54 protein-coding genes and 1 riboswitch (2 of these 55 cut by a window edge) are annotated in these 57,495 nt (G+C 54.6%); of the genes, 26 read left to right on the top strand and 28 right to left on the bottom strand.

Annotated features, from left to right (window positions below):
• The 12 genes from ACTU44_RS01280 to ACTU44_RS01225 form a co-directional block, all read right to left on the bottom strand.
• Positions 1-179: the 5' portion of a biotin transporter BioY gene (locus ACTU44_RS01280; RefSeq protein ID WP_462096464.1), read on the bottom strand. Its footprint begins 403 nt before the window's first position; 179 of the gene's 582 nt are visible here — the first part of the coding sequence; it begins with the start codon at positions 177-179; the stop codon falls past the left edge of the window.
• Positions 180-447: 268 nt separating this feature from the next.
• The gene (locus ACTU44_RS01275; protein WP_114096838.1) at positions 448-1,098 is read right to left on the bottom strand and encodes a GntR family transcriptional regulator; all 651 of its coding nucleotides are present in this window, start codon (positions 1,096-1,098) and stop codon (positions 448-450) included.
• A gap of 152 nt (positions 1,099-1,250) precedes the next feature.
• A complete protein-coding gene (locus ACTU44_RS01270; RefSeq protein ID WP_114096283.1) occupies positions 1,251-2,000 on the bottom strand; it encodes a proteasome-type protease in 750 nt (249 codons plus the stop codon).
• 17 nt (positions 2,001-2,017) lie between these two features.
• Positions 2,018-2,836, bottom strand: a complete 819-nt coding sequence (locus ACTU44_RS01265) for a transglutaminase family protein (protein ID WP_114096282.1) — start codon at positions 2,834-2,836, stop codon at positions 2,018-2,020.
• A 1-nt stretch (position 2,837) separates the two neighbouring features.
• Positions 2,838-3,785 (bottom strand): alpha-E domain-containing protein, encoded by a 948-nt coding sequence (locus ACTU44_RS01260; RefSeq protein ID WP_114096281.1) that lies wholly within the window; start codon positions 3,783-3,785, stop codon positions 2,838-2,840.
• Between the two features lie 19 nt (positions 3,786-3,804).
• A complete protein-coding gene (locus tag ACTU44_RS01255; RefSeq protein ID WP_114096280.1) occupies positions 3,805-5,208 on the bottom strand; it encodes a circularly permuted type 2 ATP-grasp protein in 1,404 nt (467 codons plus the stop codon).
• Between the two features lie 175 nt (positions 5,209-5,383).
• Positions 5,384-6,145, bottom strand: coding sequence for a precorrin-4 C(11)-methyltransferase (gene cobM, locus ACTU44_RS01250; protein WP_462096463.1), 762 nt, complete (start codon positions 6,143-6,145; stop codon positions 5,384-5,386).
• Positions 6,145-8,100 carry a precorrin-3B C(17)-methyltransferase gene (cobJ, locus tag ACTU44_RS01245; RefSeq protein ID WP_462096462.1) on the bottom strand — a complete coding sequence of 652 codons (1,956 nt, stop codon included), beginning with the start codon at positions 8,098-8,100 and terminating at the stop codon, positions 6,145-6,147. Before cobJ ends, cobM begins: the two co-directional genes overlap by 1 nt.
• On the bottom strand, positions 8,091-8,828 hold the full coding sequence (gene cobI / locus ACTU44_RS01240) for a precorrin-2 C(20)-methyltransferase (protein ID WP_462096461.1): 738 nt from the start codon (positions 8,826-8,828) through the stop codon (positions 8,091-8,093). Before cobI ends, cobJ begins: the two co-directional genes overlap by 10 nt.
• Positions 8,825-10,078 carry a precorrin-6y C5,15-methyltransferase (decarboxylating) subunit CbiE gene (gene cbiE, locus ACTU44_RS01235; protein ID WP_462096460.1) on the bottom strand — a complete coding sequence of 418 codons (1,254 nt, stop codon included), beginning with the start codon at positions 10,076-10,078 and terminating at the stop codon, positions 8,825-8,827. The genes cobI and cbiE overlap by 4 nt, the downstream gene beginning before the upstream one ends.
• Positions 10,075-10,758: a precorrin-8X methylmutase gene (locus ACTU44_RS01230; RefSeq protein ID WP_462096459.1), complete on the bottom strand. Its 684-nt coding sequence runs from the start codon at positions 10,756-10,758 to the stop codon at positions 10,075-10,077. Before ACTU44_RS01230 ends, cbiE begins: the two co-directional genes overlap by 4 nt.
• Positions 10,759-10,791: 33 nt before the next feature.
• A complete protein-coding gene (locus ACTU44_RS01225) occupies positions 10,792-11,829 on the bottom strand; it encodes a sirohydrochlorin chelatase (protein ID WP_114096274.1) in 1,038 nt (345 codons plus the stop codon).
• Between the two features lie 427 nt (positions 11,830-12,256).
• Here ACTU44_RS01225 and cbiB point away from each other — a divergent pair, with 427 nt between their 5' ends.
• Both cbiB and ACTU44_RS01215 read left to right on the top strand, forming a co-directional pair.
• On the top strand, positions 12,257-13,273 hold the full coding sequence (gene cbiB, locus ACTU44_RS01220; protein WP_462096458.1) for an adenosylcobinamide-phosphate synthase CbiB: 1,017 nt from the start codon (positions 12,257-12,259) through the stop codon (positions 13,271-13,273).
• On the top strand, positions 13,270-13,887 hold the full coding sequence (locus ACTU44_RS01215; protein WP_462096457.1) for a nucleotidyltransferase family protein: 618 nt from the start codon (positions 13,270-13,272) through the stop codon (positions 13,885-13,887). Before cbiB ends, ACTU44_RS01215 begins: the two co-directional genes overlap by 4 nt.
• Before the next feature lie 20 nt (positions 13,888-13,907).
• Here ACTU44_RS01215 and rfaE1 read toward each other — a convergent pair whose 3' ends face one another.
• From rfaE1 to ACTU44_RS01200, 3 genes are read right to left on the bottom strand one after another with little or no spacing between them, the layout of a single operon-like run.
• Positions 13,908-15,380: a D-glycero-beta-D-manno-heptose-7-phosphate kinase gene (rfaE1, locus tag ACTU44_RS01210; RefSeq protein ID WP_114096271.1), complete on the bottom strand. Its 1,473-nt coding sequence runs from the start codon at positions 15,378-15,380 to the stop codon at positions 13,908-13,910.
• A gap of 54 nt (positions 15,381-15,434) precedes the next feature.
• On the bottom strand, positions 15,435-16,019 hold the full coding sequence (locus ACTU44_RS01205; protein ID WP_462096456.1) for a D-sedoheptulose 7-phosphate isomerase: 585 nt from the start codon (positions 16,017-16,019) through the stop codon (positions 15,435-15,437).
• Between the two features lie 29 nt (positions 16,020-16,048).
• Positions 16,049-17,002 (bottom strand): UDP-glucuronic acid decarboxylase family protein, encoded by a 954-nt coding sequence (locus ACTU44_RS01200; RefSeq protein ID WP_336079572.1) that lies wholly within the window; start codon positions 17,000-17,002, stop codon positions 16,049-16,051.
• A 232-nt stretch (positions 17,003-17,234) separates the two neighbouring features.
• On the opposite strand from ACTU44_RS01200, the gene ACTU44_RS01195 reads away from it, so the two are divergent.
• Positions 17,235-18,464 carry an EAL domain-containing protein gene (locus ACTU44_RS01195; protein ID WP_114096268.1) on the top strand — a complete coding sequence of 410 codons (1,230 nt, stop codon included), beginning with the start codon at positions 17,235-17,237 and terminating at the stop codon, positions 18,462-18,464.
• A 61-nt stretch (positions 18,465-18,525) separates the two neighbouring features.
• Here ACTU44_RS01195 and cobT read toward each other — a convergent pair whose 3' ends face one another.
• The gene (cobT, locus tag ACTU44_RS01190; RefSeq protein WP_114096837.1) at positions 18,526-19,560 is read right to left on the bottom strand and encodes a nicotinate-nucleotide--dimethylbenzimidazole phosphoribosyltransferase; all 1,035 of its coding nucleotides are present in this window, start codon (positions 19,558-19,560) and stop codon (positions 18,526-18,528) included.
• A 265-nt stretch (positions 19,561-19,825) separates the two neighbouring features.
• Here cobT and cobS point away from each other — a divergent pair, with 265 nt between their 5' ends.
• Positions 19,826-20,647, top strand: a complete 822-nt coding sequence (cobS, locus tag ACTU44_RS01185) for an adenosylcobinamide-GDP ribazoletransferase (protein WP_462096455.1) — start codon at positions 19,826-19,828, stop codon at positions 20,645-20,647.
• Between the two features lie 60 nt (positions 20,648-20,707).
• Entirely contained in the window at positions 20,708-21,319 is a 612-nt protein-coding gene (locus ACTU44_RS01180) for a histidine phosphatase family protein (RefSeq protein WP_462096454.1), read from the top strand.
• 114 nt (positions 21,320-21,433) lie between these two features.
• Here ACTU44_RS01180 and ACTU44_RS01175 read toward each other — a convergent pair whose 3' ends face one another.
• Positions 21,434-22,108 carry a hypothetical protein gene (locus ACTU44_RS01175; protein ID WP_114096265.1) on the bottom strand — a complete coding sequence of 225 codons (675 nt, stop codon included), beginning with the start codon at positions 22,106-22,108 and terminating at the stop codon, positions 21,434-21,436.
• Between the two features lie 243 nt (positions 22,109-22,351).
• Positions 22,352-22,541, top strand: a riboswitch (cobalamin riboswitch).
• Between the two features lie 56 nt (positions 22,542-22,597).
• On the opposite strand from ACTU44_RS01175, the gene cobU reads away from it, so the two are divergent.
• The 9 genes from cobU (at position 22,598) to ACTU44_RS01130 (ending at position 33,962) form a co-directional block, all read left to right on the top strand.
• The gene (gene cobU, locus ACTU44_RS01170) at positions 22,598-23,125 is read left to right on the top strand and encodes a bifunctional adenosylcobinamide kinase/adenosylcobinamide-phosphate guanylyltransferase (protein WP_462096453.1); all 528 of its coding nucleotides are present in this window, start codon (positions 22,598-22,600) and stop codon (positions 23,123-23,125) included.
• 34 nt (positions 23,126-23,159) lie between these two features.
• Positions 23,160-24,200 (top strand): cobalamin biosynthesis protein CobW, encoded by a 1,041-nt coding sequence (gene cobW / locus ACTU44_RS01165; protein ID WP_114096263.1) that lies wholly within the window; start codon positions 23,160-23,162, stop codon positions 24,198-24,200.
• A gap of 93 nt (positions 24,201-24,293) precedes the next feature.
• Entirely contained in the window at positions 24,294-28,064 is a 3,771-nt protein-coding gene (gene cobN / locus ACTU44_RS01160; protein WP_462096452.1) for a cobaltochelatase subunit CobN, read from the top strand.
• Positions 28,065-28,247: 183 nt separating this feature from the next.
• A complete protein-coding gene (locus ACTU44_RS01155) occupies positions 28,248-28,949 on the top strand; it encodes a hypothetical protein (RefSeq protein ID WP_114096261.1) in 702 nt (233 codons plus the stop codon).
• 175 nt (positions 28,950-29,124) lie between these two features.
• The gene (locus ACTU44_RS01150) at positions 29,125-29,955 is read left to right on the top strand and encodes an endo alpha-1,4 polygalactosaminidase (protein WP_462096451.1); all 831 of its coding nucleotides are present in this window, start codon (positions 29,125-29,127) and stop codon (positions 29,953-29,955) included.
• 53 nt (positions 29,956-30,008) lie between these two features.
• Positions 30,009-30,635, top strand: coding sequence for a cob(I)yrinic acid a,c-diamide adenosyltransferase (gene cobO, locus ACTU44_RS01145; RefSeq protein ID WP_462096450.1), 627 nt, complete (start codon positions 30,009-30,011; stop codon positions 30,633-30,635).
• Between the two features lie 57 nt (positions 30,636-30,692).
• Entirely contained in the window at positions 30,693-32,261 is a 1,569-nt protein-coding gene (locus ACTU44_RS01140) for a cobyric acid synthase (RefSeq protein WP_462096449.1), read from the top strand.
• A 217-nt stretch (positions 32,262-32,478) separates the two neighbouring features.
• Positions 32,479-33,153: a glutathione S-transferase family protein gene (locus tag ACTU44_RS01135; protein ID WP_462096448.1), complete on the top strand. Its 675-nt coding sequence runs from the start codon at positions 32,479-32,481 to the stop codon at positions 33,151-33,153.
• The gene (locus ACTU44_RS01130) at positions 33,150-33,962 is read left to right on the top strand and encodes a class I SAM-dependent methyltransferase (protein ID WP_114096258.1); all 813 of its coding nucleotides are present in this window, start codon (positions 33,150-33,152) and stop codon (positions 33,960-33,962) included. Before ACTU44_RS01135 ends, ACTU44_RS01130 begins: the two co-directional genes overlap by 4 nt.
• Before the next feature lie 38 nt (positions 33,963-34,000).
• On the opposite strand, the gene ACTU44_RS01125 is transcribed toward ACTU44_RS01130, so the two are convergent.
• Positions 34,001-35,032: a substrate-binding domain-containing protein gene (locus ACTU44_RS01125; protein WP_114096257.1), complete on the bottom strand. Its 1,032-nt coding sequence runs from the start codon at positions 35,030-35,032 to the stop codon at positions 34,001-34,003.
• Between the two features lie 81 nt (positions 35,033-35,113).
• Positions 35,114-35,926, bottom strand: a complete 813-nt coding sequence (locus tag ACTU44_RS01120; protein WP_114096834.1) for a tetratricopeptide repeat protein — start codon at positions 35,924-35,926, stop codon at positions 35,114-35,116.
• Between the two features lie 245 nt (positions 35,927-36,171).
• On the opposite strand from ACTU44_RS01120, the gene ACTU44_RS01115 reads away from it, so the two are divergent.
• Both ACTU44_RS01115 and ACTU44_RS01110 read left to right on the top strand, forming a co-directional pair.
• Complete coding sequence (locus tag ACTU44_RS01115; RefSeq protein ID WP_462096447.1) at positions 36,172-37,074, top strand: SDR family oxidoreductase; 903 nt, start codon at positions 36,172-36,174, stop codon at positions 37,072-37,074.
• 210 nt (positions 37,075-37,284) lie between these two features.
• Positions 37,285-38,292, top strand: coding sequence for a complex I NDUFA9 subunit family protein (locus ACTU44_RS01110; protein ID WP_114096255.1), 1,008 nt, complete (start codon positions 37,285-37,287; stop codon positions 38,290-38,292).
• Between the two features lie 87 nt (positions 38,293-38,379).
• Here the strand turns inward: ACTU44_RS01110 and ACTU44_RS01105 are convergent, their stop codons facing one another.
• Together ACTU44_RS01105 and ACTU44_RS01100 are read right to left on the bottom strand one after the other, a co-directional pair.
• Positions 38,380-39,060 carry a GntR family transcriptional regulator gene (locus ACTU44_RS01105; RefSeq protein WP_462096446.1) on the bottom strand — a complete coding sequence of 227 codons (681 nt, stop codon included), beginning with the start codon at positions 39,058-39,060 and terminating at the stop codon, positions 38,380-38,382.
• Positions 39,060-39,956, bottom strand: a complete 897-nt coding sequence (locus ACTU44_RS01100; RefSeq protein WP_462096445.1) for a dihydrodipicolinate synthase family protein — start codon at positions 39,954-39,956, stop codon at positions 39,060-39,062. Before ACTU44_RS01100 ends, ACTU44_RS01105 begins: the two co-directional genes overlap by 1 nt.
• Before the next feature lie 197 nt (positions 39,957-40,153).
• Between ACTU44_RS01100 and ACTU44_RS01095 the strand changes: the two genes are divergently transcribed.
• The 3 genes from ACTU44_RS01095 to ACTU44_RS01085 are packed head-to-tail and all read left to right on the top strand — an operon-like array spanning position 40,154 to position 43,021.
• On the top strand, positions 40,154-41,164 hold the full coding sequence (locus ACTU44_RS01095) for a sialic acid TRAP transporter substrate-binding protein SiaP (RefSeq protein ID WP_220150260.1): 1,011 nt from the start codon (positions 40,154-40,156) through the stop codon (positions 41,162-41,164).
• Between the two features lie 7 nt (positions 41,165-41,171).
• Positions 41,172-41,729, top strand: coding sequence for a TRAP transporter small permease (locus ACTU44_RS01090; protein WP_114096251.1), 558 nt, complete (start codon positions 41,172-41,174; stop codon positions 41,727-41,729).
• Positions 41,726-43,021: a TRAP transporter large permease gene (locus ACTU44_RS01085; RefSeq protein WP_114096250.1), complete on the top strand. Its 1,296-nt coding sequence runs from the start codon at positions 41,726-41,728 to the stop codon at positions 43,019-43,021. Before ACTU44_RS01090 ends, ACTU44_RS01085 begins: the two co-directional genes overlap by 4 nt.
• An 89-nt stretch (positions 43,022-43,110) precedes the next feature.
• Here the strand turns inward: ACTU44_RS01085 and ACTU44_RS01080 are convergent, their stop codons facing one another.
• From ACTU44_RS01080 to ACTU44_RS01070, 3 genes are all read right to left on the bottom strand, one after another.
• Positions 43,111-45,258 (bottom strand): methyl-accepting chemotaxis protein, encoded by a 2,148-nt coding sequence (locus tag ACTU44_RS01080; RefSeq protein ID WP_462096444.1) that lies wholly within the window; start codon positions 45,256-45,258, stop codon positions 43,111-43,113.
• A 152-nt stretch (positions 45,259-45,410) separates the two neighbouring features.
• Entirely contained in the window at positions 45,411-46,196 is a 786-nt protein-coding gene (locus ACTU44_RS01075; RefSeq protein WP_462096443.1) for a cobalt-precorrin-6A reductase, read from the bottom strand.
• Positions 46,197-46,239: 43 nt separating this feature from the next.
• The gene (locus ACTU44_RS01070) at positions 46,240-47,361 is read right to left on the bottom strand and encodes a cobalt-precorrin-5B (C(1))-methyltransferase (RefSeq protein ID WP_462096442.1); all 1,122 of its coding nucleotides are present in this window, start codon (positions 47,359-47,361) and stop codon (positions 46,240-46,242) included.
• Positions 47,362-47,588: 227 nt separating this feature from the next.
• Here ACTU44_RS01070 and cobA point away from each other — a divergent pair, with 227 nt between their 5' ends.
• The 7 genes from cobA (at position 47,589) to ACTU44_RS01035 (ending at position 55,291) form a co-directional block, all read left to right on the top strand.
• Positions 47,589-48,452: a uroporphyrinogen-III C-methyltransferase gene (gene cobA / locus ACTU44_RS01065; protein WP_114096246.1), complete on the top strand. Its 864-nt coding sequence runs from the start codon at positions 47,589-47,591 to the stop codon at positions 48,450-48,452.
• A 103-nt stretch (positions 48,453-48,555) separates the two neighbouring features.
• Positions 48,556-49,332 (top strand): sulfite exporter TauE/SafE family protein, encoded by a 777-nt coding sequence (locus ACTU44_RS01060; RefSeq protein ID WP_462096441.1) that lies wholly within the window; start codon positions 48,556-48,558, stop codon positions 49,330-49,332.
• Between the two features lie 174 nt (positions 49,333-49,506).
• Positions 49,507-50,121, top strand: coding sequence for an SCO family protein (locus tag ACTU44_RS01055; protein ID WP_114096833.1), 615 nt, complete (start codon positions 49,507-49,509; stop codon positions 50,119-50,121).
• Between the two features lie 95 nt (positions 50,122-50,216).
• Positions 50,217-51,569, top strand: a complete 1,353-nt coding sequence (locus ACTU44_RS01050) for a cobyrinate a,c-diamide synthase (protein ID WP_462096440.1) — start codon at positions 50,217-50,219, stop codon at positions 51,567-51,569.
• Positions 51,570-51,658: 89 nt separating this feature from the next.
• Complete coding sequence (locus tag ACTU44_RS01045; RefSeq protein WP_462096439.1) at positions 51,659-52,123, top strand: YcgN family cysteine cluster protein; 465 nt, start codon at positions 51,659-51,661, stop codon at positions 52,121-52,123.
• Positions 52,124-52,852: 729 nt separating this feature from the next.
• Positions 52,853-54,343, top strand: coding sequence for a methyl-accepting chemotaxis protein (locus ACTU44_RS01040; RefSeq protein ID WP_114096832.1), 1,491 nt, complete (start codon positions 52,853-52,855; stop codon positions 54,341-54,343).
• A gap of 195 nt (positions 54,344-54,538) precedes the next feature.
• Entirely contained in the window at positions 54,539-55,291 is a 753-nt protein-coding gene (locus ACTU44_RS01035) for an MBL fold metallo-hydrolase (protein WP_462096438.1), read from the top strand.
• Here the strand turns inward: ACTU44_RS01035 and ACTU44_RS01030 are convergent.
• From ACTU44_RS01030 to ACTU44_RS01015, 4 genes are all read right to left on the bottom strand, one after another.
• Positions 55,288-56,136, bottom strand: coding sequence for an alpha/beta fold hydrolase (locus tag ACTU44_RS01030; RefSeq protein WP_462096437.1), 849 nt, complete (start codon positions 56,134-56,136; stop codon positions 55,288-55,290). The two genes, ACTU44_RS01035 and ACTU44_RS01030, sit on opposite strands and share 4 nt — an antisense overlap.
• 76 nt (positions 56,137-56,212) lie before the next feature.
• Entirely contained in the window at positions 56,213-56,479 is a 267-nt protein-coding gene (locus ACTU44_RS01025; RefSeq protein ID WP_114096240.1) for a DUF1150 family protein, read from the bottom strand.
• A 16-nt stretch (positions 56,480-56,495) separates the two neighbouring features.
• Positions 56,496-56,993, bottom strand: a complete 498-nt coding sequence (locus tag ACTU44_RS01020; protein ID WP_114096239.1) for an Hsp20 family protein — start codon at positions 56,991-56,993, stop codon at positions 56,496-56,498.
• Between the two features lie 238 nt (positions 56,994-57,231).
• On the bottom strand, positions 57,232-57,495 hold the end of the coding sequence (locus tag ACTU44_RS01015) for an adenylate/guanylate cyclase domain-containing protein (protein WP_114096238.1). Its footprint extends 1,407 nt past the window's final position; 264 of the gene's 1,671 nt are visible here — the last part of the coding sequence; its start codon lies off the right edge, out of view — the gene reads right to left on this strand; it ends in the stop codon at positions 57,232-57,234.

The following is a 57,495-nucleotide window of genomic DNA, read 5'->3' as shown; positions in this document are numbered from 1 at the left end:
GCAATGGCCATGATGGCCATGGTCTGCAACGTCATCGGTACCGGCCAGAACGGAACAGTGATCTTGGCACTTGCCGTGATCAGGGCGACGCCCGCCAAAACCATCAGGGTGTTTTTCGTCCCGTTGAGGACAGGATTGTGGAGTGCAGTGTTGCTTTCCGGGGTGACGGAATTGACCATGATGACGTGTTCCTCCGGGTTTTGTTTTAAAATTATCTATAAAACTGAATCTGATCTATTAATTACGCCGCCATTGGATCGTGAAATCAATCCGAAAATCGCAAAATCAGCGAATTTGTTGCAGATCCCAAGAAAATTTTAGATAAACAATTGAAAATAAATACTAAAAATTATCTATAAAATATGGAAATCCAGATGCAAGGATGGTTCGATTGATGCCAATGGCATCCAATCGGTAATCATCAGACCAGAAAATTTGGATTTTTGATCAGATCGCAGACAGCTTGCGACTGTTTTTGCCGGGCTTGGTGCCGATCCATTTGACATGGCGGGCAAGGGTGGCGGCAGCGACATCAAACTGATGTTCGCGCAGGGCGCGCAGGATGGCGCGGTGGTCCTGATCGGTCGGGGCTTCCCATTCCATGCGGAAACCGGAAAACAGGAAACGCGCACTGGCGGCATGAAGATCATCGATGCTCGCCATCAGGCGCGGCATGTTGCACGGCTCAAGAATGATACGGTGGAACGCCTTGTTGGCGTCTTCCCATGCCCGGACATCCTTGGCATTTTCACCGGCGCGATTGATATCCTCGGCCTCGTCAAGGATCGCACTGGTCAGATGCGGGGCTGCATGACGCAGGGCCAGAACTTCAAGCGATGCCCGCATTTCCGCGACTTCGCGGACTTCGGCGATGTCAAAGCTTGCGACACGCACACCGCGTCTGGGTTCGCTGACCACCAGACCCTGTGCCTCTAGGCGGCGAAAGGCTTCGCGCACGGGCACGTGGCTTGCGCCAAATTCCTCGGCAAAGTGATCCTGACGCAGCTTGGTGCCCGGCGCGATATCGCCGGCAATGATGCGATCAGCAAGGGTGCGGGTGATCCGCCCGGTAACGGTGGTGTCGGTCTTTTCTGTCATGATTTTATAGATAATTTGATGCGCGATATTTGTCACTGGAAAGTTCATGCCAGCGTCGTGCAAGCAGGAAAAATTTCAGACCGGGAATGAAAAAAAATCCGGACCCCGACAGGTCCGGATTTGTACTCGGGACTGCTTAAAGTAGTGCCGGATTACTCGGCAGCCAGATCGCAATGTTCGTCTGGCATATCGGCAAAGGCATCGCGCAGCGCATTTGACCATGCATCGGAAAGGGCGCGGAAACCCTTGTCATCGGCCTCGATCCGGCGCAGTTCGGAAAACTGGCAGGCATCATCGGGCAAAACGGCCAGATCAAGTGGCATGCCGACCGACAGGTTCGAGCGCAGGGTCGAATCCATCGACAGCAAAACCGCCTTTACCCCGTCCTGAATCGGGGTTTCGGGGGTGATGACCCGATCAAGGATCGGTTTGCCGTATTTATGTTCGCCAATCTGCAAATAGGGCGTATCGGCTGTGGCTTCGATAAAGTTGCCTGCCGCATAGACCAGAAACAGACGCTGCTCGCCACCCTTGCGCTGACCACCCACCATGATCGAGGCCGCACTGCTTTCGTGATGCTGCTCAAGGGTGTCATGGTATTTGTGCTGAACTTTCTGCATGGCTTCGCCAACGAGCTCGGCAACGCGGAACATGCTGGGCGCACTCAGGATGCAGTTACCCGGTTCGGTGTCGGGATCATCAATGGCTTCATGCAGGGTGCTCATCACCGCCTGGGTGATGGCCAGATTGCCTGCTGACAAAGCCACGATGGCGCGATCACCGGGCACTTCCCATGTGAACATTTTGCGATAGCGCGAAATGTTATCAAGGCCCGCATTGGTCCGCGTATCTGAAAGGAAAACCATCCCTTCGTTCAGCATCAAACCGACACAATAGGTCATTTTTCGTCTTGGTCCGGTTACTGTTGTGATTGCGCGATGACGACTGTTACATCCAAATTTTCGTTCGCGCCACCAGTATGTACACCCCGTATAGGTGTAGCCACCTGCCCATCAAGTCCAGCCCCCAGTCGAATATAATAATCTGTCGGACAACAACGGTTTGCCGGATCAAATCCGACCCAGCCGAAATCAGGCAGATGTAATTCCGCCCATGCATGGGATGCCTCATGGGGCTTGCCATCCTGATCGGCAAACAGATAGCCCGATACATAACGCGCCGGAATATCAAGATGGCGGGCGGCTGAAATCAGGACGTGGGCATGGTCCTGACAGACCCCCTTGCCATCGGCCAGTGCGTCAGCCGCAGTGGTGTGAACATGGGTCGTACCCGGCGCATAAGCGATGGCATCGGAAACTGCTGCGGAAAGTGCATGGGCGCGATCAAGAAGGGACGCGTCCCTGGTCTTTTTGGCGACTTTTTCGGCCAGCTTGCGGATGGCAGCGCTGGATTTTGTCATCGGTGTCGAGCGCAGGAAAACAGTCGGAAAGGCCCGTTCCTTGTGACCGCGAAGCACGCCTGCGGTGTCGGTGGTTTCGACCTCGCCGCGTACGACAATCTCAATCTCGTCGACCGGTCCGCCTGCCGTCAATGTGCTGATGATATCGCCATTGCCGTCGGTAAATTCCGTCCCGATCAGGCAACCCTCGGCAGTGATCGACCAGTTAAGGATTTTCTGACCTTCAAATTGTGCCGGTGTCAGCTTCAGGCTTTGCACAACATGACGGGCCGGGGATTCATAGCGGTAATGGGTTCTGTGTTCGACTGTCAGGCGCATCTTACTGCCCCCCGAAATAATAGGCTTCGGCAATGGCACTTGAAAGCGCACCGTTGCGGATCTGGAAGTCAGTGAGGAATTCGTGCAGACCTTCCGAGAAAATCTCGTCCATCGCACTTTGCGTCAGAAGCGAATACATCTCGACCGCCTGCCCGTGAACGTCATGGCGTTGACCATAGTGACGCGCCAGCCGTTCCAGATGCTGTGTGATCTGTTCGGCACAGTGGGCCAATGATCGCGGACTGAACGGATTAAGGATCAGGAAATGCGCGATGCGATGCGGGGAATAATCATCGCGATAAACCCAGTGGAATGCACGCAGTGACGATGCCGCACGTAAAACTGTGGTCCATTGATAATTATCCACACCATCGCCAACCATGCTGGTTTCAGGCAGCAGCACGTAATATTTCACGTCCAGAAGACGGGCAGTGTTGTCGGCCCGTTCGATAAAGGTGCCCAGACGGATAAAGTCATAGCCGTCATTGCGCAGGATGGTGGAATCAGTTGCGCCACGGAACAGTGACCCCTGCTTTTTCACCCAGTCGATGAATTCCGGCAGCTCGTTCTTGGCCAGATTATGCATCGACGGACGGCGAAGTTCCATCAGGGCATTGTTAAGCGCCTCCCACATTTCTGCGGTGATCGCGGTACGCATGGCACGTGCATTGGCGCGCGCATATTCAAAACAATTGATGATCGAAGACGGGTTATCCCGATTGAAAATCAGGTAGTTGGCGACTTCTTCCTGACGCAGCGGTGCATCAGGATCATATCCGGCAAGACATCCGGACGCCGAAAGAACCGATTCCCATTCCGAACGGTTGCCATCGCCAACAGCAGGCATCAACGCCATGCGATAGCCCATCTCCATCAGGCGGGCCATGTTTTCAGCCCGTTCGACATATCTCGACAGCCAGAAAAGGTTGTCTGCGGTACGACTAAGCATCTTTCAACCCTTTCCCTTGTTAATCACTCATGATCCAGGTGTCCTTGACCCCGCCGCCCTGCGACGAGTTCACGACAAGCGATCCTTCACGCATGGCAACGCGGGTCAAACCGCCCGGTGCAAGACGGATGTCATCCCCGACAAGGCAGAAAGGCCGGAAATCGACATGGCGCGGTGCGATGCCGCTTTCAACAAAGGTCGGGCAGGCAGACAGCGCAAGCGTTGGCTGGGCAATGAAATCACCCGGATCGGCCTTGATGCGTTCGGCATAGGCCGCCTGTTCTTCCCTGGTTGATGCCGGACCGACCAGCATGCCATAGCCACCCGAACCGTGAACTTCCTTCACGACCAGCTCGCCCAGATGTTCAAGAACATATTTCAGATCATCGGGCTTGCCGCATTTCCATGTCGGAACGTTATTAAGGATCGGTTCCTGCCCCAGATAGAACCGGATCATGTCCGGAACATAGGTATAAACCGCCTTGTCATCGGCCACACCGGCCCCCGGAGCCGAACAGATGGCAACCCCGCCCGAACGATAAACATTCATCAGTCCGGGAACACCCAGAACAGAATCCGGCCGGAAACACAGCGGATCGATATAGGCATCATCAATCCGGCGATAGATCACATCGACCCGTGCCGGGCCGCGGGTGGTCCGCATATAGACCCGGTCGTCGGAAACAAACAGGTCCTGACCCTCGACAAGTTCGACACCCATCTGGTCAGCAAGGAACGAATGTTCGTAATAGGCGCTGTTCATCGCGCCGGGTGTCAGCACGACGATATTGGGTTCGCGGTCACATTTGGGTGGTGCGATGCTTTTGAGCGTCTTGAGCAACATGTCCGGATAGCTTTCAACCGGCTCGATGCGCAGGTTTTTGAAAAGCTCGGGGAACATGCGCATCATGATTTCGCGGTTCTCAAGCATATAGGACACGCCAGACGGTGTGCGGCAGTTATCCTCAAGCACATAGAAATCTTCGGGCCCGGTGCGCACGATATCGACACCAACGATGTGGCTATAGACCTTGCGCGGGGGATCAATGCCAATCACAGCCGGTTCAAAGGCGTCGTTCTTGAACACCAGATCGGCGGGAATGATCCCGGCCTTGATGATTTCGGCATTGTGATAGACGTCATAGAGGAACGTGTTGAGCGCCCGTGCGCGCTGTTTGACGCCGCGATCAAGTTTGCGCCATTCGCTTGCGGTGAAAATGCGCGGGATCAAATCGAACGGAATCAACCGTTCCGGGTCTCCGCCCTCGCCATAGACGGCAAAGGTAATGCCGATTTTTCGAAAGAGAGTTTCAGCTTCAAGGCGCTTTTGTTCGAGTACCTCGGGGCCGTTTGCTTCCATCCAGTCAACCAGTGCGCGATATGGCTCGCGGACCTGGTCGTCCATTGTCATCTCGTTGAACATGCATACTCCCCTTTATTACCCTTCGATTAAAGGCGTGGCGGGGCTTGGCGGTCAAGGATGTTCAGGGTTGAAATGACAGATTTTTCGGCAAAATTCTCTTGTGCTGAAAAAATGAACTTGGTGCATAGGGGCTTTGTACAAAAAACGGGCGGGTTTTGCACCCGCCCGATCCGGTTTACGCCTTTGCCGGGCGTAATACGTGGGTATGGTCGGCGGCATAAAGCCGGGAATCGGTGAAATCCTTGCGGCCAAAGACCTCGCCCACCATGATCAGGGCGGTACGCGTGATGCCGCTTCCCTTGACCTTGGCTCGGATGTCGCCAAGGGTCCCGAAGATATATTTCTGATCGGGCCAGGTCGCGCGATAGGCAATCACCACCGGGCAGTTTTCGCCATAATGCGGGGTCAGATCGCGCACCACATTGGCCAGATTGTTGATCGACAGATGGACTGCCAGTGTCGCGCGTGATTTGCCCAGTTCGGCAAGACTTTCGCCTTCGGGCATGCTTGATGACCGCATGGCGGTTCGGGTCAGGATCACGGTTTGCGAAATATCGGGAAGGGTCAGCTCTGCGCCGATCTCGGCTGCGGTTGCGGCATAGGCTGAAACACCCGGCGTAATGTCATAGGGAATGCCAAGATCATCAAGACGACGGATCTGTTCGGCGATTGCGCCATAAATCGACGGATCACCTGAATGGACACGCGCCACATCCTGACCCTTGGCGTGGGCGGCCTCGATCTCGGCGATGATTTCATCAAGATTCATCGGGGCAGTATCAATCACGCGGGCACCTTCGGGGGCGCTTGTGACGATTTCCTCGGGCACCAGTGATCCCGCATAAAGACAGACCGGGCATTTTTCAATCAGACGCAAACCGCGTACCGTGATCAGGTCCGGGGCGCCGGGACCGGCACCGATAAAATGAACAGTCATTATTCTGCGCCGCCTTTCTTGGAAGTGTCGTTTCTGGAAGTGTCAGTGCTGCTATGAACCGGGGCCTTGGCCGCATCCGGGCCCTTTTTGGCATAGCCGCGCGGCGTATAGACCCATTCGTTCTCACCACGTGTGATGTGGCGGCTGTTGCTCGATCCGACCAATACTGTGGTCAGCATGTCCACCATGTCGACCTCCAGTTTCGAAAGCGGAACGACGGTTATTTCCTCGTCCGGGCGGCCAAGCTGACGGCCAAGAACAACCGGCGTGTCAGCCGGGCGGTGTTCAAGAAGGATATCACGGGCCACGGCCAGCAAATCACGGCGGCGCTTGGAAACCGGATTATAGAAGGCAATGACAAAGTCGCCCTCGCCTGCGGCCTTGAGGCGGCGCAGGATATCTTCACGCGGGGTCAAAAGGTCGGAAAGCGAAATCGCACAGAAATCATGGCCCAGCGGTGCGCCAATGCGCGATGCTGCGGCCTGAAGGGCGGAAATACCCGGCGATACCTGAACCGCAACCCGGTTCCAGTCCGCGCGATCTTCACGATCCAGCAATTCGAACACCAGTGTTGCCAGTGCATAGATGCCTGCATCCCCCGACCCGATCAGGGCAACATCCTTGCCGGTGGCAGCAAGTTCAAGGGCGTGGCGCGCACGGGCTTCCTCGGCACCAAGATCCGAATGATGGCATGCCTTGCCGTCAATCAGCGATCCCAGAAGATCAAGATACATCTGATAGCCGACGATATCGGTCGCACGTCCGATCAGGGCGGTGGCTTCGGGGCTGCGCCAGCCGATTTGACCCGGACCGATGCCAACGATGGACAATTTGCCCTGTGCCGTGCCGATGGTGTCAGGAATGATGTCGTCCTGTGACAGCGCAACCGCACAGGTGGATTTCCCGGTTTTGTGTTTGGGGACGACCAGTTTGCCGTTTGGCCCGACGGTGGCAAGTGCGGCCCCCTCGGCCACACCATGACAGCCGGTTTCGGCAAAGACCACATCGGATGGCGTGACAAGACGGTCTGCCTCGGCCTCAAGGGTCTGGGCATCAAAGAACCGGGCCGGAACGCCAAGGCGGCGGGCCAGTTCATGGACGCAAGCTTCGTCGGCCTTGAGATCAATGGAACTGACACAGGCAATTGCCTTGGGGCTCAGGCACTGACCGGCCAGTGTTTCCATCACAAGGTCATAAAGATCATCAACCGGGCAGCCGCGTTCACAGCCAACCCCAAGAGCCAGAACAGGCGGGTGATAGGTGATTGCGGTTTCCGCACCATCGCTGATGGCGTCATCATCAGCCCCCTCGCGCGCGGTGGCGGTGATCAGAACACTGCCATCCTCGCTTTGGGCGATGGCACTGTTGGTCAGCCATGCCGCCGATCCTGCTTCGACCTCAATCCGGGCAGGGGCCCCGGCCAGAAGGGCCGCCGTGGCCGGTTTGACCGTTTCGGGTGTGCCCAGTTTCCAGCCCGCAGGCGGTTCATCAAGGGCAAGGCCCAGCATCGCATCGCCCGGGGTGGTGATTGCGGCCTTGCCGCCCAGCCGTTCGGCCAGATCACGGGCCAGCCGGTTACCACCGTGATGCCCACCCAAAAGCGGGATGAAGGTATCGCCTGCTTCGTCAACGGCAATGACGGCGGCATCCTGCCACTTGCCAGCCAGAAGCGGCGCAAGGGCGCGGATCAGAATGCCCGCGGCACAGACACCGATGATGACGTGATCAGACGAGAATGTTTGTTGCAGATGCGCAATGGTATCGTCAAAGGCAACATCAACGTCCTTGACCGACACGCGGGTCCGCAAGCCATGGACACTCGCACCCTGAAGGTTCGATGCGATCTTGCGCGCAGTCGGAAGGGCGCGCTGCGTCAGGCAAATGACGGCAATCGGGGCGATCGGGTTGGTCGGCAATGCCGGGCTGTTCGAGCTGTTCTGGGCGGTCATCGCCATGCGTCTCCGCGACGGTGGATCAGGATCATGGAAAAATAGGGGGCCTTGGCATCGACCGGAAGATCGCCAAGCGGCACCATTTTCTGGGTTTCCAGGGTTGCACGTTCGATATAACGCGCCCGGTCCGTCAGGCCGAGCTCGTTGATCACGTCGCGCACCTTGGAAAAATGGCGGCCGAGTTTGATGATGGCAGCTGCATCGGTATTGGCAAGCTGTGCGCGCAGGCGATCAGCATCCAGCGGGCCGGGAATGACTTGCAATACGTCATTCTTGGCGGCCAGTGGTGCGCCAAGCTGAGCGGCACAGGCCATCATAGAGCTGACACCGGGAACAGTTTTGACCGGATAGCCGGCCTCGGCCAGACGGCCAAACAGATACATGAAGCTGCCATAGAAGAACGGATCACCTTCGCAAAGTACCGCAACGGTTTTGCCGTCAGCCAGATGCTTGCCGATTTCAATCGCGGCGGCGTCATAGACCGGGTCGGCGGTTTTGCCCATTTCGATGCGGATGGCAATTTCGATCCGGCCTTCGGGAATGTGCGGATCGACAATCTGGCGCGCAAGGCTGACGCCGTCTTCAAGGGCAGGATAGGCAATCACATCCGCCTGTTGCAGGATTTTATAGGCCTTGAGCGTGATCAGATCAGGCTCGCCCGGTCCGATACCAAGCCCATAGGCCGTTCCGGCAACCGGAAGGCGCTCTGCGGGAAGGTCCGCACTGCTCATGCTTTTACTCCGAGGTAATGGGTGACAGGGGCAAGGTTGCTCCAGCCCTTGAACGTGCCGCGCGGGACAAGTCGGGATACCGACAGGCGCGACAGCGTGCCACCTTTTTCATTATAGAGACGTAATAATTTTTCTTCGCCTTCAAGCGTGACCGTATTGGCGACCAGCCGCCCATGGGTCGGAAGCAGATCCCAGCAGGCATCGAGCAAACCATTGCTGGTGATACCACCGCCAATAAAAATGGCATCGGGTCGAGGCAGGCGATCGGCAAACATGATTGCGTCTTCAATTGTGCTTTGTTCGATCACAAGTCCGGGGACACCAAGGCGCAGGGCATTTTTCCTGATCATTGCACAACGTTGGGCATCGCGTTCAATCGCAACCGCCTGACCGCGCATTCGCATCCATTCGATGGAAATCGAACCGCACCCGGCCCCCAGATCCCACAATATGCCACCGGCAAAGGGTGCAAGCGATGACAGGGTTTGGGCACGGATTTCGGATTTCGTGATCATGCCGTCATGAATAAAGGCATCATCGGGCAAGCCCGGTCCCGTGGGTAACGGATTGGCCTTTGGCCCGGCTTCGAGATCAATCATGATCAGATTAAGCGGATCGACGGCCTTGACGTCTGGCATCGATGTGGCGGTGGACTGCCAGGTGCGGGCTGTCTGGGTGGTGATCCGTTCTTCCGGACCGCCAAGCCGTTCACACACCGACATGCGGCTTTGATCAAAGCCTGCTTCGCACAGCATGACCGCGACCAGTGCCGGGGTCGATCCATCGGCACTTAGGGCAATCAGTTTGCCATGCGGGCGCAAATGGGCGCGCAAGGTTTCCGGATCACGGCCATGAAGCGTGATCACATCGCATTCCGCCAATGGCCAGCCAAGGCGCGATGCCGCCAGAGAAATGCTTGATGGCGACGGGATCGCATATATCGGTTCGGGTCCGAAATATTTTATCAATGTATTGCCGACCCCGAAATACATCGGATCACCGCTGGCCAGAACTACCGGGTTCTGATCAAGGCAATCCTCGATCAGCGGCAGGTTGGCTTCAAACGGGGTGATCCATTTGTTCAGGGTGGCGGTGTTTGATCCGGGCAGCATGGCAATGTGGCGGCTGCCGCCAAAGATAACGGTGGCATTTTCAATGATCTTGCGGGCCATCGGCGACAGGCCGTCATAACCGTCTTCACCGATCCCGATGACTGTGATGCGGCCCTTGAGCGGGGCTTGTTCGTTCATGACATGCCCCCGTTCCTGCGATCAAGGGTGCCATCGGGGGTGGTAGCATCATCGCGCGCCAGACGAGCCAAAGCATTGACCGTTGCTGCCGTCACAGCACTGCCGCCAAATCGACCGCGCAAGGTGACAAAGGGAATATCCCCGGCATGGTCAATCAGCGCATCCTTGCTTTCAGCCGCGCCGACAAACCCGACCGGCATGCCGATGATGGCGGCGGGCTTGGACAGACGTCCGTCATGGATGGCTTCTAGCACATGGAAAAGGGCCGTCGGCGCATTGCCGATGGCTATTATTGCATCTTCGATATGATCTGCCCATGCCTCGACTGCGGCGGCTGACCGGGTTGTACCGAGCCGGTTGGCAATGTCATGGGTCGTGTCGTCATTCAGGGTGCAGATAATCTTGTTTTCTGCAGGCAACAGGCGGGAAATGATGCCCTGGCGGACCATTTCCGCATCACAGAGAACGGGTTTTCCCGATCTTAGCGCGGCTGTTGCCGAACCGACCAGATCGCCGCCAAAGGCGATCCGGGCCGCCATTTCGACCATGCCACAGGCATGTATGATGCGGATGGCAACAGGCTGTTGGTCATCTGAAAAGCGCGCAAGGTCAGCCTCGGCCTTGATGGTGGCAAAGCTTTTGGCATAGATTTCCTGCGGATCACGCAGATAGTCAAACATTGCCGCGCCTTTCAGAATCCCGGGATCGACCGGTCAGGAACCGGTCGATTTATTCACGTCATCATGGGAATGGCTGTGCCCGTGATCATGGTCATGACTGTGATCGTGGCTATGATCATGTTCGTGTCCATGATGATGGTGCCCATGACCATGGTGATGATGGCCGTGGCTATGACCATGGCTGTGTCCGTCCGTGCCGATCCCCATCACATGGTGGTGGTGGCCAACCTGCGGGGTGCCAACATCGCCTTCAAAGCCGATGATCTGTTCGCGGTATTTGCACAGCTGACAGTTCATATTGTTGTCGCCGGTGTCGATCTCGGCAAGGCGTTCGGCAAAGCTTTCAAGCACCATCGGGTGGTCTTTAAGATAGCCTGCCTTGATGAATTCAACATCGCCAAATTCGGCGGCAACTTCATCGGTGTGGGTATAGATGCGGTCAATCAGGATACCGGCGAACAGGAAATAGGGGAAGACGACGACGCGCTTGTATCCCAGTTTCATCGCTTCGCGCAGACCCGCATTGACGCGCGGATGGGCAACGCCGGAATAACTGATTTCGGTGCGGCCAAAGCCCATACCTTCCTGCAGCATGCGGGCAACTTTATAGACGTTTGAATTGGCATCCGGATCGTTGGTGCCACGCCCGACAACCATCAGAAGCGTTTCCTTGCGTGACACGCTGTCATCGGCATCGGCCATCGCTTCCTCGATACGGTCTTTGGCCGCACTCAGAAGTTTGGGATCAATGGCCAGATCGCGGCCAAACAGGACTTCGATATCCGGATTTTCATGGGCGAAATTGTTCACTTCGCTTGGCAGGTCATTTTTGACGTGACCGGCAGCAAACAGCATACCCGGAAGGGCATAAATCTTTTTGTGGCCCATGGCTTTGAGCTTTTCAAAGCCGTCACGAAGGATCGGGTGGGCAAATTCGAGAAAGCCGCTTTCGACATCATAGTCGGCCAGATGGGTCTGTTTCATCGTTTCAACCATGGCGTTGAACTGTGAAACGGCGCGTTCGTCGCGCGAACCGTGGCCGCAAATCATTACTGCGCCTTTGGGGGACATAAAAGGCTGCTCCTTTGTCTCTCTTTTGGTGTTCTTCGCGATGCTTTTGCCATCGCGGTACCCGATGCCACCCCCGTTTTCACCGATTGGCCTGCGGAATGCAAGCGGCAGGTAACAGAAGATGGATCGCAGGCCACATCGGGGGCGAAAATACTGCTTATTGTGGGCAGGGTATCTGTTGATATCGAAGATGTTGTAGGGGGCGTTTAGCTATGGGGATGTCTTTATCTGGCTGGTGATCGCAAGGGGTGTCTTATGTGACCGAAACTTCGGTCACTGACCTGTTAGTATGATGAAATTAAAAATCGTATGAAAATGTTCTAGCAAACCGGATCGGGAATGGCAAATCGTCTTGTGATAGAATGACTTATCCACAGCGTTTGTCATTGGCATTGACGGTTGGCTGTGCAGGACGCACATTGCGCCGATGGAACCTGATCTCGTCGATTTTCTTATTCCGGTTTCCGGATTTTCCGGGCCACTTTTCACAATACTGGTGCTGGCACTGGTGTTGGACGCCATCTTTGGCGACTTCCCCTGGCTGTTTTCGCGCATTTCTCATCCGGTTGTCTGGATTGGCAACCTGATTGCATGGTTTGAAGCCCGCCTTAACCGTCCGGGTCGCAGCCATGCTGATCTGATCGTTCGCGGGATTGTAACAAGTTTGGCGGTGATTGCCGCAGCCGGGTGTTTTGGCGGGGTGGTTCAGCTGGTTTCGACGCTGGGGGATGTCTTCAGGGGATTTGAAATTCTTCTGGTCGCAGTTCTGATTGCCCAAAAGGGGCTTTATCAGCATGTCAAAGCCGTCTCGACAGCGCTTAGGAAAGACGGGCTTGCTGGCGGGCGCAAGGCGGTTTCGATGATTGTCGGGCGCGATCCGGACAAGCTTGATGAAGCCGGTGTCAGCCGGGCCGCAATTGAAAGCTGTGCTGAAAATTTCTCGGACGGTGTTGTCGCACCACTCTTCTGGTATGTGGTTGCCGGTCCGATCGGCATTTGCGTCTATAAGGCGATCAATACCCTTGATTCCATGATCGGTCACCGCAACGAACGTTATTTGTATTTCGGGCGTTTTGCCGCGCGCCTTGATGATGTGGTGAATTTCATTCCGGCCCGCATTGCCGGGGGGGTGATTTGTCTGGCCGCTGTTCTTGGGGCAAAGACCAGTGGCAAAGCCGCCTGGCAGACACTTTTGCGCGATGCAGGCAAACATAAATCCCCAAATGCCGGATGGCAGGAAGCAGCCTTTGCCGGGGCGCTTGATCTTGCCCTTGCCGGACCCCGCCAATATGGCGACGAGATCGTTGATGACCCCTATATCGGATCGGGGCGGCGTGATGCAACGGCCTCGGACATCGACCGGGCATTGTCGCTTTATACCGGGGCCTGCCTGATCAATGCGGCCTGGCCGGTTGTGATCAAGCTTCTCTGGGTCGGGTTATGAGTTCGGGGCAACTCATTGATCAGTGTGTTCTCGGCGCAGACTTCGTAAACGGGGTTCTTCAAAACCGGTTCAATGGCGAAATTCTGGGTCGGTTCGGATCACTTGGCTTTTCCGATTGGTGGCTGACCGCCGGCTGTCTGGCGCAAACCATCTGGAACCTGAATGCCGGACGGCAGTCGGAAGCCGATATCAACGATTACGACATTTTTTATTTCGATCCCGATACGGACTGGAAGGCCGAAGATCGGGTGATTTCCCAAGCCGCGGCACTCTTTGCCGATTTGCCAGTTCGCATTGAAGTCCGAAATCAGGCGCGCGTGCCGATCTGGTATCCGGAAAAGTTCGGTTTTGACTATGGCCCGGTCCATTATGCCAGCGACGGGATCGACCGTTTTGCCTATCAGACAACGGCAATCGGACTGCGAAAAGACAGAAATGGCAGCTTTCGCATCTATGCCCCGTTTGGGCTGGAGGCCGCGATGTCAGGCCAGATTATACCCAATCCGGTTTTGCCAATCCGCAAGGTCTATGAGGCGAAAGTCGCGCGCTGGAAGAAAATCTGGCCGGAACTGGTCATCGGGCCATGGCCCGATGACGTCAAAGCCGTTCCATAAGGTCGTCTGAAAGTCAGACCTTATTTCTTGCCGTCATTCATGCGCGCAATGGTCGAGGTGGTTGAAAACCCGTCTTCAAGATTGGCCAGAACCACCTTGCCGCCATAGCCATGCACGATATCGGCACCCACCACCTTGTCGATGGTGTAATCGGCACCTTTGACAAGGATGTCAGGCTTGATCGCCTCGATCAGTTTGATCGGTGTGTCTTCACTGAAAATCACGACGCCACTGACTGTTTCAAGGGATCCCAAAACAGCAGCACGGGCAGCTTCGGACTGAACCGGGCGGCTTTCGCCTTTGAGACGTTTGACCGATGCATCAGAATTAAGCCCGACAATCAGGCGGTCGCAATTTGCGCGTGCCTGTCGGAGCAGGCTGAGATGGCCGGGGTGCAAAAGGTCAAAGCAGCCATTGGTAAAGCCGACCTTGTATCCCTTGCGACGCCAGCGTTCTGCGCGATCCACCATACGATCAAGCGGCATCAGTTTGGCCTCGCCAATCATCAGATCATGGTGGTGCAGGGCCGATACCAGCTCATCAGGATAGACAATCGCAGTGCCGATTTTACCAACCACGATACCGGCGGCAACATTGGCAATGCGCGCCGCATCGGCAAGACTTGATCCCGCAGCCACTGCCGAGGCAAGGCATGCAACCACCGTGTCACCCGCGCCCGATACGTCAAACACTTCGCGGGCCTCGGTTGGCAGGTGAATGGCCTCACCCCCCTTGGTGACAAGGGTCATGCCATCCTGGCTTCTGGTCAGAAGGACATTATCAATGCCGCATTCGGTGATGATTTTGGTTGCCGCAGCAATCGCATCTTCGTCACTATTAACCGCAATGCCGGTCGCGGCCTGTGCTTCGGCGCGGTTCGGCGTGACCACGGTGGCACCGCGATAGATGCTGTAATCATTGCCTTTCGGGTCGACAATGACCGGCTTCCCGGCCTTGCGTGCCGCATTGATGGCGGCGGCAACCACGTCGGCGTGCAAAACACCCTTGCCGTAATCAGACAGAATGATCGCTTCAACGTCTGGTGCCAGCTGCCCTGCAAGGGCTGAAAGGTTGCTGATTGTCGCCGGGGCAATATCGGATGTGGTTTCGTTGTCAGATCGCAACAATTGCTGTCCGCTGGCGATATAGCGGGTTTTGATCGTGGTCGGGCGGTTGCGTTCGGTCTGGATATAGGGCTCAACACCCTTGTCATTGGAAACATATTCCATGACTTCCCGACCCGGCAGATCATCCCCGACAAGTGTCAGAAACTGAACAGACGCGCCAAGGGCTGTGGCATTGCGCGCAACGTTCCCCGCACCGCCGAGCATCGCACTTTCGCGTTCGACCCTGATTACCGGGATCGGGGCTTCGGGCGAGATACGGTTAACCGATCCATAGACAAAGCGATCAAGCATGACATCGCCAATGCAAAGAACTTTGGCGTTGGTCAGTTGTTCTACCTGTCGGGCCAGATGGCTAAGATCGGTCATGCTGTGGTGTCTTTGTTCTGTCTGGGTATTTTATAAATCAGGTGTCTGGCGAACTTATCGCTTGGTCAGGCCAAGGGTGTGCTCAAGGGCACCGACCAGCATCTGACCAAGCTGGATATGCATTTCCTGAATGCGTGCCGTGGTGTTGCTTGGCACAATCATCAGCGGATCACACAGACCAACCATATCGCCGCCGGTTTTCCCGGTCCAGCCGGTCGCAATCAGTCCCATTTCCTTGGCCTTGGCCAGCCCAAGATTAACGTTCTTGCTGTTGCCCGATGTCGAAATCCCGATTGCAACATCGTCGGGGTTGCCGAGTGCTTCGATCTGGCGCGAGAACAGGTAATCGAACCCGAAATCATTGCCGATTGCGGTCAATGCCGAACTGTCGGTGGTCAGGGCAATAGCCGGAAGGGCGCGACGATCATGGATATAGCGAACCGTAAATTCGGTTGCGATATGCTGGGCATCGGCCGCAGAGCCGCCATTGCCGAAAAACAGCAGTTTGTTGCCGTCATTCAGCGCATCGGTACAGATTTCGACCAGTTCAATGAACGCATCGCGGGTTGCTTCGCGGGTTTTGTTGACCAGATCAAGATGCTCGTCAAATTCGGCATCGAAAAAGGCTTTGATATCCATCGTATGTCAAAATCCTGCAGTAAGTCGTCTTAACCGTGTTTCGCAATCAGATCGCGGAAATACTCAATGGTTGAGCCAAGACCGGTTTCCAGTGCCACTTTCGGCTCCCAGCCCAGTGTATTGCGGGCAAAGGTAATATCGGGTTTACGCTGAAGCGGATCATCAGCCGGCAGATCCTTGAAGATCAGCCTGGATGACGATGACGTCATGTCAATCACACGTTCCGCAAGTTCGCGAATGCTGATTTCAAACGGGTTTCCAAGGTTCATCGGGCCGGTCACTGATTTATCGGTCGCCATCAGACGAATGAATCCTTCAATCAGGTCGGTATAGAAACAGAAGGAACGGGTTTGTTCACCGTCTCCATAGATGGTGATGTCTTCACCCTGAAGTGCCTGAATGATGAAGTTTGAAACCACGCGACCATCTTGTGGATGCATGCGCGGCCCATAGGTATTGAAGATGCGGGCAACCTTGATATCAAGGCCGTGCTGGCGGTGATAGTCAAAGAACAGGGTCTCTGCGCAGCGCTTGCCTTCGTCATAGCAGGCGCGCGGGCCGATCGGGTTGACATTGCCACGGTAATCTTCGGTTTGCGGATGTACTTCCGGATCGCCATAGACTTCGCTGGTCGATGCCTGGAAAATCTTTGCACCAACCCGCTTTGCAAGGCCGAGCATATTGATCGCACCATGTACGCTGGTCTTGGTCGTCTGGACCGGGTCGTACTGGTAATTTATCGGAGATGCCGGGCAGGCCAGATTATAGATCTCGTCGACTTCAATATAGAGCGGGAAGGTCACATCATGACGCATCAGTTCGAAATGCGGATTCTCAAGCAAATGAACAATATTGTCTTTGCTGCCGGTATAGAAATTGTCGACGCAAAGGACGTCATTGCCTTCTTCAAGCAGACGTTCACACAGATGTGAGCCCAAGAACCCGGCACCACCCGTCACAAGAATGCGATTACGTCGCCACATATCGTTCTTTGACCTATCGCTCAGATGTTAAATCGGGCTGAAACTAGCAGCTTGGATGGCGGAAAGCTACGACTTATCTTTTCGCCAGATGTTTGAAAATGTCCGATTTTCACGTTTGGTTTCAATAGATATGAATGATAAATACATAACCTGTTAATCGACAGGCTCTATTATGAAACGGGCTTGGTATCGGCATTGGTTCCGATAAAACAATAATCTGGTTTTTGCATTAATGTCTGATAGTTCACTTCCATCACCCGAGGCCTTTCTCGTCGACTATGTGCGGCGCCTTGAACGGCGCAAGGACGGTGTCGGTGCTATCCATGTGCATTTCTCGAAATTGCAGGCATTCAACCGGCGTGATCACCATATCCGCACGGCGATTGTTGCCTTTGAAGAAATCGTGCCGGAAGTCACCGGTCGCATTTTTACCCTGTCCAATCAGGATCTGATTTTCATTTTCGATGCCGCTGAAATGGACGAGGTCAATGCCGTCATTTTCCGGCTTAAGTTCCTGTTTAATGATGATCCACTGATCAGCGATGGCAAGGATGAAAGCGGCGCACCGGCCACTTTCACCGACTATTTCGATGTCGGCCAGCAATACAAGGAATTCCTGCATCTGACCCAGATGCTGGTGCGATCAAACGCCAACCGGCCACGCGTCGTCAGCAAGGCAGCAGAACGTCATAACGATCACCCGGACTATGGGGATGATCGTGCGCCGCTGACACCTAAAATTCTTGGCCGTATTGATGAATCCCTGCGTCGTGCCGATCTGTCCAATCTTATGCGCCGTCAGGCGATCTGTGCGGTGGTTGGCGATGCCAACCCGACGCCGGTATTCCATGAATTGTTCATTTCAATCAAGGATTTGCAGGAAACGCTCCTGCCCGATGTGAATGTTCTGTCGAACCGGTGGCTGTTCCAGCATCTGACGGAAATTCTTGATCGTCGCATGCTGTCGCTTTTGACGCGGTCCAATGATGCATCCGTGACCGGTTCGGTCAGTATCAATCTCAATGTGTCGACCTTGCTATCACCTGATTTCCTGACCTTTGACAGCAATGTCAAAGCCGGTCAGCGCGGCACCATTGTTCTTGAACTGCAAAAGATCGATATTTTCGCCGATCTGGGTGCGTTCTTCTTCGCGCGTGATTTTTGCCGTGATCGCGGGTATCGCATCTGTATTGATGGTATCAGCCATCTGTCGCTTCCCTATATCAACCGTAACAAGCTTGGCGTTGATATGATCAAGATGATCTGGGATCCGGAGATGGAAAGCATGGACGAAGAGCATCGCGAAGCCATGCGGGCTGCGGTTGCTGAATCTGGTGATACGCGTGTGATTCTTTGCCGTTGCGATGATGAACGGGCCATCAAGTTTGGCCATTCAATCAATATCACCATGTTCCAGGGCCGCCATGTCGAGCACCTGATGAGCGAGCGGACAAAAAAATAGCGCCGGTTGCCTCCGGCGCTATCCTGTCGATAACATCACTTATCGCATCGCCTGGAAAAGCTTACGCCTCTTCCTTGCCATCAATGCCGGCTTTTTCAAAGGTTGCCATGCCGTTGTGGCATTCGGCTGCCGAACGCAGAAGCGGGATGGCAAGTGCGGCACCTGATCCCTCGCCAAGGCGCATGCCAAAATCAATCAGGGCCTTTTTACCAAGCTTGTCGAGCAAGCGGATATGCCCCGGCTCGGCTGAAACATGACCGACAAGGCAGTGATCGAGCGCATCAGCACGCACCGCAGCAAGAACAGCAGCCGCCGCACAGGAAACATAGCCATCAAGCAAAACCGGCACCCGTGAATAACGCGCAGCAATAATCGCACCAGCCATGGCGGCGATTTCACGACCGCCGACACAGCGCAACACATCAAGCCCGTCATGCATCTGGTTTTTATGCAGGATGATGGCATCGCCAACCACGCGGGTCTTGAGTGTGAGTGCGGCATCATCAATCCCGGTGCCCCGGCCTGTCCATTCGGCCGGGGTTCCGCCATAAAGCGCATGTGCAATTGCGGCGGCCGCGGTGGTATTGCCAATCCCCATTTCACCCGGAACAAACAGATCAAGGCCCTTTTCGATTGCGCTCATGCCAAAGGCCATGGCTTCTGCGCAGCCTTCATCATCCATCGCCGGTTCCTGGCTGAAATCATTGGTCGGGATTTCAAGGGCAACTTCCATCACCCGCAATTCCGCATCAACCGATTTGCAAATCTGGTTGATGGCCGCCCCGCCATTGATGAAGTTTTCGACCATCTGCTGGTTCACACTTGGCGGAAAGGCCGAAACTCCCTGCGCGACCACACCGTGGCTTCCGGCAAAGACCGTAACGCGTGGACGCGACATGCGCGGACGCGATGTTCCCTGCCAACCTGCAAGCCACAAGCTGAATTCTTCCAGTCGCCCAAGCGATCCGGCCGGCTTGGTCAGGGTCGGTTCGCGTTCGAGTACCGCTGCCTGTGCGTCGCTATCCACACCGGGCAATTCAGCCAGAAGGGTGCGGATCTCATCAAGGTTTTGGGGCGGGTGCTTGGCATTGAACATATTGGTCTCCGGCTGGCGGCATTTCGTCGAAAGCGTGTTCCGCTTGGCTTCTGAGATGGTAAGGACTAGGTTCAGAAACCAATCAAATGGTGCGTCTTGCTGTTCATCAGGTTTCTGGTTTCCCGGTGCGGGGCAGCTTCCATCAGATGGCAGGATGACAGGCGCCGGGGAAATCGGCCTCAAACTAGGCCCATGTGCAACAGAATGCCAGTTCGAATATCGGAATTTGACGGTGCCCGAAGATCATAACCAAAACGAAACAAATATGCAAAGCACAGATCAACCGGATGCGAAGTCAAAGGAATTTGGCCGCGAAACCATCGCAGATACGTCTGTTTTGACCGACTTCTGGCGGGCCATGGCTTTGCTGAGCCGGGTGCCGGTTTACCATATTGATGACTTTCGTCCTGTCATGATTGCACGATCGGTCTGGTGCTGGCCGCTTGTTGGTCTGGTGCTGGCCGGATTTGCTTTGCTTCCTGCCATGCTGGCCCATTACCTGACCGGAAATGCGGTCATATTTGCAATCTTTGCAGTTGCGTCCATGGTGCTATTGACCGGGGCCATGCATGAAGACGGTCTTGCCGATTGCGCAGACGGCTTTGGCGGTGGTGTCGATCAGGCCCGCAAACTGGAAATCATGCGCGACAGTACGGTTGGTACTTATGGCGTGGTTGCCTTGATACTTGGTCTGGTATTGCGTCTGACCCTGATTACGGCGGCTGCGGATATGGGCAAGGGGGCGGTTATTTTCCTGGTTGTCGCGGTAATTTCACGTGCCGCCATACCGGTTATGATGCGTATCCTGCCCCCGGCGCGCGATAATGGTCTGGGCAAGGGGGCGGGACGGCCCGACGGGCTGCCGATCCTGATTGGATTTGCGATTGCGGCTGCGATTGTTCTCGTCCTTTCCGGCATTGTTGCAACGCTTGCGGTTAGTTGCGGCGTTGCCCTTGCCATTTGTCTGGTCCGGCTGGTTGCCAAATGGCAGATTGGCGGGCAAACAGGCGACGTTTTGGGTGCAACGCAAATCTGTGCCGAGCTGTTTGCCGGTATCGGATTTATCGCAGCGATGACCATGGCATGATGGTAAGATGACAGCGTTTGCGATCCTTCATCACCAAAGCCCGATTGGTCTGAGGAATATATGATCAAAGCTGAAACAACGCGCTGGTGGCTGGTGCGACATGCCCCGGTCGAGAACCCGGAACGTCTGGTTTACGGCCGCAGCGACATGCCCGCTGATTTGTCTGATGAAAAGAAATTACGTGCAGTCGCCCGCCATTTACCGCGCGATGCGGTCTGGGTCACAAGTCATCTTTCCCGAACTCTTGATACCGCGCTCAAGCTTCAGGAAGTTATTGACGAAGACGTTGTGCCAACGCGCGAAAGCGGCTTTTCCGAACAGCATTTCGGCGCGTGGGAGCTGCAGCACTGGAATGATCTTCCCAAAGGTGAAACCACGCAGTTCTGGACCGATTTCGCCCGTCAGCAACCACCCAATGGCGAAAGCTTCGCCGATGTGGTCGACCGGGTTGGTCCGATTTTCAATCGTCTGAACCGATACTGGGCCGGGCGCGATATCGTTGCGGTCATTCATGGCGGAACGATCCGGGCGATCATGGCCAATGCCCTTGGCTTGTCGCTTGAGGCGGCCCTGTCATTTCATATTGATACGCTGAGCCTGACCAAGCTTGAATATATTGACGGGGTTGATCTGCCCGGCTGGCGGATCACCGGTGTTAATCAAACTTACTAAAACCGGAAACTGTGGTGTCACCATCTCGGCCCTGCAGATCCAGAAACGGCATCTATCCCGTTTGAGATGATGCCGTTTCTGGTTCTGGCCGGATCAATTTCCGGATGGTCGCGTTCAGGCCGATTGTAGTTCTGCTTTTGGGGAAAGATCGTCAAAAGCCTGTTCGGCCAGATATCGATCAAGTAGATCTGCCGAAATGTCATACTTTTCGCAGATCGCGGTCACGTCCTGAAGATAGGCCTCATAATAGGGCATCGGACGGCTGCGCGACTTGTTGCGCAAATTGGCAACATTCGGAAAATCTTCGGACAATGCCGTATTTTCAATCACCTGAATAACATTGTCGTCGATAATGGCTGCTGGCATGCCGCAATAGGTCTTGCCGCAGGCCGAGAGCATTTTGCTTGCGGTCGGAACCGAAATGCCCGGCTGGGCCAGCAATTCGTTCAGCTCTTCTTCGCCGAAATCGGAAATCGACATCAGGGTAATCAATGTCGGAAGGTCGCGGACAAGCAGTGACAATGCATTCACACGGATGCCTCGGGAATGGGACCAGATAATGGTTCCAATCACGCCCTTGGAGGCATCAAGCGCAAAGATGTTGCGAACATCACGCCGCGAAAGCGTGATCTCTGAATCCGTCGCATATTCGTGCAAAAAGGTCTGAAACGCGCGATTTTCAGAGTTCAAACGTTCAAGCAAGCCAAGCCACATATCCTTTCGGGACGATGTAACCCAGCTTGGCGTGTTCGGTTTTCGGATTTTCGATAGTTGTGCAGAAACTGCCATCTGATTATGAAAAATTCCAGTTAACCCCAAGATCCAGTTGCCACATTTTTTCTGTGGCACACCGGGTTATGATGGTTTTTGTCCCGGCGATCCCACTGGAAGGTGATTTTGTCTCACTCTAATTCCAGCGTGATAATATTATGTTCTCTTAAAGGAGGGCTCCCCTCAAGAAGACAATTCTTACAAATACTGACCTTTCGATTAGGGTGCTTCGCCAATTGGAGAATGCCCTTTGGGTTCAGAACCAAACCTGTTAGGTTCGGCGCACCGTTCGGTGATGGGAAATCGGTGCGATGCCGATGCTGCCCCCGCAACTGTATCGGGTTGGGTGATCCAGATGGACGCAAGGTCGTTCATCAGCCACCGGGAAACCGGGAAGGCGGATTGCTTTCATGCCCGCAGCCAGGAAACCAGCCGAAGGTGTCACCAATCAAAAACCGGTGGCGACGCAATCGGGCCTCGGTGGGAGGCCATGGCGAGGAACAGACAATGACCCAAAATGACCCGCTTGGCGGGACGCACCTGATCCTTGGTGGTGCACGATCGGGTAAAAGTCGGTTTGCCGAAAACATCATCAATCATGCCGGTGGCGGGATTTATGTCGCGACGGGTCGGGCATGGGATGATGAAATGGCCAACCGCATCGACCTTCACAAACAGTCGCGCGGCGATCTTTGGCAAACGATTGAGGAACCCCTTGATCTTTGTGGCACGCTTGCAACCTGCAACCGAACGGGCGCAAAGCCGGTTCTGGTTGATTGCCTGACCTTGTGGCTGACCAATCTGATGCTTGAAGATCGCGACATTGATGCGGAATTTGATCAGCTTTGCGAACTGATCCCGACATTGAAGATTCCGGTTTTGCTGGTATCAAACGAAGTCGGTTTCGGCATTGTTCCGGAAAATGCAATGGCACGGACCTTTCGTGACCATGCCGGACGGCTGCATCAACGCATCGCTGAACTGGTTGATCGGGTGACACTGGTGGTCGCAGGCATCCCGATGCAGGTCAAATAACAAGTTAATGTATTGATTTTTAAGGATTTATAAGATGGCGCAATTGGGAAAAATCCCGGCAACGGTTATCACCGGTTTTCTGGGTGCGGGCAAGACAACCATGATCCGCAACATGCTGGAAAATGCCAATGGCAAACGTATCGCCCTGATCATCAATGAATTTGGCGATCTTGGTGTTGATCGTGGTATCATCAATGGCTGCGGCATCGAAGGTTGTGCCGAGGATGATGTCGTTGAACTGGCAAACGGGTGCATTTGCTGCACGGTCGCAGATGATTTCCTGCCGACCATTCGCGGGCTGATTGATCGCGAAACACCGCCTGATCACATCGTGATTGAAACATCTGGTCTGGCTTTGCCGAAACCGCTGGTCAAGGCGTTTAACTGGCCGGAAGTCCGGTCGCGTGTGACCGTGGACGGGGTGGTTGCGGTTCTTGATGGCGCGGCCCTGCGCGACGGTCTGTTTGCCCATGACCATCATGCGGTTCAGGCACAGCGCGAGGCTGATGAAAATCTTGACCATGAAAGCCCGCTTGAAGAATTGTTCGAAGAACAGCTTCATTGCGCGGATATGGTGGTTTTGAACAAAACCGATCTTCTGACCGACGAAGAACGCGCCAAGGTCGAAGCCGACATTCGGGCAGAGCTGAAAAGACCATCGGTCAAGATTATCGCAACCGAACATTCCCGCGTTGAAAACGCCATTCTGCTGGGGCTTGGTGCCGCTGCCGAAGATGACCTTGATAGCCGCCCAAGCCATCACGACGATGGTCATGAGCATGATCACGATGACTTTGAAAGCTTTGTGGTGTCGCTTGATGCGGTCAATGATCCGGCGGCTCTGGAAAAGCGCCTGGTCGATGTTGTCCGCCAGTTTGATGTTCTGCGCATCAAGGGTTTCCTTGATATCCCCGGCAAGCCGATGCGCCATGTGGTTCAGGGTGTTGGCGAACGTTTCCAGCGTTACTTTGATCGCCCGTGGGCAGAAACGGAAAACCGCCGCTCCGAGCTGGTGGTGATCGGTCTGCATGGACTGGATCGCGCCGCCATCGAGACCGCGATCAAGGCGGCCTGAGGCCGTCTTTCCAAAGACAGATTAATCTGATCGATACCGGGTGTTTTGCATCCGGTATCGATGCCTTTGACGACGTAAAAGACGGAATTTCAAATGCATCTTTTGGCAGCTCAGCCCGGAATGGTTACCGATGGCAGCGAGGCGGTGGACCTTGGTCAGGAACCGGGGGATGTCGTGATCCTGTCTGCTGCCGAGTCCGAGCTTGCCTGTCTTGCCGGGGCGCAGGCGCGGTTGATCGATGCCTTTGGTGATGACGTTCCATCCTTGCGTCTGGCCAGCCTTTTGCAGCTTGGCCACAATATGTCGGTCGATCTGTATGTCGATGATGTATTAAGCGATGCCAAATTCATCATTGTGCGCATTCTGGGCGGGCGCGGTTACTGGGAATATGGCGTCGAGCAACTGGTTGCCATGGCGCGCACCAGGGACATTCCATTGGTTCTGCTGCCGGGTGATGATCAACCCGATGCCGAACTGCTTTCGCTTTCGACGCTCAGAGGCAGTGAATATCAGCATATCTGGCGCTATCTGATTGAAGGTGGCCCGCAAAATTCCGAGAATTTACTTCGCCTTATATATGAAAAGTTAAATGTAAATGTGAGCTGGAACTGGTCCCCAGCCGCCCCTTTGGTCAAGGCGGGTGGCTATTGGCCGGGAAAATCCCACGCAAATCTTGATGAAATCCGGTCAAACTGGGTTAAAGATCAACCGGTTACACCGGTAATCTTCTATCGATCCCTGGTGCAGGCCGGGAATCTCGACGTAATTGACGCACTGGTTGAAGAACTTTGTGTCAACCATCTCAATCCATTACCAATTTTTGTCGCCAGCCTTAAGGACCCGGTGGCAAGTGCGCTGGTTAGTGACTGGTTATCGGAAACATGCGCCGATTTGATCCTCAATACCACCGGGTTTGCGCTTTCCGTTCCGGGATCGGAACGACTTGACGGGCCGTTTGATACAGTCGATGCCCCGGTCTTTCAGGTGGTGCTGTCGGGTGGCAGCGAAGAAGCCTGGCGCGATGGCGTGAACGGCTTGGCCGCACGGGATATTGCGATGAATGTCGCCCTGCCCGAAGTTGACGGCCGTATTCTGGCACGTGCCATTTCGTTCAAGGGATCGGCGGGCAAGGACGACCTGACGCAGATCGATCTGGTCAAATATATCCCGGTACGTGATCGCGTGGCCTTCACGGCCAAACTTGCCGCCAACTGGATCAGGCTGCGTACCACTGATGCCCCGCACCGCAAGATCGCCATGGTCATGGCGAACTATCCCAACAAGGATGCCCGTCTGGGAAATGGTGTCGGGCTTGATACCCCGGCTGGCATGATTGAAACCCTGTGTGCCATGCAGGCAGAGGGGTATGAGCTTACCGATGTGCCCGATAATGGCGACGCCCTGATTTCGGCGGTGAAGGCCGGACCGACCAACGATTTCAAATCCCTTGCCGGACGCGACATACGCGTGACCTTGCCGATGGCAAAATACCGGACCGCGTTTGAGGAATTGCCAAAATCCATTCGGGATCAGGTGACGGATGCCTGGGGCGACCCGAAGACCGATCCGTTTTATCTGTCCGATCAGGACAGCTTTGCGCTATCGATCCTGCCGATGGGCAATGTGGTGGTCGGGTTGCAGCCTGCGCGCGGCTATAATATTGATCCGCTTGAAAGCTATCACTCGCCCGATCTGGTGCCGCCGCATAACTATTTCGCCTTTTACATCTGGCTGCGCCATGTGTTTGGCGTCGATGCGATCATTCATTTTGGCAAGCACGGCAATATGGAATGGTTACCGGGCAAGTCACTGGCACTGTCCGAGGATTGCTTCCCCGAGGCGGTCTTTGGCCCAACCCCGCATTTCTATCCCTTTATCGTCAATGATCCGGGCGAAGGCACGCAGGCCAAACGCCGGGCACAGGCCGTGATCCTTGACCATTTGACCCCGCCCCTGACGCGGGCGGAAAGCTATGGCCCGCTCAAGGATCTCGAAGCACTGGTGGACGAATATTATGACGCTGCTGCGGTCGATCCGCGCCGTCTGGTGATCCTCAAACGCGATATTCTTGAGCTTGCCATTCGCATTGGCCTTGATCGTGATTGCGGAATCGAAGCCGGTGAAGACGAAGAAAGCGCGTTGGCCAAGCTTGATAACTATCTGTGCGAGCTCAAGGAACTGCAAATCCGCGATGGCCTGCATATCTTTGGCAAGGCCCCTGAGGGTGATCTTCTGACTGATCTTCTGGTCGCGCTGGCGCGCTTGCCACGCGGTGCTGATACGGGACCAAAGGCATCGCTGCATCGGGCAATCGCCAGAGATATTCTTGCCGATCCGCAATTTGACCCGCTTGATTGCGCATTCGCTGAATTCTGGCCAGGTGCCAAGCCCGATATTCTTGCCGCCTATGATGATCAGGATATCGGGCCCTGGCGCACGACGGGTGATACGGTCGAACGCATCGAACTTCTGGCCCGTGATCTGGTCAATGGCACCCTCACTGCCGATCCGGCATGGGATGCGGTGAATGATGTTATTTCCGATATCGAAACAAATATTCGCCCGGCCGTAACCGGTTGTGGTGCGGCCGAGATTTCCGGCATTCTGCGCGGCCTTTCGGGCAAGTTTGTCGAACCGGGACCATCGGGGGCGCCAACCCGCGGACGGCCCGACGTGTTGCCGACCGGACGTAATTTCTATTCGGTGGATACCCGCACAATTCCGACGCCAGCGGCCTGGCAACTGGGATGGAAATCGGCAGAATTGCTGCTTGAACGGCACGTGCAGGATCACGGGGAATGGCCCAGTGCCCTTGGACTTTCGGTTTGGGGGACCAGCAATATGCGTACGGGTGGTGACGATATTGCGCAGGCCCTTGCCCTGATGGGGGTACGTCCGACATGGGATAGCGCGTCACGCCGTGTGACCGGGTTTGAGATCATGCCGGCATCGCTTTTGGGCCGTCCGCGTGTTGATGTAACCTTGCGCATATCTGGGTTCTTCCGCGATGCGTTTCCGGGCCTGATTGACCTGTTTGACAGTGCAGTACGCGCGGTGGCCGATCAGGCCGATGAAGCTGAGGACATCAACCCGATTGCCACGCGTATCGCGCGGGAGACGGCAAAACTAAGCGATCAGGGCATGGGTGCCGATCAGGCCCGCCAGCAGGCCGGTTTCCGCGTGTTCGGATCAAAGCCCGGTGCCTATGGTGCCGGTTTGCAGGCGATGATCGACGAACAGCTGTGGGAAGACGAAGCCGATCTTGCCGATGCCTATCTGGCATGGGGCAGTTATGCCTATGGGAACGGGGCCGAGGGCATTGCTGCGCGCAAGCTGTTTGAAACCCGTTTGGCGAATGTTGATGCGATTGTCCATAATCAGGATAACCGTGAACATGATCTGCTTGATTCCGATGACTATTATCAGTTCGAAGGCGGAATGACGTCGGCGGTGCGCAATCTGTCGGGTAAACAGCCCATTGTTTATCATAGTGACCATTCCCGCCCCGAAAGCCCCAAAATCCGCACGCTGGAAGAAGAAATCGCCCGTGTGGTCCGGGCCCGTGTGGTCAATCCCAAATGGATCAATGGCGTGATGCGCCATGGCTATAAGGGCGCGTTCGAGATGGCAGCCACAGTGGATTATCTGTTTGCCTTTGCGGCAACGGCGCGTTGTGTGGCTGATCATCATTTTGATCTGGTTTATGATGCCTATCTTGATGATCCAAAGGTTCGCGACTTTATCGAACAGCACAACCCAGATGCCCTGCGCGACATTCGGGATCGCCTGCGCGAAGCAATCGAACGTGGCCTTTGGCAGCCGCGCCGCAATAGCGTTGCCACCGAACTGATGGACCGCCCATAGGTGTGGTCGACTAACTGACGGGATTCACAAGAAATTTACCAAGGGAACATTGTCAGGAGTTGAAACGTTACGTTTTCGCACCATATCTCGATTAACCAACTGTTAATAAGTTGTGAGGGACGGGGCACACCTTTCGGATCGTCTGCACGGGAAGCAGGACGATCGAAAAGATAGGAGGCCGCGATGGAGAACAAGACCAACGTTCGTTTGCCTGACTATTTGCAAACTCCCTTGCCTGCCCACAAAGGGCACGCAGATATCATTGACTTCCTGCTTGCAGATTGTGACATGCCCGACTGGTTGCGGGCCGATACGCACGGACAGGGGCGTTATCGCCCGGCCCGCGGGGCCATTCGCGCCGTTCTTGACGTGCGTGAACGCTTTAACGGCCAGCACCGCCCGGTCAGCTTTGAAGAATTTCATGCTGGTATGACCGAACTTGCCCATCATCTGCCCGGCCCGGACCAGACCCGGTTCGAAATTGATGCCAAGGTTCAGATTTATTGGCGCTACTTGCAAGGTGTTGAACGCCAGGTCTGGCGCACGGCGATTTCGGTTGCCCATGTCGCCCTTGATCATTTTCCGGTGGTCCGGGAATTCAGAGCCCTGATCGAAGAGGTGGTTGTCAGCCGCGACTGGCTTGAACGCAGGCTTGAGGTCGTCGAACACAGTTTCCAGACCCCGGTGACATCGCACAATGAAACCGTGCGCAAAGCCTTGATGCGGCTGAAACGCATGTCGCCAGGTGATCGTCTGCAATTGTTTAACAAGGCCCGGATGCGGCGCCCTGAATTGCGCAATATCGATATGCGCGAACCCGATAAGTGGGCTGATCTTGTCACCGGTGATCTTGGTCTGTCACCGCGCGAAGGCACGATCTGCTAGGGAAATATCGTTCCGGAAAGACAGTTTGGTTTGTGGGTGGGGAATGCTGCCAATGGCAGCAGAAGGGTGCGGTCTTTGGGCCGCACCTTCTCTTATGTGCATGGTCCTGGGGTGTAAGGGTTGTCTTGCTTGCCGCGGGCGGGCAAAGTGAGGCGGTCATATTCCGGGGCCATCAATGAACGACGCGAAAAGATTGTTTTCCTTTGTCTTCTGCCTGTTTGGCGTCGCCATTTGTCTGATGCCTGTGGCACAAAATGCGCGGGCCACAGAAAACAATGGACGGTTTTCCGTGCCTCATGGGGCTTTTCACTGGCAGCTGCAAGGTGAAATTGCTGTCGATCCGGCCAGCATTGCTGTGATTGGTGCTGATCTTGATGAAACAACTGCGCTTCAGGTGGCGAAATGGCGCAAGGCGGGACTTTATCCGGTTTGCTATATCAATGTCGGCGCACTTGAAGACTGGCGCGAAGATTATCATCAGTTCCCGACGGATGTGGTTGGCAATGCCTATTGGGGTTGGGACGGCGAATACTGGCTTGATATCGCCCATTATGAACGCTTTGCCGATATTATGATGGCCCGGTTTGACAGGTGCCGTCAAAAGGGATTCTTGGCGGTAGAACCCGATAATATTGATGGTTACGAAGCCGATCAGTCAAACAGGACAACGGGATTTAAGCTCACACGTGAAGATCAGGTGCGCTATGTCGAATGGCTGATTGATCTGGCCCATGATCGCGGTCTTGCCATCGGGCAGAAAAATGCGTCCGAACTTGTTGATGATCTGGTGGACCGGATGGATTTTGCGCTGCTTGAATCGGCATTCCGGCTTGGCTTCATGGATGAATTTGATCCCTATATCGCACAGGGAAAGCCGGTCTTTGCCGTGGAATATTTTGAAGAGGGGGCGGATCCGGCCCTGTTTTGCCCGGCAGCCCGCAAGCATGGTTTTCAGGGTGTGATTGCCGGGCTTGAGCTTGATCAATCGCCACAAAACTGCCCTTGATCCCGCATGTGCTTTCGCCGCATTGTGGGGGCGCACTTCAAAGGGATGAAACCATGACCGATAAAAGCCAGCCAGACATTGATATCAACGTGCGCCATGATGAAAAAATGAAGAAAATCAAGGCCGCGCGCGACAAGATGATGGCCCAGAAGATCGATAAAAAGGGCCTGATCATTGTCCATACCGGCAAGGGCAAGGGTAAATCATCCTCGGCCTTTGGCATGGCGATGCGCTGTGTCGGCCATGACATGAAGGTCGGTGTGGTTCAGTTCATCAAGGGCGGCTGGGAAACCGGCGAGGCAAAACTGCTTAAAAAGTTCCCCGATCTTTGCGAATTCCACGCCATGGGCAATGGCTTTACCTGGGAAACCCAGAACCGTGCCCAGGATGTCGCACTGGCGCGTGAAGCCTGGAACAAGGCGCTGGAAATGCTGCGTGATCCAAGCTTTGCCATGGTCATCCTTGACGAGATCAATATCGTTCTGCGCTATGATTTTCTGCCGCTTGACGATGTGCTTGAAGCGCTTTCAAACAAGTTGCCCGATCAGCATATTGTCCTTACCGGCCGTAACGCGCCCGATACCCTGATCGAGGCTGCTGATCTGGTGACCGAAATGACCATGATAAAGCACCCGTTCCGCGAACAGGGCATCAAGGCCCAGGTCGGCGTCGAGTTCTGATCAATCTGGCGCGATATCGCCGTTATTGGGGAACAAAGTGAAAGTTTTGAAACCGGAATGAACGTGCAATCTGTTCCTGCCCTGATGCTTCAGGGGACCGGATCTGATGTCGGTAAATCCATGCTGGTTGCCGGATTGTGCCGCGCCTTTGCCCGGCGGGGCCTGCGCGTGCGCCCGTTCAAACCGCAAAACATGTCCAACAATGCCGCTGTCACCGATGATGGCGGCGAGATCGGCCGTGCGCAGGCGCTTCAGGCCCGTGCTGCCGGGGTTCCAACCACGGTCCATATGAACCCGGTCCTGCTCAAGCCACAAAGTGATATCGGCGCGCAGGTTGTCGTACAGGGCAAGGTTCTGACCAGTGCCAAGGCGCGCGATTACTATCGCCTCAAACGTGATCTTTTGCCCAAGGTCATCGAAAGTTTCGAGGTGATGGCGCGCGATGCCGACCTTGTCCTTGTCGAAGGGGCCGGGTCACCGGCGGAAGTCAATCTCCGGGCGGCTGACATCGCCAATATGGGCTTTGCCGAGGCGGCGAAAGTCCCGGTCATTCTGGTGGGCGATATTGATCGCGGCGGGGTCATCGCATCCATCGTCGGTACCCATGCACTTTTGTCCGACGATGATCGCACATGGCTAAAGGGCTATGTGATCAACAAGTTCCGCGGTGATGTGTCGCTGTTTGCATCGGCAACCGACATCATCGAACAGGCATGCGGGCTAAAAAGTTACGGTATCGCAACATATTGGCAGGGTGCCCATAAGCTCCCCGCCGAAGATGGCGTGGCCCTTGAAAAAGCGGGCAAATATCAGCGCCGCGCAGATGGTGCGGCGAAGGACAACCATGCCAAGGATAATGGAGAAGCCGGGCGCGTGATCCGGATCGCCGTGCCACATCTGCCGCGCATTGCCAATTTCGATGATCTTGATCCGCTGGCGGCCGAGGATGATGTCGACCTTCTGGTGATCAAACCCGGTCAGGTGATCCCTGCCGACTGTGACCTGGTGCTTTTGCCCGGCTCAAAGTCGACCATGGCGGATCTGCGTTTCCTGAAAGAACAGGGCTGGGATATCGACATTCTTGCCCATCACCGGCGCGGCGGCTTTGTCGTCGGGATATGCGGCGGCTATCAGATGCTGGGCCGGATGGTCCATGATCCTGACGGGGTCGAAGGCAAAGCGGGAAGCGAGGCGGGCTTGGGTCTTCTGGATGTTGAAACCGTCATGGCCGGTGACAAGACACTGCGCAAAACCGATGGCCTGACGACATCGGACGCCGTTCGAGGGCCACTTGAGTGCGGGATCGCGGTCAGCGGCTATGAAATTCATATGGGCCAGACCGAGGGACCAGACCGCGTGCGGGGCTGGCTGGCACTTGACGGGCTTGATAGCCCCGATGGCGCGATCAGTGCCGATGGCCGGGTGTTGGGATGCTATTTGCACGGGCTGTTTGGCAGTGACGCGTTCCGTCACGGCTTTCTGGCGGCGATTGGTGGCGATGACGGCCCGCGCCAAAGCAGTTTCGATGCCGGAGTCGACACCGCCCTTGATGAACTGGCGGACCATCTTGAAACCTGTCTTGACCTTGACGGGTTGCTTGAACTGGCAAAAAGTCGCGGCAAATAGCACCGCCTTCGGATTTCTGACAGCAAGTCTTGTCAAAAGCGTGAAAATCGCACGACATTTGCGTTGAAGGCCTTTACTTCCGTCCTGTTGCGTGGTTTGACAGATTTTGCAATTCCGGTTCTGAAATGAACTGTGTGAATTGCCGTTTTGCCAATATCTGAACACCGCTGGCGGGTCTTTGCAAAACGTTCATCCTTGGTCGGGTATCTTCACGTTTATGCGTCAGTTATATCATTTTTGGCTTTCACCATATTCGCGCAAAGTGCGCCTGGTTCTGGCCGAGAAAAAACTAGATTTCGAATTGAAAGCCGAACCGGTTTGGGAACGGCGCGACGAGTTTCTGTTGCTCAATCCGGCCGGTGAAGTCCCGGTGCTTGAGGATGAGGACGGAACGGTTCTGTGTGACTCGACCGTGATTTGCGAATATCTCGACGAGATTTCTGACGAGGAACCCAAGCTGCTGGGTTCAAATCCCAAGGAACGCGCCGAAATCCGCCGTCTTGTTGCCTGGTTTGACGGTAAGTTTAACCGCGAGGTCACCAATCATCTGCTTGGTGAAAAGCTTCTGAAACGGTTCTTTTCCACCGGCACCCCAGATACCAAGGTGCTGCGTGCCGGTCGGACCAATGCTGCCTATCATCTTGATTATATCGGCTGGTTGTTTGAACGCCGGAACTGGCTTGCGGGGGATCATCTGACCATGGCTGATCTTGCTGCTGCCGCACAGATTTCCGTGATCGACTATATGGGTGATATCAACTGGTCCAAACATCCGCGCGCCAAGGATTGGTATATGCGGATTAAAAGCCGTCCGTCCATGCGTGATATTCTGGCCGATCGACAGGCCAGCTTCCCGCCATCCAGTCACTATGCGGAACTGGATTTTGAATGACGAATTCATCCAATCTTGATGAATTCTATCCGGTCGGTGGGCTAAATACGGCAAGTTATGATCTTCGCGCTGATCTTGATCGCAAAATTTTCGAAGATCCCATTCCATTCTATACACGCCTTGCCAAAAGCCTTGCGGGATCGCTTGGCGTGCTTGAGCTCGGTTGTGGCACCGGACGGATCAGTGCCGCGATTGCTGATCTTGATATTGCGGTCGAAGGACTGGACCTGTCCCCGGCCATGCTTGATCAGGCACGTGCCAAATATCCCGATCTTGTCTGGCATCCCGGCAATATGTGCGACTTTGATCTGGGCCGGGTATTTGATCTGGTCATCATCCCGTTTCGCGGGCTTCAGGAAATCACCGATGTCCATGATCAGCGTCGTGCCCTTGCACGGGCCTTTGCCCATCTCAAACCCGGCGGGGTCATCGCACTCGATCTGATGGATCCTGATTTGCGTTATTGCCTGCCCGAAGGCGATCCCGATTTTGTCGAACTGCCGATCTTTCCGATGCCCGACGGGGTCGGAAAGCCAGACAGCCAATTGCGGATCACGGCGATGGAGCGCACCAACGATCCCCTGACCCAGCGATTTAGCGAACATTGGCGCTTCGAGGAAGTCGGTCCGGATGGCGTGGTTCTTCGGCGCGAAGACGCCTGGCATCATTTGCGCTGGGTGACGCGCAGCGAAATGCGATTGATGCTGGAACTTTCCGGGTTTGTTTCGATATCGGAATTTTCTGATTTCAAGGGCAGTCCACCCAAATATGCTACCAATCAGGTCTGGATGGCAAAACGGCCGGACTGATGTCCGGCCGCTTGAATTATGATCCGGCTTCCGACTGATCAGTTGCCAGCAAACTTTTTCGATGCTGCCATTGTTTCAAGGCGCTCTTCATCGGTCAGCGGCACCAGACCGTTATCGACAAGAAGACCTTCTGCGCCAATCACGGTTTCCGAAACATAGGTCGTGATAAAGGCATTGAGCGACCTGACAAGCTGTTCATGGTCGTCCTTGACGTAAAGATACAGCGCACGCGACCCCGGATAACTGCCATCAAGGATGGTTTCGTAATCCGGCCCGATGCCGTTGATCGTGATGCCCTGAAGCTTGTCACGGTTTCGTTCAAGATTGTTAAAGCCCATCACCCCAAAGGAGGTCGGGTCTTTTTCAAGCTTGCTGATGACAAGGCGATCATTTTCACCTGCCTCGATATAGGCCCCGTCTTCGCGGATGGTTCGGCACAGCAACCGGAAGCTGTCAGGATCGGATGACTCAAGACTTGCGATATCGGCAAAGGTTGAACAGCCCTTATCGAGCAAAAGCTGCCCCATAAGGTCGCGGGTGCCCGAGGTCGGCGGCGGGCCGTAAACGCGGATTTTCAAATCCGGCAATGACGGATCGACATCAGACCATTTGACATTGGGGTTGGGCACACTGGCGCCATTGACCGGGATGGTACGGGCAAGGGCCAGATAAAGCTGGCGGGCAGTAAGTTCCATGGTCGGCGCTTCGCGCGATCCCAAAAGAACGATGCCGTCATAGCCGATTTTGATTTCGCTGATATTGCGGACCGAATTGGCCGCACAAATTGCGGTTTCCGAACCGGAAATCGGACGCGATGCATCAACGATATCGGGATATTGTTCCCCGATCCCGCCACAAAACAGCTTGAAGCCACCGCCAGAACCGGTGCTTTCAACAACAGGAGCCGGTTGACCGGTGGTTTTGGCAAAATATTCCGCGACCTTGGTGGTTAGCGGAAAGATTGTCGACGAGCCGACGATACGAACCTGATCACGTGCCTGTGCCACAGAGACAGCAGAAACAAGTGCGACAGACGCGGCAAGGGCAGTCAAGGCAAGCGTACGACGCATTACGTCCCCCAAAATGGTGTTCGGTCAAAATCCGGTATGATTCTCTACCGGACATATACAAGGAAACTGACCACAGCAAACCTAGTTTGATCCGGTGTGAACATCCATCTTCTCTATATTCGCTTTTGCCGCATCAGCGACAGGGGTTCCGTTTGAATTTTCTATGACATTTAGCCAGTCACGACGTGCCAGATCGTTTTTCCCCGCAATCCGGTAAAGCTTTCCGCGTTCAAAAAGTGCCTGAACATTCCCCGGTTCAAGATTGAGCGCATTGTCAATGTCGGTCATGGCAAGGTCATAGCTTTCAAGCATCCGCCAGGCCGATGCCCGGTAAATCAGGACATCTGCCTGATCGGGTTGCAGATCAAGCGCCTTGTTCAGATCATCAATCGCATCCCAATATTGCCCGGCAAGCCCAAGCGCCATGGCGCGATCAACCCAAAGCTGCGGGTTGTTGGGCACCAGTTCAAGCGCCCGACTTTGATCGCGCCATGCAAATTCAAGATTGTTTGCCATCATCCATGCCTGTCCGGCCTGTGCCAGCATCCCGGCGACAACCCCCGGCTCGGCGGTGCTGTCCTTGGCCAGCGCATCCAGTCTGGTTGCGGCTTCTTCATATTTGCCAAGCGATATCAGCGCGACCGCAACGCAATGACGTGCGGGTTCACCGCCACCCATGTCGCGCCAGGCGATTGCACTTTCAAAACCGTCTTCGGGTTTAAGCTGGGCCAGCTTGATGCAGTCCTGATATTGCTGCTTTTCCTCAAGCGTCAGGGTGCCGTTGCTGTCCGTCTGGGCATGAAGATCCGGTGCTGTCCAGATGCCAGCAAACCCCGCCAGCAGAAGAACGCCTGTCGCGCGTGCAAATGTGGATCGGCCGCAAAGATGTGACATGGTTTCAAAAGCTCCGTTTCTGGCAAAACCGGGTCGCCGACAGCATAGGGGATGATGCCCCCGCACCGCCATGCCTGAATGCCCCGATGCCCCAAAAAACAGGATGAAAACGGCAAGATAATGATTGTCTGATCCATTCGACTGTGCAGTACCGAATTCCGGTGCAGACCAAAAGGTTTTGTATCGCGCCGTCCGCGCCGTTACTGTGCGCATTATGAGATCATGCGTAAGATACAGGTGCCTATATGACCAATAAGCTGTTTTGTTTCGGGTTGGGTTTTTCCGCACGTCTGGTTGCCAATCAATTGCAGGGCGAAGGCTGGAAAATTGCCGGAACCACCCGAAATGCAGACAAGGCGAAACAGCTTGAGGCAGACGGGATCGAGCCGTTTATTTTTGGCGATGATCAACCGGTTGCCGATATCAAAACCGCCCTTCGCGGGGTGACCCATGTCCTGGTTTCTGCCCCGCCCGGCGGGCAAGGGGATCCGGTGATCCATCATCATGGCAATGATCTTGCGGCATTGCCCGAAGGCACATGGATTGGCTATCTGTCGACGACAGGTGTCTATGGGGATCGTGACGGTGCAGAAGTCAGCGAAGAAGACGAACTTTTGCCCAGCGGCAAGCGCGGTCGACGTCGGGTGACTGCGGAAAAGGCATGGTTTGATCTGGGCCGTCGTCATGGATTATGCGTGCAAAGTTTCCGTCTGGCGGGGATTTACGGGCCGGGCCGCAATGCCCTTGAAACCGTTCGTGCCGGTCGTGCGCGCCGGATCATCAAACCCGGTCAGGTTTTTTCGCGTATCCATGTCGAAGACATCGCCCAGACCGTTTTGGCATCAATCAAGCGCCCCGATTGCGGGGCTGCCTATAATGTCTGCGATGATGATGCGGCCCCACCCCAGGACGTGATTGTTTATGCCTGCGGGATGCTTGGCATTGATCCGCCTGCAGAAGAAGATTTTGCCACCGCCAGGCTCAGCCCGATGGCAGCAAGTTTTTATGAAGACAACAAGCGGGTTTCGAACGCACGTATCAAGGAAGAACTTGGTGTCAAGCTTCGCTATCCCGATTATCGGGCCGGTCTGACGCCACTTTATGATGAAATATTGGCCCGATTGGAATCCCGCGAGGAAATTGATTAATCTCGGCGCATTGTTGACCCGCATGACGCGTCGTATATAACCCAAGAGCCTGCGGACACTCATATCGTTCTCTGTTCGGGCACAATATGAATGTCCACAGGATAACATCGACCGGGTGGTCAGGCCTGACTGGCCCGGAAGGCATCTAACGCTGGCATGTCTCGCGGAAGGTCTTCTGCGCATATTGTCATCGGCAAGGAGAAAGCAAGCATGGATCGTCGTATCGTAACCGTTTTCGGTGGCACCGGATTTGTCGGACGTCACATCGTCAAGCGTCTGCTTGAACGTGACTTTATCGTTCGCGTCCCGACCCGCAGCTTCGAGCGCGTCAAAAAGCTCAAACCGATGGGCTATCTCGGTCAGGTCGTTCCGGTCCATTGCGATGTGCGCAACGAAGACAGCATCAAGGGCGCAATCGAAGGCTCCGAGGCCGTCATCAACCTGCTTGGCATTCTGTACGAACGTGGCAGCAACAATTTCCTCAACATCCATGTAAAAGCCGCGAAACGCATCGCCGAAGAAGCCAGGGCATGTGGCGTAAAGACCATGGTGCATATGTCCGCACTTGGTGTGGATAAAAACAGTGCCGCCAATTATGCGACATCGAAACTTGCCGGTGAAAATGCCGTGCGCGAGGTCTTCCCGAATGCGGTGATCTTCCGTCCGTCGGTCATCTTTGGCCCGAATGACAATTTCCTCAACAAATTCGCAACGCTGGCGCGTTTTTCGCCCATTTTGCCGGTGATTGGTGCGCCGGGCCTGCCGAAAGTCGATCTTGGCGAAGGCAAGGTTGATATTCTTGGTGACGGTGGCCCGAAATTCCAGCCGGTCTATGTCGGCGATGTTGCCGATGCGTTTGTCGCAGCTGTTTGTGACCCGTCACTTGCGGGCAAGACATTTGAACTGGGCGGGCCGGAAACCTATTCCTTCATGGGTCTTCTGCGCGACATGCTGCGTATCACCCGTCAACGCGCCATTCTGATGCCGGTTCCGTTCTGGCTGGCCTCGATCAAGGCGTTCTTCCTGCAATTCCTGCCGGTGCCGCCGATGACACCCGATCAGGTCCGGTTGCTCAAGGTCGATAATGTCGTGTCCGAAGGTGCGGCGGGTTTTGCCGAACTGGGAATTACCCCCAATAGCCTTGAAGCCGTGGCACCGTCCTATCTGAAACGGTTCTGCCCGCCACGCAAATCCGGCGAGTTCCGCCGCTTTGTCTGAGGCAGCCCAGACCTTGAATGCGAAAAACCCCGCCAGTTTTCGGCGGGGTTTTTCATTTCGGGGCGGTGTTTGACTTACGCGCGGTCCTTATCGGTCGCCCAGACCCAGTGCGCGTCCCCGTGCATTTTCAAGATGCTGGCGCAGGCAAATTGCGGCCTGTTCAGGATCACGCTTTTCAAAGGCTGCGATAATGGCAAGATGATCGTTCATCACATTCTGCAACAGGCTTTCTGTCAGTCGGAAACGTTCCTGTCGGATCAGGCGAATTTTGACGGAATTGACCTTGTAGATCTTTGAAATGATTTCATTATCAAGTGAATCAATGATCGTATCGTGAAGCGACCAATCCACCGCCTGGGCATGCTCAAGCAGTTCCGGGGTGATGCCGTTTTCACGGGCTGACTCCAGAACATCTTCATGGGCCTTACGCAGTTTGACCAGCATCTTGTCGCTGGCCTGCACTGTGAATAACCGGGCTGCTTCGAGTTCAAGAAAAATACGCAGCTGAAACGCATTGCGCACCAGATCAAGGTCGATATGGGCGACTTGCATACCGCGCTGGGGGACAGTGGTGATCAGACCATCCGCCTCAAGGCGGGGGATCAGTTCACGGATGGCACCAAGCGGCATATCGGTAATTTCGACCAGTTCACGTTGCGAAATAAACTGACCGGGCCGGATGTCACGGGCCAAAAGATGTTCGGTGAAGCTGTTATAGGCTTCGCTTCGCCGACTCTGTCTTGCTGGTTGCCGCTTGTTTTCGCTCATCAATCATTCCTGGTTGCGAACAGGGTATCGTAAGTATTTGTGATCCACTCATACTGTTCCTGTGTCAGTTCGACAAGCGGTGCGCGCACGCGTGACCACTGGGCAGAGTCGGTGATGTGGCCAACAAGCGCCTTTACTGCTGGTGTCACCGGCAATTCGACAAGGGCATTTACAAGCGGTGCCAGACGCTGATCGGGGGTTTCGCCATCCAGAAGCGGGATCAGAAGGTCCGGTGCAAAGTTGGCGACACCACTGATTGCACCCGATCCGCCAAGCGCAATGGCTGCGCCCAGAATGCGTTCATCGCCGATCAGGATGTGACGGTCTGAAAACCGGTCGAGCAGGGTTTTGGCATTTTCCCAGTCACCTGATGAATCCTTGACCCCGGCAATCATGGCAGGGTGGCTTTCAATCAGTGCCGCGATCATGTTGGGGCAGATCGGGGCGGCTGTAACCTGCGGGATATGGTACAGAATGACCTGAAGACGGGTGTCGCTGATGGCATCAAGAAACTGTCTGAACCAGGTGATCTGACCGGCATCACTGGACCCTTTGAAATAATAGGGTGGTGTGACCAGAACATATTTGCTGCCAAAAGAATCGGCCGTTTTTGCGGCGGCAATTGCATCGCCAAGTGCGGATTCGATGATGCCAACAACGATCTGGGCCGGTTCAATACCCGATGCCAGAAGGGCTTTGTGCGCAGCAACTTTTTCATCACGCGAAAGGTGCGGACCCTCACCGGTTGTCCCGCCAAGTGTGAAGGATGAACATCCCTTGGCAATCAATGATTTGGCATGTTTGCACAGCAGATCGGTGTCGATCGCACCGGTGCTGGTAAAGGGCGTTGTGATCGCAGCCGAGATGCCGAATTTGTCTGTTCTGGTGACGGGCATGACACATTCCTGTTTCGAGCCATTTGACATGGCGCAGTGTTTATCGGTATTGAAACAGTTGTCTATCACTAACATGTTAGTTATACAATAGGTGTCGTGTCAGCGCAGATGTTGTTGATTCTCATCTGTGGAAAGACCTAAAAACAATAACGACACATCAGAAAAACAGACACTTAATGTCCTTTAGGGAGGATCCAATGACCAAAACACCCATGGCACGCAGTCTGGTAAGAATTGCATCGGCCGCAATTTGCACATTTGCGATTGGCGCAACATCTGCCTTTGCGGCGGACGCGGTCAAGCTGCGCATCTCAACGCCTGCTGTTGAGTCCGACTGGCATGCCAAGATGCTGACTGTCTTCAAGGACGAGCTTGCAAAGACCGCGCCGGGCGAATTCGATGTTGAAATCCATCTCAATGCCAGCCTGTTCAAACAGGGTACAGAGCCCGCAGCAATGCAGCGTGGTAATCTCGATATGGCGATGATTTCAGCACAGGATATCGCCAAGCAGATTCCGGCATGGTCGGTTTTCACCGCCGGTTATCTGATCCGTGATCCGGAACATCAGAAAAAGGTTTTCAACAGCGACATCGGGAAGAAGTTCTATCAGATGGTCGCAGATGACATGAATATCGAGATTCTTGATGTCGGTTATCTTGGCACGCGTGAGCTTAATCTTGCCAATGACAAGAAAATTACCACCCCGGATGACCTCAAAGGCGTGAAACTGCGCATGCCGGGCTCCGATGCATGGTTGTTCCTTGGCAATGCGCTTGGCGCAGATGCAACTCCGCTTGCATTTGGCGAAGTTTACACGGGCCTTCAGACCGGAACGATTGATGGTCAGGACAACCCGCTGCCGACAGTCAAGGCCGTCAAATTCTATGAAGTGACCAAACAGATCGTTCTGACAGATCATCTGGTCGATGCGGTTTTCCTGTCGATGGCTAAAAACACCTATGATGACTTGTCTGCAGATCAGCAGAAAAAGGTCAAGGACGCCGCAGCAGTTGCAACCGCCTATAACAACAAGATGCGTATTGAAGACGAAAAGTCGCTGATTGATTTCTTCAAGAAAGAAGGTCTGTCGATTTACGCGCCTGACGTTGCCGCATTCCGCACCAAAGTCCAGAATGCCTATCTGGAAAGCGAGTTTGCCAAGGATTGGCCGGAAGGCATCGTTGAACAAATCAATGCGGTGAAGTGATTAGATCGTGCGTGATCTGAGCAGACCCTTCAAAAAAGGTGCCGAAATCATCGCGGTGGCATTGTTTATCGCGATGTTCGGGACCTTTCTTCTACAGATTTTTGCGCGTTATGTTCTCAATAGCCCGCTGGGCTGGACGGTCGAGCTATGCATCATCCTGTATATCTGGCTGGTGTTCTGGACGTCTGCTTTCTTGCTGCGTGAACATGACCATGTATCGTTCAATATGCTGTTTCTTGCCGCTCCGACACGGGGGCGGCGGGTTATGGCAATTCTTGGTCTTGGATGTATTGCGGCGGCCTTTATTGCCGGATTCCCGGTGATTGTGGATTACGTCATGTTCATGCGGATCGAAAAGGCGCCTGTTACGCGCATCACCCTTGACTATGTCTATGCAATTTTCCCGGTCTTTATCGTCGCGCTGATTATCCGGAGCCTGATTTCCTTGTGGCGTCTGATGCGCGCCAAAAGCTATGGCCAGGAAATTGCGGCAATCGCTGGCGACCCGACACAGCCGGACCAATCGCTTTGTGATCCGTTTGTGACAAAGGAGCCAAAGGCATGAGTATGGCTTTTTTGATCAGCCTTGGCGGCTTCCTGTTGCTTGGTGCGATTGGGATGCCTATTGCAATCGCGGCCTTTGCGGCGTCAATCGGCTATATGTTTATTTCCGGACAGGATGTCGGTCTGGTCGCTGAACAGGCCTTGAACGGTCTGTTTAACAGTTATGTTTTGCTGGCCGTGCCCCTGTTTATTCTGGCGGCCAACTTCATGAATGCCGGAACGATCAGTGACCGGTTGCTGACATTTTGTATTGCGATTGTCGGGCGTTTTCGTGGCGGGCTTGCCCATGTCAATGTGCTTGCCAGTGTCATTTTTTCGGGTATGTCGGGGTCGGCAATTGCCGATGCGGCGGGAATCGGGCGGGTTATCATTGATCTGATGACCCGAAATAACCGTTATCCTGGCGGCTATGCCGCAGCCCTGACGGCGGCATCGAGCGTTATCGGTCCGATCATCCCGCCTTCGATCCCGATGATCCTTTATGCACTGATTTCGGGGTCATCGATCGGTTATCTTTTCCTGGCCGGGATTGTGCCGGGACTGTTTCTGGCCTTGGTCCTGATGATCCTGAATGTCGCGATTGCCCGCAAACGGGATTTCAAACGTGATGATGTCGTACCATTGCGCGAAATTCCGCGCGTGACGATGCGCGCTTTCCCGGCGCTGATGTTGCCGGTGATCCTGCTTTACGGGATTTATGGCGGTATCACCACCCCGACCGAGGCTGCGGCAATTGCAGCAGTTTATGCGCTTATACTTGCCGCACTGTTTTACCGGTCGGTCAGTTGGAAGGATTTCTATCTTCTGGTGCTCGACGGGGCCAAATCGACCTCGGTCGTGGGGCTGATCATCGCGTCGGCTTTGGTGCTGAACTATCTGGTGGCAAGTGAAAACCTGCCTGCCCTTGTCGCGGACGAGCTGGCCGCGACCAACATGTCGCCCCTGGTCTTTATGCTGGTGATCAATGTGATCATTCTGGTACTGGGATGTCTGTTTGATGCGACGACACTGCTTTTGATCGTGGTGCCGCTTTTCCTGCCAACCGCAGAGCTTCTTGGCATTGATCTGGTTTATTTCGGTGTCGTGATCACGATTAACATCATGATCGGTCTCATCACGCCGCCTTATGGCATTTTGCTGTTTGTTCTGAACGGTGTTACGGGCATTCCGTTACGCGACATCATTCGTGAAATATGGGTATTTGTCGCAGCCTTGATCGGGGCATTGATCGTGCTGGTGCTGATCCCTGACATGGTTCTGTGGTTGCCCCGCCTGTTTGGTTATACAGGCTAGAAGGCAGGCCCTGCAAAATCAGCGGCCCCAAATAAAAACCCCTCCGCCGGGCCAGCCGACGGAGGGGTTTTCTTTGTTGAAAAACAGATTTAGCCTGCCCGGACGCGGGCGACAAAGCCGTTTGCTTCTTCCTGAAGACGCTGGGCCTTGGTCAGAAGCTCCTCAGCCGTGCCACGGGCATCGCCCGAAAGTGTCTGAACGGCCTCGGCAGAACGGGAAACTTCGGTCATGTTTGCCGAAACATCGCGAACGCCACGGGCTGCTTCCTCGGAACCACTGGCGATCTCGGCGGTGGCGGAACCCTGTTGACGCATGGCAGCCGCGATAGAGCTTGAAATCGTGTCGACTTCGCCGATCGTGGTTGCGATGGCCGAGATCATCTCGACGGCGGATGCGCTGACGGTGCGCATTTCGTCGATCTGGCGGCTGATATCCTCGGTCGCACGCTGGGTCTGGGTTGCAAGGTTTTTGACCTCGTTGGCAACCACGGCAAAGCCCTTGCCGGCATCACCGGCACGTGCAGCCTCGATTGTGGCATTCAGCGCAAGAAGGTTGGTCTGATCGGCAATTGTGTTGATCAGATCAATGACTTCACCGATTTTCTCGGCCGTATCGGAAAGCTGGCGAACGGTAACATCCGAACGGCGGGCTTCCTCGACAGCAGAACGTGAGACTTCCTCGGCTTTGCCAACCTGGCGTTCGATTTCGGCGATTGATGCCGAAAGTTCCTCGGTCGCAGACGAGACCGAGCTGACATTTTCCGACGCATTGTGAGAGGCGTTGCTGACATCGGTTGCCCGGACAACGTTTTCACCGGCATTCGATGCCATATGATCGACCGCATTTCGCATTTCGGTGATCTGGGTCAGAAGGTCAGTGACCAGTCCATTGACCGAACTTTCAAAACCGTCAGCCATTTCAAGAAGGGCCGCACGACGTTGCTGTTCGGCACGTTCCTCGTTGGCCTTGTTCTGGGCCCGGAGTTCTTCGGCCTCCAGCGCGTTTTCGCGGAAGGTTTCCACAGCACGGGCCATGGCCGCAATTTCATCTGATCCCTTGTCGGCAACCGGTGTGCGCAGATCGCCATTGGTCAGGCGGTCCATGGCACTGTTCAGGCCAATCAGCCGGGCCAGAAGGTTGCGCTGGACATAAAGCCAGATGATCAGGATTGAAATGATGATGGCCGCCGCTGCAACAATCAGCATCACGGTTTCGGCAACCGTGATGGTCTTGCTGACATCGGCATTGGCAGCATCAATCTTGCTGCGCATTTCGTCCAGCAACTGATCGGCTGTTTCCCCAATACCATTGGCAATGGTTGTGGTTTGTTCAAGCAGATCGGCAAGGACAACCTGTTGTTCAAGACCGCGCTGACGCAGGGTAAACAGGTTCTTCTCACTGTTGGGATCAAGTCCGGCCGACAGGGTTTTGAAGTTTTCTTCCGAACGGGCCTTAAGGTCATCAACCGGAATTTCGGCAATGCTGGCACCCATCTGCGTGATGATCGGATTGGACCAGAATTTGACGCGATCAAGGCCGTCAATATCAGTGGCTGAACTTGCAATTCGGGCCAGATCGGGGATCTTGAGGGCCAATGCGCGAAGCTCGGCCATGTTCTGTGCGGTCAGGGCGTCTTCATCAATCAGCTGATCGAGAAGATCAAAAATCTCGCCCTCCCTGTCTGCCTTGCCAACCAGACTGTAAAGTTCACCGGCATTGTTGGTCAGCGTCATGTTGGCGTTGGTCGAGAGTTCACGCGAACTGACTTCAATCGCACCAGCAGCACGGATGATTTCATCAAGTATGGCCGCAAGTTCGTCCCGATTGGTAAAGACCCCACCCATGGTCTCTTCCAGACGGCGGATATTGACGATCATTTGCCCGGTCTGATCCGAGAATTGCTGCAATATCTCGTTATTCACCCCCAATGCCGCCAAACCGGAAATATGATCATTCATCTGGTTTTCGACAGCATCAAGCGTTGCGGTCGCAGCAACAACTTCGTCATGGCTGGTCGCACTGGCAACCGCGCGTGCAATACGAATGATCGCATCGCTGCTGACATAAAGCTCCTGCCCGTTGACAAGGGCAGGAATCGCTTCTGCGGTGACGACCCGTTGCTGGGACTCAGTCATACGAAAAGAAAAAACCGCCAGTGCGGCGGCACAAACAGCAAGTAGAGCAATGGGGACAATCGCCGCCATTAGCCTACCGCGCAAACCAACTTTGCCGGTCATGATATTCCCACTCATGGATTGTTTTGATTTATATGAGCCAAGCGCCATCTATGGCCGGTAACTTGTCTCTGACGGTTATTTCCGTCCTTGGGAATATTATTGAATCAAAGTCGGAAGCGGTCTAGTGGTGTTTGTGTTGCAATGTTGCGAAATTAGTTTTCATCAAGAAACTTTTGAACGCTTTTAAGTATAACTTCCCGGGTGTGTGCTTGCGTTACTGGTGCGGCACCCGGCCGTTCAATCATGATCACCGGCAGGCCAAGATTGCGAGCGGCCTCGATTTTGGCAAATGTCGCCGTGCCGCCACTATTCTTGCAGACGATCACATCAATCCCGTGGCGTTCAAGAAGTTCGGTCTCGCTTTCGACGCTGAACGGGCCACGGGCAAAAAGCCATTCCCCGTATGCCAGATCAAACGGATCGCGCGGGGCATCAACCGTTCGTACCAAAAGCCAGGTCTTTTCAAGGCCCTCAAAGGCATGCAGGTTCTTTGCACCACTGGCGATCAGGGCGCGTGTGCCATGGTCGGGCAGAATACGGGCGGCTTCTTCGATGGAACGGACCGGTATCCAGTTGTCTTTGGGCGTCTTTTCCCAGCCGGGGCGGTAAAACTGGATGCAGGGCATCGCGACTGCGTGGCAGGCTTGCGCGATATTGCTTGAAATCCGGGTGGCATAAGGATGGGTCGCATCAATCACCAGATCAATCTGCTCGCCTTTGACATAGGAAATGATGCCTTCCGGTCCGCCAAACCCGCCAATCCGGACCGGAACCCGGTCCGGGAGGCTGGGTGCACTGGTGCGACCGGCAAGGGATAGTTGCAGCCGGATGTCGCGGCCGAATTCATGCATTAGGTCCTCGGCAATGCGATTAGCGTCCCCGGTACCGCCAAAAATCAGAACATGCTTCGGGCGTTTGGCAGGGCGGGAAAGCGACATGGGCAGTGACCTTGTTGTGATATGTTCAGTGTGCGGATGCAGATCAGGCAGATGTGACCGGTTTGAAGCGGTCAAAATCACCAACACCATGACGCGCAATGATCCGGCCTTCGCGGTCGGTTACCAGGATCTCGACGGCACTTGCGCCATCAAGGGTGGCACGTGCCGATTCAGAGGCCTGACGCGCAATGGTGTCTGCAATATCAACGTTTGCGGCCTGACAAAGTTCCAGAACCTGTTTTGCCGTATTGGCGCTGCGGGTCTGATCCTGAAGATCGGAACTGCCGCCTGACAGTTTGACGGTCTCTGCAAGCCGGTCAAAATCGACCTGCGACCGGCTGCTATGAAGGTCAAGATGCCCTTGGGCAAGCTTGACGAGTTTGGCAAAGCCACCGGCAATGCTGACAAATTCCACCGGGTTCTTGCGCAGATATTTCAGCATCCCGCCGACGAAGTCGCCCATATCAAGAATGGCTTCTTCGGGAAGGCCATAAAATGCGCGAATGGCGGCCTCGGATGTTTTGCCGGTTGCGCCCGCGACATGGATGCGCCCGGTGGCGCGCGCTACATCAATGCCGCGATGGATGGAATGAATCCATGCTGAACAACTGAACGGGATGACAATCCCGGTCGTGCCCAGAACCGATAAACCGCCGACAATACCCAGCCGTCCATTCCATGTTTTGGTGGCAATTTCCTGTCCACCGGGAATGGAAATCTCGATCTCGACATCAGGGGTGGCGCCGAATTTTTCGCAAAGCTCGGTGATTTGACCAACCATCATTTCGCGTGGCTTGGGATTAATCGCGGCCTCGCCGGGGGGCAGGGGCAAACCCGGTTTGGTGATGGTTCCGACCCCGTCCCCGGCATGAAAACTGATACCGGCCCCGGGTTTTCCGATGCGCAGGGTGGCAACGATTTCAGCCCCATGGGTGACATCGGGGTCATCACCCGCATCCTTGATCACGCTTGCACGTGCCCAGCCATCACCCTTTTCGGCTTTGACCAGCGCAAAAGACGGGGTTTCACCGCGCGGCAAGGTAATGGTGACCGGATCGGGAAACGTACCGGATAGCAGGGCCTGCCAGGCAGCACGGGTGGCGGCGGTGGCACAGGCCCCCGTTGTCCATCCCTTGCGCAGCGGTCCTTCCGGTTTTCTGACCATTCCTCGATTTTTTCCTGTCACTCTGGCATTGGTTCCCGGTATTGATGGCGCGAAGTTCCTGCCATCGCGGGAATTTTAATTAAACATATTAAATTGTGTTGTTCTTTTAATAATACGACAAAATATCGGAAATATGTTGGACGTATCGTTTGATTGTTGTTTAACATATCCTCTTGAAACGGTCCTGCACAGATGGACCGAAATTCACGGAACAGAAGTAGCGCGTAATGACGACTCTTGGTCTTGATTTTCCGGTGTTTGAACCGGGTTGGGTATGGCTGGTTGGTGCGGGTCCGGGGGATCCGGGCTTGCTGACACTTCATGCGGTCAATGCCATGCAACAGGCTGATGTCGTTGTTTATGATGCGCTGGTTGATGAACGGATACTCAATCTACTGCGTGCGGATGCCAAACGTTTATATGCGGGCAAACGTGGCGGACGTCCGTCGTCAAAGCAGACCGATATTTCATTGCAACTGGTCGATCTTGCCAAGCAGGGCTTGCGTGTCCTGCGCCTTAAGGGGGGCGATCCGTTTGTCTTTGGGCGCGGCGGTGAAGAGGGCCTGACCCTTGTTGAGCACAATGTACCCTTCCGCGTGGTGCCGGGCATTACCGCCGGGATTGCCGGGGCGGCCTATGCCGGTATTCCGACAACCCATCGCGATTGCAATTCATCGGTGACCTTTGTCACCGGTCATGGATCAAGTGGCGAGGTTCCCGACAACATCAACTGGGCAGCCCTTGCCAAGGGGGCACCGGTTCTGGTGATGTATATGGCGATGAAGCATTTGCGCCGGATTTCCTCGGAACTGATGGCCAATGGCCGTGCCGGGGATGAGCCGCTTGCGGTTATCAATCAGGCGACCACAGCCGATCAGGGTATATTGATCACCACGCTTGAAAAGGCGGCCGATGATGTTGAACGTGCCGGTGTTGAACCGCCCGCGATCTGCATTCTGGGCAAGGTTGTCGGTTTGCGGGATCGCCTGAACTGGCTGTCGCCGCAAGACGATGTCAAATCGGTTCGCAATGTGCCGTTCGAACAGGTACTTGAACTGATTTCGACCCCGTCTGATCCGCTAAAAGACTAGGTCACTCCCCATATTAAATCCATTCCAGTGGATTGATATATATCGTTGTCCGTCAGGCGCGTGCTTGTCACAATCGCCGCAATCGAATTGACCCGGATGGATCATGGACGAACAACAGGTATTGATCCGCATCCTTGAAAGCGGCTGGGCACAATGTGCCGAAATCCTGCGCGATGATGGCGGGGTGATTTTGTCTGCGCTGATTGCCGGGCTTGTCGGCAGTGTCACCCACTGTGTCGGCATGTGCGGGCCTTTTGTGATTTCGCAGGTCACCAGCCGGATGGAACAGGTTCCGCTCGAAAAAATGAGCGAGCTGCGTCGTCTGACCGGGGCGGCTCTTTTGCCCTATCAGTTCGGGCGTTTGACCACCTATTGCCTGCTCGGCGTGCTTGCGGGTTTCTTTGCCGATGGTATCTCGGCATTGACCAGTATCTGGTGGATCGGGCCGGTCTTGCTGGTGCTTGCCGGTGCGTTCTTCCTGATTTTCGGGATCATGGGGTTGCTGCCCCATATGGGTGGTCTGTTGCCGACTTCTGGTGAAACGCGGTGGTGGAACCGCCTGTTTGGTGACCGCTTGCGACCGCTTTTTGCCGCCCCCTTTGGCATGCGGGGATATGCACTTGGCATCATGCTGGGTTTTATCCCGTGCGGGCTGGTCTATGGTGCGCTGGTTCTGGCTGCGGCGACCGCAAGTGCACTGAATGGCGGGGTGGTGATGGTGATCTTTGGTCTTGGCACAGTGCCGATGCTGTTTGTCACAGGCTTTATCGGCCAATACGCTGCCCAGCGGTTTCGCAGCCTGATGGTGCCGGTCGGGCGCGGATTGATGATTGTGAACGGGTTGATCCTGTTTGCCCTTGCCGCAAAGGCAATTGCCTGATCAGGACACCGGATATGTTGTGGAAAGTGTCATATTTACAGGATTTTGTAACGTGGTGTGAGCTTTCCCACAGCTGCTGCCCTTGCAGGATTGCACAGGGCATTTATAGTGCCCCGATAGTTTGGGATGCTTAAAGGCCGGTCAAGTGCGGTCAAAAGAAAAGAGGTAGGACGCGTGAGCAAAAAGACGCTTCTGGCAATTCTGGCGATTGCCCTGGTTCTGGGGATTGGTCTGACCTATCGCCTGATGATGATGGGGACAGAAACCCAGTCATCGGGAATTGCATCCATCGGTGGATCGTTCGAGCTCGTCAATCAGGACGGCAAGACCGTGACCGAGAAGGACTTTGCCGGAAAATATATGCTGATCTATTTCGGCTATACTTTTTGCCCGGATGTCTGCCCGACCGAATTGCAGGTCATGGGCAATGCGCTTGACCAGATGCCGGCTGACCTTGCCAATGAAGTGACACCTGTCTTCTTCACCGTCGACCCCGAACGTGACACGGTCGAGGCCATCAAGGCCTATGTGCCGCATTTCCATGACAGAATGGTCGGCCTGACCGGAACCGTCGCCCAGACGTCGGCGGCGGCAAAAACCTTCCGGGTATATTACGCCAAGGCCATTCCCGAAGGTGAACCGGAAAATACCGACGCCTATCTGATGGATCATTCGTCCTTTGTGTATCTGATGGATCGCAATGGTCAGTTCATTCGCCATTTCAACTATGGCACTGCCCCCGAAGAAATGGCCAAGGGCATCACCGAGGCGGTAAAAAAGAACGGCTGATCGGTTGGTCGGCAATGCTATGATTGGAAGGCGGGGTGGATTATTGTCCCCGATTTCGCCGCCTGCCTGTCCATCCGTGCCGGAGACCCCGCCATATGCCCCATGAAAAAGCAGACCCCGTTCCGGGCATTCTGATTGCAGCGCCGTCGTCCAATAGTGGCAAGACCGTTGTCACGTTGGCTTTGTTACGCGCCCTGACCCGTCAGGGGCACAAGATTGCAGCGGCGAAAACCGGCCCTGATTATATCGACCCGGCATTTCAGGCCGCAGCCTGTCGCGGGACCTGTATCAATCTTGATCCCTGGGCAATGGGCCGTAACCAGATCGCATCGCTGGTCACAGGCCACGCCACCGGCAAATCGTTTGTGATGTGCGAAGGCGTGATGGGGCTGTTTGACGGGGCGGCAAATGGCGAAGGATCAACTGCCGATCTTGCCGCACAAACCGGCTGGCCGGTGGTTCTGGTGGTCGATGTCAAAGGACAGTCTGCCTCTGCTGCGGCACTGATTTCGGGATTTACCAATTTCCGCAAGGATATCAATGTGGCCGCCGTGATCCTCAATCGGGTCGGAAGCCCCCGCCATGGCAAGATGATCATTGATGCCTGTGCCAGGCATCTGCCGGACTTGCCAATCATCGGGGCGGTTCGCCGGTCTGATGAGCTTACCCTTCCCGAACGTCATCTAGGACTGGTGCAGGCCGGTGAACATCCCAAGCTCAATGCATTCCTTGAGCGTGCCGCAGATATCATTGCCGAGGATGTTGATCTTGATGCGCTGACCGGGCTGGCAGAGCAGACAAAGCCATCTGATCCGCAAGACGGTGATGCGGGCAATCTCGATGATGCCCCCCTTATCGCCCCGCTTGGGCAACGGATTGCCGTGGCGCGTGATCAGGCCTTTGCGTTTTGTTATCCCCATATTCTTGATGGCTGGCGGCGTGCCGGGGCATCTGTCACGTTCTTTTCACCGCTCGCGAACGAGGCCCCCGACCCCGAATGCGATGCGATTTATCTGCCCGGCGGGTATCCCGAACTTCATGCCAGCACACTTGCCGCAGCTGATATCTTCAAGGCCGGAATGCATCAGGCGGCTGCGCGGGACGTTCTGATTTATGGGGAATGCGGGGGCTATATGACCCTCGGGACGGATTTGACCGATGCTGATGGGACGACACATCAGATGCTTGGTCTTTTGCCGCTTTCGACAAGCTTTGCCACCCGACGGCTTCATCTTGGTTATCGCGAAGCCAAAATCGGTATTCCGACACCGTTCGGACCGGCGGGCATGACTGTGCGCGGGCATGAGTTCCACTATGCGACGACACTTTCCGAAGACGGGATACCGTTCTGTCGCATGCGCACTGCGCTGGGTGGCGATCTTGGTCCGGCGGGTCTGGTTCAGGGGCGGGTATTCGGGTCGTTCTTCCATGTGATCGCGCAGAGTTGAACATTTGCGCCGATGTCGTGAGTTCGTGTGATGCATCGGGCTGTATTACCCTGTATCATGCTTAACAGACGGCCCGCATGAGAGAGACAATGACTGATAACAATCCCGTCACCCTTCCGGCAGACCCATTCTGGGAAACCAAAAAACTTGCAGAAATGACACAGGATGAATGGGAATCCCTGTGTGATCGGTGTGGTAAATGTTGTCTGCACAAGTTGCAGGACGAATATGACGACTTTGTCTATTACACCTCCGTGGCCTGTCGTCTGCTTGATTGTGAAACCTGTCAGTGCAAGGACTATCCCAACCGGACAGTTCATGTTCCCGATTGCGTCCAGCTGTCGAAGGAAAATGTCGAAACACTCAACTGGATGCCGTCAACCTGTGCCTATCGGCTGCTGTCGGAGGGTAAAGGTCTTCCTGACTGGCACCCGCTTGTAACGGGAAATCGCGAGTCTACCTTTATTGCCGGTATGTCTGTGCGCGGCATGGTGATTTCCGAAGATGATGCTCATCCCGACCTGACGCGTTATATCGTCAAGTGGCCTGCCTGATCCGATCGAGTAAATCAATGGCTTGTCAGAGCGTGTGACTCGTCTGGTTTGAAGCACTTGGCTGATGCTGCGGCAACACCACAGAGCCGGTTGGCCTTCTGATAGCCGTTTGACCAACTGTGTCTGGCAACGTCTCTGAAATAAACAAGTCCCGTCTGGTACTTTTGCAACCGGGCGATAAGTTCCTGCTGATGTTCTGAAATTCCCCATATGTCCTGCTTCCGGTTCCGGGTTGTGTCACCGTTCCGGACCGGTATCGGGACAGCTATTCAAAATCAGTAGTTGAACTATTCAAAAGTATATGTATTTTACGAAGATCAATTATTCATAAAGTGAATGGTTGATCAAAGTGATCGGCCAAAGGAAATTGCTCGTAAAGAAAGCCTGATAGAGAATTATCGAGGCAAGAGCATCGATCACGATGAGGAATCAAGCGGATATCAAACAGAAAATCTAACATAAACAAATAGTTGTGAATGATTTTTGGAAAATGACAGCAATACGGAATATGCATCAGGATGCATGTCGTAATCCGCTGTAATTGAGATGATATTCGAAATTCCCAGATGAATCTTACCGTCTTCAAAGCAATGAATTCCGTAATTGCACCATGCAAATGGGACAGTTGTCGAAGTTTCAGGAGCTATACGAAGGTGGTGTTTGTGTTGGTTGACCCCGTTTGAAACGGCCAGGGATGGCTCGGGAACAGCGGAACGGAAGGACATTAAAGTGGGTTTTGGTATCTTCAGGAACGATAAACACGCGCAGGCCGAAACACAGGTCGCCGCAGCGTTGAGTCGTTCGATGGCGCGCATCGAATTCGATGTGAAGGGTAATATTCTGTGGGCAAATGAAAATTTCCAGAAAGCCATGGGCTATTCGCTTGAGGAAGTTGTCGGCAAGCATCACTCCATGTTCGTCCCTGAGGAAATCGTGCATTCGGCCGAGTACCAGTCATTCTGGAAAAAGCTTGGCAATGGCGAGTTTGCGTCAGGAGCCTTTCCGCGCAAACGCAAAAACGGCGAACTGGTGTGGCTGGAATCAACCTATAACCCGGTTTTTGATGACAAGGGCAAGTTGATCAAGGTCGTCAAATTTGCAAGCGACATCACCGAGCGTCGTAACGAGCGCGCCCTTCTGCAAAGTGTGTTCGCAGCCATCAGCGCATCGCAGGCGGTGATCGAGTTTGACCTTGAAGGCAAAATTCTGAAGGCAAATGAAAACTTCCTGTCGCTGCTGGGATATCGCCTTGACGAGATCGTCGGCAAGCACCACTCGATGTTTGTCGAACCGCAACATCGCAACTCGTCGGAATACCGGACCTTCTGGCAGAACCTAAATCAGGGGAAATTCCAGGCCGGTCAGTTCAAACGCATTGGCAAGGGCGGCAAGGACATCTGGATCGAGGCAACCTACAACCCGGTTCTGGATGCGGTTGGAAACCCGATCAAGGTGATCAAGTTCGCCATCGATATTACCGAACAGACCAAGCTTTTGCTTAATCTGAAACAGATGATTGATGGCAATTTTGCCGAGATCGAAGGCAATATTTCCAAACTTAACAGCCGTACGGCTCAAAGCGTTGATGTTTCGAACGGGACGATGGAACTCACCAAATCGGTTGCGGTCAGTGCGGAACAGATGGCGGCCTCGATTGCCGAAATTTCCCATAGCATGACCCAGTCCCAGACCGAAACCGAACGTGCCTATGACCAGACCGAAACCGCCAATGCAATGACCGAGCGCATGACCGGGGTTGTTGATCAGATGGGCAGTATCGTCGAGGTTATTCAGAATATCGCAGGGCAGATCAACCTGTTGGCCTTGAACGCAACCATCGAAAGTGCGCGAGCAGGCGAAGCAGGCAAAGGCTTTGCTGTGGTTGCAAACGAGGTCAAAAACCTTGCCAATCAGGCAGCACGCGCGACGGAGGACATTTCAAAAGAGATCACCGGTATTCAGGCGATCTCCAACGAGGTTGCCGAAGCCCTTCAGGTCATCCGCGGGTCGGTCGCAACGGTGCGTAATGATGTGACGAATATTTCGTCGGCTGTGGTGCAACAAACCGCCGTTACAGACAATGTCAGTGCCAATATGCGCAACATGGCAAACACCGTCGAAGAGTTGAGCCGCAATTTGCAAGTGATCCGGACCACAAGTGACGATGTGGCATCCTCGGTTTACAAAACCCGTGAAGCGGCCGAAGTTTTGGCGCGATAAGTATAAAATATCGCTATATTTCAAAATCTTGCAAAAGGCAGAGCCACCCGGTTCTGCCTTTTGCAGTTCTATGACAATTTGCGTATGACCGTTGACCGATTTTCAGAACGTCTTGCTTTGCTGCGTGCAAAATCGCAAGAATAGCCGCCGGATTTTGGCGGGCTGTGTGAGGCAGACAGGCGGGACGGTCAGGTTATGACAAGCGATTACATGCGCATTGATGTTCTGGGTGTGGGCGAGGCGTTCGACCCGAACTTTGCAAATTCGTCTGTTGTGGTCACAGCAGATGACTATCGTTTGCTGATTGATTGCGGGGCAACCATTGCCGGTCAGCTGATGGGGAAGTTTTCCGACCCCGATGCGATTGATGCGATCTATTTTACCCATATGCACCCTGATCATATCTTTGGTCTGATCCCGGTCATGCTGAACTGGCGCGATGATGGCCGGTCAAAGCCGCTTCATATCCTGTGCAGCCCGCAATTGCAGACCCATCTTGAAAAACTGATGGAGCTTGGTTTTACCGGTTTGGGGTCAGCCTGGCCGTTCACCATCATCTGGCATTCGATTCTCGAAACCGACATGATCGGGCCGTTCGAGTGCAAGTTCGCAAGGTCGGATCACAGTGTGCAGAACCACGCCATCTTGCTGCGCTATGCCAATAAGGGATTTGCCTATTCCGGGGACGGAAATGTCACGGCGGATACCGCGGCCCTGTTTACCGGGGCGGATCTTGTGTTCCAGGAAACCTATCTGACCCGTCATGATCCGCAACATGCGGCCCATTGTGATCTGGAAACCGTCCTTCAACTGGCATCCGATATGCCCGGTGCACGGTTCTGGCTTTATCACATCAAGCGTGACGTCCGTGCCGAGATGGCCAGGATCATTCAGGGCAATGAACAGGTCCGCATGGCGGTGCCGGGCGAAGTCATCGAAATCCGCTAGGCAAGCGGGACGGTTTCAATCGATTTATGAAGACAATGCAGCACGGCATAGGGGGCGGTCAGATGCGGCAGATGGCCCCGTGACTCGATGATTTCAAGAACTGAATTGCGCAGATGCGATTTAAGGTAGCTGCCCACCTCGACCGGTACGGCCGGATCATTTTTGGGCTGGATCACCACGGTCGGAACGGAAATCTCGGCAAGCAGATGACGGAAATCCGACTGAAAGATAAAGCGGGCTGTCTGGATCGCGACATCCGCAGGCATATTCAATAGCCCGGTGGTGAATTCGCGTACAAATTCCGGAAGGGGTTCTCCGACAATGATCGGGGCAAATCCGTTTGCCCAGGCCTCATATCCCGAATGCATCGCATCAAACAGGCCATTCAGATCATCTTGTGAAAAACCGCCATGATAGCCGTCTTCGTTAAGGTAACGCGGTGATGCGGCAATCATGAAGATGCGCCGAAACAGGTCCGGACGCTTTTGGGCGGCAATCAGTGCGACCATGCCGCTGACCGAATGGGTCAGGATCTGACAGGATGTGATGCCCTGTTCATCAAGCAGTGCAAGAAGATCATCGGCATAGGATGTGATCGATACATGCCGGGTGGCGTCGAAATTACGTCCACCATTCGGGCCTGCCCCGGCAAGGTCATAGACCCCGACATCAAACTGTTTGAGCAATTCGGGCAACAACAGGCGCCAGCTACGATGATCGGTTCCAAATCCGTGTGACAACACAAGGACCGGCGCATCGGAAAGCCCGGCAGTATTGCGAATAAGCCGCCAGTTATGGAGTTCGGAATACGACTTGGCCGATGAAATATCGGATGTGGACGTCATGTTGCGGGAACCAGACCGGTGCAAAAAGAAGGTGCCTGCCAGGGCAGGCGCCTTTGTGATTCATTTGGCAGGAAGATCAGTGAACCGCGCGCGGTTCCATATCGTGTTGTCGGATGGCCGCGTCGGCAACCGCGTGGCTTTCAAACGATGCGATATGGGTGCCATCGGCGGTAAAGACACCAAAAACCATCTCGTCACTGTCTTCTTCGGCATTTGGAACCTGCCGGATATAGGCAAAGTCATGAATGCCCAACATGGCGAAATCAACATTCGACAACAGGCCGGTATCCTGCGCGTCGCGCTGGGTGATCTCGGTATCGTGGTTTGCTGTGCGGTTTGTCATTTGAACCACTCCTTTATTAGGCCTTGCCGTTATTATCTTCGGCAGTACCGTCTTCGTCTTCAACCTTCATGTCGATGGTCCGTGACGGAACCGCTTTCTTCTTGCTTGATCCGATTGCGATTTCGCGCACCACCGGTTCAGGCAATGGTCTGTTCAGGTCGACATGAAGCAGGCCGTTATCGAGATGGGCACCGACAACCTCGATTCCTTCGGCCAGAACAAAGGACCGCTGGAATTGTCGCGATGCGATACCACGATGGATATAGACACGCTCGCTGTCATCATCGGTATGCTTGCCACGAATGATCAGCTGGTTATCTTCTGTGGTTACGGACAAATCTTCTTCGGCAAATCCGGCAACCGCGACAGTGATGCGCAGTTTGTTTTCGGCAATTTGCTCGATGTTATAGGGTGGATAGCCTTCGGCCTTGGTTTTTGACACCTGATCAAGAACGCGTTCGATCTGATCAAAACCCAGAAGCAACGGGCTGTTAAACATAGAAATTCGCGACATTGGCAGCACCTCCTCGGTCAGAGCGAGTGTGATTAATCTTCAGACCCCACGCATCGTGCGTTTCGGGCATCCGTTTGTCCGACCCGACGTCTTCGGCACCGAACGTATCCATATATTGGAATAAATGTGATTTTCTGCGTGATAGTCAAGACTTCCCTGCTGCATTGCGTTCGCCGCCAGATCCCGAAAAACTTATGCACAGGAAGCCCACAGGCCGCTTTGGCAGGATTGATACGAGTCACTGCTTGAGCTGTGTAAGATCGGGCATGGCATCAAGCGCATAATAGGCAACCGACTGATCCTTGCCGCGCAGCGCCACTTCATGCAAAACCGCGTTTTCCGGCAAGGGAATCGGACCAAGATCAAACAGGGTTTTTGAAATCACCAATGGCACGCCATGTCCCTTGGTTTCGGCTTCAAGACGGGCAGTGGTGTTGATGGTATCGCCAATCGCACTGATATTTTCGCGACCCGGCGGGCCCATTTCCCCGACAATGGCCTT

This window comes from Thalassospira sp. SM2505, from assembly GCF_054901115.1.
Note: the sequence above shows the minus strand (reverse complement) of the source record. Positions and strands in the feature narration are given on the sequence as shown.

What these genes read in the sequence shown, in the direction of transcription:
- ACTU44_RS01225 (WP_114096274.1), bottom strand. Translation starts at nt 11,829, where the DNA reads ATGTCCCCCAAAGGCGCAGTAATGATTTGCGGCCACGGTTCGCGCGAC.
- ACTU44_RS01155 (WP_114096261.1), top strand. Translation starts at nt 28,248, where the DNA reads ATGGAGAACAAGACCAACGTTCGTTTGCCTGACTATTTGCAAACTCCC.
- ACTU44_RS01105 (WP_462096446.1), bottom strand. Translation starts at nt 39,060, where the DNA reads ATGAGCGAAAACAAGCGGCAACCAGCAAGACAGAGTCGGCGAAGCGAA.
- cobO (WP_462096450.1), top strand. Translation starts at nt 30,009, where the DNA reads ATGACCGATAAAAGCCAGCCAGACATTGATATCAACGTGCGCCATGAT.
- ACTU44_RS01050 (WP_462096440.1), top strand. Translation starts at nt 50,217, where the DNA reads ATGCCCCATGAAAAAGCAGACCCCGTTCCGGGCATTCTGATTGCAGCG.
- ACTU44_RS01230 (WP_462096459.1), bottom strand. Translation starts at nt 10,758, where the DNA reads ATGTTTGACTATCTGCGTGATCCGCAGGAAATCTATGCCAAAAGCTTT.
- ACTU44_RS01270 (WP_114096283.1), bottom strand. Translation starts at nt 2,000, where the DNA reads ATGACCTATTGTGTCGGTTTGATGCTGAACGAAGGGATGGTTTTCCTT.
- ACTU44_RS01120 (WP_114096834.1), bottom strand. Translation starts at nt 35,926, where the DNA reads ATGTCACATCTTTGCGGCCGATCCACATTTGCACGCGCGACAGGCGTT.
- ACTU44_RS01265 (WP_114096282.1), bottom strand. Translation starts at nt 2,836, where the DNA reads ATGCGCCTGACAGTCGAACACAGAACCCATTACCGCTATGAATCCCCG.
- ACTU44_RS01070 (WP_462096442.1), bottom strand. Translation starts at nt 47,361, where the DNA reads ATGGTCAGAAAACCGGAAGGACCGCTGCGCAAGGGATGGACAACGGGG.
- ACTU44_RS01085 (WP_114096250.1), top strand. Translation starts at nt 41,726, where the DNA reads ATGAGTATGGCTTTTTTGATCAGCCTTGGCGGCTTCCTGTTGCTTGGT.
- ACTU44_RS01260 (WP_114096281.1), bottom strand. Translation starts at nt 3,785, where the DNA reads ATGCTTAGTCGTACCGCAGACAACCTTTTCTGGCTGTCGAGATATGTC.
- ACTU44_RS01255 (WP_114096280.1), bottom strand. Translation starts at nt 5,208, where the DNA reads ATGTTCAACGAGATGACAATGGACGACCAGGTCCGCGAGCCATATCGC.
- ACTU44_RS01095 (WP_220150260.1), top strand. Translation starts at nt 40,154, where the DNA reads ATGACCAAAACACCCATGGCACGCAGTCTGGTAAGAATTGCATCGGCC.
- ACTU44_RS01110 (WP_114096255.1), top strand. Translation starts at nt 37,285, where the DNA reads ATGGATCGTCGTATCGTAACCGTTTTCGGTGGCACCGGATTTGTCGGA.
- ACTU44_RS01175 (WP_114096265.1), bottom strand. Translation starts at nt 22,108, where the DNA reads ATGGCAGTTTCTGCACAACTATCGAAAATCCGAAAACCGAACACGCCA.
- ACTU44_RS01200 (WP_336079572.1), bottom strand. Translation starts at nt 17,002, where the DNA reads ATGTGGCGACGTAATCGCATTCTTGTGACGGGTGGTGCCGGGTTCTTG.
- ACTU44_RS01115 (WP_462096447.1), top strand. Translation starts at nt 36,172, where the DNA reads ATGACCAATAAGCTGTTTTGTTTCGGGTTGGGTTTTTCCGCACGTCTG.
- cobS (WP_462096455.1), top strand. Translation starts at nt 19,826, where the DNA reads ATGCAAAGCACAGATCAACCGGATGCGAAGTCAAAGGAATTTGGCCGC.
- cobW (WP_114096263.1), top strand. Translation starts at nt 23,160, where the DNA reads ATGGCGCAATTGGGAAAAATCCCGGCAACGGTTATCACCGGTTTTCTG.
- ACTU44_RS01035 (WP_462096438.1), top strand. Translation starts at nt 54,539, where the DNA reads ATGACAAGCGATTACATGCGCATTGATGTTCTGGGTGTGGGCGAGGCG.
- ACTU44_RS01060 (WP_462096441.1), top strand. Translation starts at nt 48,556, where the DNA reads ATGGACGAACAACAGGTATTGATCCGCATCCTTGAAAGCGGCTGGGCA.
- ACTU44_RS01275 (WP_114096838.1), bottom strand. Translation starts at nt 1,098, where the DNA reads ATGACAGAAAAGACCGACACCACCGTTACCGGGCGGATCACCCGCACC.
- ACTU44_RS01205 (WP_462096456.1), bottom strand. Translation starts at nt 16,019, where the DNA reads ATGGATATCAAAGCCTTTTTCGATGCCGAATTTGACGAGCATCTTGAT.
- cbiB (WP_462096458.1), top strand. Translation starts at nt 12,257, where the DNA reads ATGGAACCTGATCTCGTCGATTTTCTTATTCCGGTTTCCGGATTTTCC.
- ACTU44_RS01215 (WP_462096457.1), top strand. Translation starts at nt 13,270, where the DNA reads ATGAGTTCGGGGCAACTCATTGATCAGTGTGTTCTCGGCGCAGACTTC.
- ACTU44_RS01030 (WP_462096437.1), bottom strand. Translation starts at nt 56,136, where the DNA reads ATGACGTCCACATCCGATATTTCATCGGCCAAGTCGTATTCCGAACTC.
- ACTU44_RS01150 (WP_462096451.1), top strand. Translation starts at nt 29,125, where the DNA reads ATGAACGACGCGAAAAGATTGTTTTCCTTTGTCTTCTGCCTGTTTGGC.
- ACTU44_RS01080 (WP_462096444.1), bottom strand. Translation starts at nt 45,258, where the DNA reads ATGACCGGCAAAGTTGGTTTGCGCGGTAGGCTAATGGCGGCGATTGTC.
- rfaE1 (WP_114096271.1), bottom strand. Translation starts at nt 15,380, where the DNA reads ATGACCGATCTTAGCCATCTGGCCCGACAGGTAGAACAACTGACCAAC.
- cbiE (WP_462096460.1), bottom strand. Translation starts at nt 10,078, where the DNA reads ATGAACGAACAAGCCCCGCTCAAGGGCCGCATCACAGTCATCGGGATC.
- cobN (WP_462096452.1), top strand. Translation starts at nt 24,294, where the DNA reads ATGCATCTTTTGGCAGCTCAGCCCGGAATGGTTACCGATGGCAGCGAG.
- cobJ (WP_462096462.1), bottom strand. Translation starts at nt 8,100, where the DNA reads ATGGCGATGACCGCCCAGAACAGCTCGAACAGCCCGGCATTGCCGACC.
- ACTU44_RS01100 (WP_462096445.1), bottom strand. Translation starts at nt 39,956, where the DNA reads ATGCCCGTCACCAGAACAGACAAATTCGGCATCTCGGCTGCGATCACA.
- ACTU44_RS01135 (WP_462096448.1), top strand. Translation starts at nt 32,479, where the DNA reads ATGCGTCAGTTATATCATTTTTGGCTTTCACCATATTCGCGCAAAGTG.
- ACTU44_RS01025 (WP_114096240.1), bottom strand. Translation starts at nt 56,479, where the DNA reads ATGACAAACCGCACAGCAAACCACGATACCGAGATCACCCAGCGCGAC.
- cobU (WP_462096453.1), top strand. Translation starts at nt 22,598, where the DNA reads ATGACCCAAAATGACCCGCTTGGCGGGACGCACCTGATCCTTGGTGGT.
- cobM (WP_462096463.1), bottom strand. Translation starts at nt 6,145, where the DNA reads ATGACTGTTCATTTTATCGGTGCCGGTCCCGGCGCCCCGGACCTGATC.
- ACTU44_RS01140 (WP_462096449.1), top strand. Translation starts at nt 30,693, where the DNA reads ATGAACGTGCAATCTGTTCCTGCCCTGATGCTTCAGGGGACCGGATCT.
- ACTU44_RS01020 (WP_114096239.1), bottom strand. Translation starts at nt 56,993, where the DNA reads ATGTCGCGAATTTCTATGTTTAACAGCCCGTTGCTTCTGGGTTTTGAT.
- cobT (WP_114096837.1), bottom strand. Translation starts at nt 19,560, where the DNA reads ATGTTCAATGCCAAGCACCCGCCCCAAAACCTTGATGAGATCCGCACC.
- ACTU44_RS01045 (WP_462096439.1), top strand. Translation starts at nt 51,659, where the DNA reads ATGACTGATAACAATCCCGTCACCCTTCCGGCAGACCCATTCTGGGAA.
- cobI (WP_462096461.1), bottom strand. Translation starts at nt 8,828, where the DNA reads ATGAGCAGTGCGGACCTTCCCGCAGAGCGCCTTCCGGTTGCCGGAACG.
- ACTU44_RS01130 (WP_114096258.1), top strand. Translation starts at nt 33,150, where the DNA reads ATGACGAATTCATCCAATCTTGATGAATTCTATCCGGTCGGTGGGCTA.
- ACTU44_RS01125 (WP_114096257.1), bottom strand. Translation starts at nt 35,032, where the DNA reads ATGCGTCGTACGCTTGCCTTGACTGCCCTTGCCGCGTCTGTCGCACTT.
- ACTU44_RS01195 (WP_114096268.1), top strand. Translation starts at nt 17,235, where the DNA reads ATGTCTGATAGTTCACTTCCATCACCCGAGGCCTTTCTCGTCGACTAT.
- cobA (WP_114096246.1), top strand. Translation starts at nt 47,589, where the DNA reads ATGACGACTCTTGGTCTTGATTTTCCGGTGTTTGAACCGGGTTGGGTA.
- ACTU44_RS01180 (WP_462096454.1), top strand. Translation starts at nt 20,708, where the DNA reads ATGATCAAAGCTGAAACAACGCGCTGGTGGCTGGTGCGACATGCCCCG.
- ACTU44_RS01075 (WP_462096443.1), bottom strand. Translation starts at nt 46,196, where the DNA reads ATGTCGCTTTCCCGCCCTGCCAAACGCCCGAAGCATGTTCTGATTTTT.